The 57,671-nt window shown below is 50.2% G+C and carries 53 protein-coding genes, 1 tRNA gene and 1 riboswitch (2 of these 55 running past the window's edge); of the genes, 25 read left to right on the top strand and 29 right to left on the bottom strand.

From position 1 onward, the window contains the following. Positions 1-1,364 carry the 3' portion of a glycoside hydrolase family 97 protein gene (locus Q0577_RS13065; RefSeq protein WP_298736982.1) on the top strand. It extends 616 nt beyond the left edge of the window, so 1,364 of the gene's 1,980 nt are visible here — the last part of the coding sequence; its start codon lies off the left edge, out of view; the stop codon is at positions 1,362-1,364. 343 nt (positions 1,365-1,707) lie between these two features. Here the strand turns inward: Q0577_RS13065 and Q0577_RS13070 are convergent, their stop codons facing one another. Next, positions 1,708-2,049 carry a HopJ type III effector protein gene (locus Q0577_RS13070; protein WP_298736984.1) on the bottom strand — a complete coding sequence of 114 codons (342 nt, stop codon included), beginning with the start codon at positions 2,047-2,049 and terminating at the stop codon, positions 1,708-1,710. 121 nt (positions 2,050-2,170) lie between these two features. Here Q0577_RS13070 and Q0577_RS13075 point away from each other — a divergent pair, with 121 nt between their 5' ends. Both Q0577_RS13075 and Q0577_RS13080 read left to right on the top strand, forming a co-directional pair. Further along, positions 2,171-2,314, top strand: a complete 144-nt coding sequence (locus Q0577_RS13075; RefSeq protein WP_298736986.1) for a hypothetical protein — start codon at positions 2,171-2,173, stop codon at positions 2,312-2,314. Positions 2,315-2,373: 59 nt separating this feature from the next. Then, a complete protein-coding gene (locus Q0577_RS13080) occupies positions 2,374-2,850 on the top strand; it encodes a Type 1 glutamine amidotransferase-like domain-containing protein (RefSeq protein WP_298736988.1) in 477 nt (158 codons plus the stop codon). A 622-nt stretch (positions 2,851-3,472) separates the two neighbouring features. On the opposite strand, the gene Q0577_RS13085 is transcribed toward Q0577_RS13080, so the two are convergent. The 4 genes from Q0577_RS13085 to hflX all read right to left on the bottom strand — a co-directional run bounded on the left by Q0577_RS13085 (position 3,473) and on the right by hflX (position 6,905). Continuing rightward, a tRNA-Asn gene (locus Q0577_RS13085) sits at positions 3,473-3,546 on the bottom strand. Between the two features lie 82 nt (positions 3,547-3,628). Beyond that, complete coding sequence (locus tag Q0577_RS13090; protein WP_298736990.1) at positions 3,629-5,308, bottom strand: glycosyltransferase family 39 protein; 1,680 nt, start codon at positions 5,306-5,308, stop codon at positions 3,629-3,631. Between the two features lie 40 nt (positions 5,309-5,348). Further along, positions 5,349-5,702 carry a nitrite reductase (NAD(P)H) small subunit gene (locus tag Q0577_RS13095; protein WP_298736992.1) on the bottom strand — a complete coding sequence of 118 codons (354 nt, stop codon included), beginning with the start codon at positions 5,700-5,702 and terminating at the stop codon, positions 5,349-5,351. Positions 5,703-5,711: 9 nt separating this feature from the next. Continuing rightward, complete coding sequence (hflX, locus tag Q0577_RS13100) at positions 5,712-6,905, bottom strand: GTPase HflX (RefSeq protein WP_298736994.1); 1,194 nt, start codon at positions 6,903-6,905, stop codon at positions 5,712-5,714. A 172-nt stretch (positions 6,906-7,077) separates the two neighbouring features. Here hflX and Q0577_RS13105 point away from each other — a divergent pair, with 172 nt between their 5' ends. Both Q0577_RS13105 and Q0577_RS13110 read left to right on the top strand, forming a co-directional pair. Next, the gene (locus tag Q0577_RS13105) at positions 7,078-9,105 is read left to right on the top strand and encodes a S9 family peptidase (RefSeq protein ID WP_298736995.1); all 2,028 of its coding nucleotides are present in this window, start codon (positions 7,078-7,080) and stop codon (positions 9,103-9,105) included. A gap of 90 nt (positions 9,106-9,195) precedes the next feature. Next, the gene (locus tag Q0577_RS13110; RefSeq protein ID WP_298736997.1) at positions 9,196-9,975 is read left to right on the top strand and encodes an enoyl-CoA hydratase-related protein; all 780 of its coding nucleotides are present in this window, start codon (positions 9,196-9,198) and stop codon (positions 9,973-9,975) included. A gap of 93 nt (positions 9,976-10,068) precedes the next feature. Here the strand turns inward: Q0577_RS13110 and Q0577_RS13115 are convergent, their stop codons facing one another. Next, positions 10,069-10,764 (bottom strand): porin family protein, encoded by a 696-nt coding sequence (locus Q0577_RS13115; protein WP_298736999.1) that lies wholly within the window; start codon positions 10,762-10,764, stop codon positions 10,069-10,071. Positions 10,765-10,937: 173 nt separating this feature from the next. Between Q0577_RS13115 and Q0577_RS13120 the strand changes: the two genes are divergently transcribed. The 3 genes from Q0577_RS13120 (at position 10,938) to Q0577_RS13130 (ending at position 13,031) form a co-directional block, all read left to right on the top strand. Beyond that, complete coding sequence (locus Q0577_RS13120) at positions 10,938-11,336, top strand: Hpt domain-containing protein (RefSeq protein ID WP_298737000.1); 399 nt, start codon at positions 10,938-10,940, stop codon at positions 11,334-11,336. A gap of 104 nt (positions 11,337-11,440) precedes the next feature. After that, complete coding sequence (locus tag Q0577_RS13125) at positions 11,441-12,484, top strand: hypothetical protein (RefSeq protein ID WP_298737002.1); 1,044 nt, start codon at positions 11,441-11,443, stop codon at positions 12,482-12,484. Positions 12,485-12,500: 16 nt separating this feature from the next. Continuing rightward, positions 12,501-13,031, top strand: coding sequence for a DUF3267 domain-containing protein (locus Q0577_RS13130; RefSeq protein ID WP_298737005.1), 531 nt, complete (start codon positions 12,501-12,503; stop codon positions 13,029-13,031). A gap of 6 nt (positions 13,032-13,037) precedes the next feature. Here the strand turns inward: Q0577_RS13130 and Q0577_RS13135 are convergent, their stop codons facing one another. From Q0577_RS13135 to gcvT, 5 genes are all read right to left on the bottom strand, one after another. Further along, the gene (locus Q0577_RS13135; RefSeq protein WP_298737007.1) at positions 13,038-13,739 is read right to left on the bottom strand and encodes a hypothetical protein; all 702 of its coding nucleotides are present in this window, start codon (positions 13,737-13,739) and stop codon (positions 13,038-13,040) included. Between the two features lie 182 nt (positions 13,740-13,921). Then, on the bottom strand, positions 13,922-17,653 hold the full coding sequence (locus tag Q0577_RS13140) for a DEAD/DEAH box helicase (protein WP_298737009.1): 3,732 nt from the start codon (positions 17,651-17,653) through the stop codon (positions 13,922-13,924). Positions 17,654-17,905: 252 nt separating this feature from the next. After that, entirely contained in the window at positions 17,906-18,619 is a 714-nt protein-coding gene (locus Q0577_RS13145; RefSeq protein WP_298737012.1) for a 2-phosphosulfolactate phosphatase, read from the bottom strand. Between the two features lie 90 nt (positions 18,620-18,709). After that, positions 18,710-19,183, bottom strand: coding sequence for an SRPBCC family protein (locus Q0577_RS13150; protein ID WP_298737015.1), 474 nt, complete (start codon positions 19,181-19,183; stop codon positions 18,710-18,712). 133 nt (positions 19,184-19,316) lie between these two features. Next, positions 19,317-20,414, bottom strand: coding sequence for a glycine cleavage system aminomethyltransferase GcvT (gcvT, locus tag Q0577_RS13155; RefSeq protein ID WP_366884356.1), 1,098 nt, complete (start codon positions 20,412-20,414; stop codon positions 19,317-19,319). A gap of 170 nt (positions 20,415-20,584) precedes the next feature. On the opposite strand from gcvT, the gene Q0577_RS13160 reads away from it, so the two are divergent. Genes Q0577_RS13160 through Q0577_RS13170 form a run of 3 tightly spaced genes read left to right on the top strand, consistent with a single transcriptional unit; the run spans position 20,585 to position 24,048 of the window. Continuing rightward, positions 20,585-22,201 carry a M20/M25/M40 family metallo-hydrolase gene (locus Q0577_RS13160; RefSeq protein ID WP_298737018.1) on the top strand — a complete coding sequence of 539 codons (1,617 nt, stop codon included), beginning with the start codon at positions 20,585-20,587 and terminating at the stop codon, positions 22,199-22,201. Next, positions 22,201-22,599: a hypothetical protein gene (locus Q0577_RS13165; protein ID WP_298737020.1), complete on the top strand. Its 399-nt coding sequence runs from the start codon at positions 22,201-22,203 to the stop codon at positions 22,597-22,599. The genes Q0577_RS13160 and Q0577_RS13165 overlap by 1 nt, the downstream gene beginning before the upstream one ends. A 21-nt stretch (positions 22,600-22,620) precedes the next feature. Next, positions 22,621-24,048: a nicotinate phosphoribosyltransferase gene (locus Q0577_RS13170; RefSeq protein WP_298737022.1), complete on the top strand. Its 1,428-nt coding sequence runs from the start codon at positions 22,621-22,623 to the stop codon at positions 24,046-24,048. Positions 24,049-24,065: 17 nt separating this feature from the next. Here Q0577_RS13170 and Q0577_RS13175 read toward each other — a convergent pair whose 3' ends face one another. Continuing rightward, positions 24,066-24,458: a FecR family protein gene (locus Q0577_RS13175; RefSeq protein ID WP_298737027.1), complete on the bottom strand. Its 393-nt coding sequence runs from the start codon at positions 24,456-24,458 to the stop codon at positions 24,066-24,068. Between the two features lie 22 nt (positions 24,459-24,480). Between Q0577_RS13175 and Q0577_RS13180 the strand changes: the two genes are divergently transcribed. Next, the gene (locus tag Q0577_RS13180) at positions 24,481-24,822 is read left to right on the top strand and encodes a RagB/SusD family nutrient uptake outer membrane protein (RefSeq protein ID WP_298737030.1); all 342 of its coding nucleotides are present in this window, start codon (positions 24,481-24,483) and stop codon (positions 24,820-24,822) included. A gap of 179 nt (positions 24,823-25,001) precedes the next feature. On the opposite strand, the gene Q0577_RS13185 is transcribed toward Q0577_RS13180, so the two are convergent. From Q0577_RS13185 to Q0577_RS13210, 6 genes are all read right to left on the bottom strand, one after another. Continuing rightward, positions 25,002-28,196, bottom strand: a complete 3,195-nt coding sequence (locus Q0577_RS13185; protein ID WP_298737032.1) for an efflux RND transporter permease subunit — start codon at positions 28,194-28,196, stop codon at positions 25,002-25,004. A gap of 24 nt (positions 28,197-28,220) precedes the next feature. After that, complete coding sequence (locus Q0577_RS13190) at positions 28,221-29,291, bottom strand: efflux RND transporter periplasmic adaptor subunit (protein WP_298737034.1); 1,071 nt, start codon at positions 29,289-29,291, stop codon at positions 28,221-28,223. A gap of 2 nt (positions 29,292-29,293) precedes the next feature. Continuing rightward, positions 29,294-30,655, bottom strand: coding sequence for a TolC family protein (locus Q0577_RS13195; protein ID WP_298737036.1), 1,362 nt, complete (start codon positions 30,653-30,655; stop codon positions 29,294-29,296). Between the two features lie 88 nt (positions 30,656-30,743). Then, complete coding sequence (locus Q0577_RS13200) at positions 30,744-31,370, bottom strand: TetR/AcrR family transcriptional regulator (RefSeq protein WP_298737039.1); 627 nt, start codon at positions 31,368-31,370, stop codon at positions 30,744-30,746. Between the two features lie 10 nt (positions 31,371-31,380). Further along, positions 31,381-31,992 carry a TetR/AcrR family transcriptional regulator gene (locus tag Q0577_RS13205; protein WP_298737042.1) on the bottom strand — a complete coding sequence of 204 codons (612 nt, stop codon included), beginning with the start codon at positions 31,990-31,992 and terminating at the stop codon, positions 31,381-31,383. Between the two features lie 663 nt (positions 31,993-32,655). Beyond that, a complete protein-coding gene (locus tag Q0577_RS13210; protein ID WP_298737045.1) occupies positions 32,656-33,915 on the bottom strand; it encodes an aminotransferase class I/II-fold pyridoxal phosphate-dependent enzyme in 1,260 nt (419 codons plus the stop codon). Between the two features lie 371 nt (positions 33,916-34,286). Between Q0577_RS13210 and dnaN the strand changes: the two genes are divergently transcribed. From dnaN to Q0577_RS13225, 3 genes are all read left to right on the top strand, one after another. Further along, the gene (gene dnaN / locus Q0577_RS13215; protein ID WP_298737048.1) at positions 34,287-35,405 is read left to right on the top strand and encodes a DNA polymerase III subunit beta; all 1,119 of its coding nucleotides are present in this window, start codon (positions 34,287-34,289) and stop codon (positions 35,403-35,405) included. 292 nt (positions 35,406-35,697) lie between these two features. Beyond that, positions 35,698-36,528 carry a sterol desaturase family protein gene (locus tag Q0577_RS13220; protein WP_298737051.1) on the top strand — a complete coding sequence of 277 codons (831 nt, stop codon included), beginning with the start codon at positions 35,698-35,700 and terminating at the stop codon, positions 36,526-36,528. 42 nt (positions 36,529-36,570) lie between these two features. After that, the gene (locus Q0577_RS13225; protein ID WP_298737053.1) at positions 36,571-36,828 is read left to right on the top strand and encodes a hypothetical protein; all 258 of its coding nucleotides are present in this window, start codon (positions 36,571-36,573) and stop codon (positions 36,826-36,828) included. A gap of 55 nt (positions 36,829-36,883) precedes the next feature. Here the strand turns inward: Q0577_RS13225 and Q0577_RS13230 are convergent, their stop codons facing one another. Beyond that, a complete protein-coding gene (locus Q0577_RS13230; protein WP_298737056.1) occupies positions 36,884-37,414 on the bottom strand; it encodes a lipocalin family protein in 531 nt (176 codons plus the stop codon). Positions 37,415-37,570: 156 nt separating this feature from the next. Next, a riboswitch (TPP riboswitch) is annotated at positions 37,571-37,676 on the top strand. Between the two features lie 56 nt (positions 37,677-37,732). Between Q0577_RS13230 and thiS the strand changes: the two genes are divergently transcribed. From thiS to thiH, 7 genes are all read left to right on the top strand, one after another. Then, on the top strand, positions 37,733-37,936 hold the full coding sequence (gene thiS / locus Q0577_RS13235) for a sulfur carrier protein ThiS (protein WP_298737058.1): 204 nt from the start codon (positions 37,733-37,735) through the stop codon (positions 37,934-37,936). Positions 37,937-38,051: 115 nt separating this feature from the next. Further along, positions 38,052-39,917: a phosphomethylpyrimidine synthase ThiC gene (gene thiC / locus Q0577_RS13240; protein WP_298737060.1), complete on the top strand. Its 1,866-nt coding sequence runs from the start codon at positions 38,052-38,054 to the stop codon at positions 39,915-39,917. Positions 39,918-39,945: 28 nt separating this feature from the next. Then, the gene (locus Q0577_RS13245) at positions 39,946-40,572 is read left to right on the top strand and encodes a thiamine phosphate synthase (protein ID WP_298737063.1); all 627 of its coding nucleotides are present in this window, start codon (positions 39,946-39,948) and stop codon (positions 40,570-40,572) included. Continuing rightward, complete coding sequence (locus Q0577_RS13250) at positions 40,548-41,309, top strand: hydroxymethylpyrimidine/phosphomethylpyrimidine kinase (protein ID WP_298737066.1); 762 nt, start codon at positions 40,548-40,550, stop codon at positions 41,307-41,309. The genes Q0577_RS13245 and Q0577_RS13250 overlap by 25 nt, the downstream gene beginning before the upstream one ends. Beyond that, on the top strand, positions 41,306-41,941 hold the full coding sequence (locus tag Q0577_RS13255; protein ID WP_298737068.1) for a thiamine phosphate synthase: 636 nt from the start codon (positions 41,306-41,308) through the stop codon (positions 41,939-41,941). Before Q0577_RS13250 ends, Q0577_RS13255 begins: the two co-directional genes overlap by 4 nt. A 114-nt stretch (positions 41,942-42,055) precedes the next feature. After that, the gene (locus Q0577_RS13260) at positions 42,056-42,835 is read left to right on the top strand and encodes a thiazole synthase (protein ID WP_298737071.1); all 780 of its coding nucleotides are present in this window, start codon (positions 42,056-42,058) and stop codon (positions 42,833-42,835) included. An 11-nt stretch (positions 42,836-42,846) separates the two neighbouring features. Continuing rightward, positions 42,847-43,965: a 2-iminoacetate synthase ThiH gene (thiH, locus tag Q0577_RS13265; protein WP_298737074.1), complete on the top strand. Its 1,119-nt coding sequence runs from the start codon at positions 42,847-42,849 to the stop codon at positions 43,963-43,965. 275 nt (positions 43,966-44,240) lie between these two features. On the opposite strand, the gene Q0577_RS13270 is transcribed toward thiH, so the two are convergent. Then, a complete protein-coding gene (locus tag Q0577_RS13270) occupies positions 44,241-44,699 on the bottom strand; it encodes a PA2169 family four-helix-bundle protein (RefSeq protein WP_298737077.1) in 459 nt (152 codons plus the stop codon). Between the two features lie 290 nt (positions 44,700-44,989). On the opposite strand from Q0577_RS13270, the gene Q0577_RS13275 reads away from it, so the two are divergent. Continuing rightward, positions 44,990-45,148: a lmo0937 family membrane protein gene (locus tag Q0577_RS13275; protein WP_298737078.1), complete on the top strand. Its 159-nt coding sequence runs from the start codon at positions 44,990-44,992 to the stop codon at positions 45,146-45,148. 95 nt (positions 45,149-45,243) lie between these two features. On the opposite strand, the gene Q0577_RS13280 is transcribed toward Q0577_RS13275, so the two are convergent. From Q0577_RS13280 to Q0577_RS13290, 3 genes are all read right to left on the bottom strand, one after another. After that, positions 45,244-46,131: a DUF6528 family protein gene (locus tag Q0577_RS13280; RefSeq protein ID WP_298737079.1), complete on the bottom strand. Its 888-nt coding sequence runs from the start codon at positions 46,129-46,131 to the stop codon at positions 45,244-45,246. 11 nt (positions 46,132-46,142) lie between these two features. Beyond that, positions 46,143-47,168 carry a FecR family protein gene (locus Q0577_RS13285; protein WP_298737081.1) on the bottom strand — a complete coding sequence of 342 codons (1,026 nt, stop codon included), beginning with the start codon at positions 47,166-47,168 and terminating at the stop codon, positions 46,143-46,145. Between the two features lie 120 nt (positions 47,169-47,288). Next, positions 47,289-47,840 carry a sigma-70 family RNA polymerase sigma factor gene (locus Q0577_RS13290; RefSeq protein ID WP_298737083.1) on the bottom strand — a complete coding sequence of 184 codons (552 nt, stop codon included), beginning with the start codon at positions 47,838-47,840 and terminating at the stop codon, positions 47,289-47,291. Between the two features lie 263 nt (positions 47,841-48,103). On the opposite strand from Q0577_RS13290, the gene Q0577_RS13295 reads away from it, so the two are divergent. Both Q0577_RS13295 and Q0577_RS13300 read left to right on the top strand, forming a co-directional pair. Beyond that, positions 48,104-48,574, top strand: a complete 471-nt coding sequence (locus tag Q0577_RS13295; protein ID WP_298737085.1) for an NUDIX domain-containing protein — start codon at positions 48,104-48,106, stop codon at positions 48,572-48,574. Between the two features lie 90 nt (positions 48,575-48,664). Continuing rightward, positions 48,665-49,228, top strand: a complete 564-nt coding sequence (locus Q0577_RS13300; protein WP_298737087.1) for an AAA family ATPase — start codon at positions 48,665-48,667, stop codon at positions 49,226-49,228. Positions 49,229-49,295: 67 nt separating this feature from the next. Here Q0577_RS13300 and Q0577_RS13305 read toward each other — a convergent pair whose 3' ends face one another. From Q0577_RS13305 to Q0577_RS13330, 6 genes are all read right to left on the bottom strand, one after another. Continuing rightward, entirely contained in the window at positions 49,296-50,630 is a 1,335-nt protein-coding gene (locus tag Q0577_RS13305) for a TldD/PmbA family protein (RefSeq protein ID WP_298737088.1), read from the bottom strand. Between the two features lie 11 nt (positions 50,631-50,641). Then, complete coding sequence (locus Q0577_RS13310) at positions 50,642-52,246, bottom strand: TldD/PmbA family protein (RefSeq protein WP_298737089.1); 1,605 nt, start codon at positions 52,244-52,246, stop codon at positions 50,642-50,644. Positions 52,247-52,406: 160 nt separating this feature from the next. Then, the gene (locus Q0577_RS13315) at positions 52,407-53,939 is read right to left on the bottom strand and encodes a hypothetical protein (RefSeq protein WP_298737090.1); all 1,533 of its coding nucleotides are present in this window, start codon (positions 53,937-53,939) and stop codon (positions 52,407-52,409) included. 2 nt (positions 53,940-53,941) lie between these two features. After that, a complete protein-coding gene (locus tag Q0577_RS13320; protein ID WP_298737091.1) occupies positions 53,942-56,119 on the bottom strand; it encodes a hypothetical protein in 2,178 nt (725 codons plus the stop codon). Beyond that, entirely contained in the window at positions 56,112-57,521 is a 1,410-nt protein-coding gene (locus tag Q0577_RS13325) for a BatA domain-containing protein (RefSeq protein ID WP_298737092.1), read from the bottom strand. The genes Q0577_RS13320 and Q0577_RS13325 overlap by 8 nt, the downstream gene beginning before the upstream one ends. A 1-nt stretch (position 57,522) precedes the next feature. Then, a protein-coding gene (locus Q0577_RS13330) for a DUF58 domain-containing protein (RefSeq protein ID WP_298737094.1) crosses the window boundary here: on the bottom strand, positions 57,523-57,671 show its final stretch. Its footprint extends 739 nt past the window's final position; only the last 149 of its 888 coding nucleotides appear in the window; its start codon lies off the right edge, out of view — the gene reads right to left on this strand; its stop codon occupies positions 57,523-57,525.

Raw genomic sequence — 57,671 nt, forward strand, 5'->3', positions numbered from 1 at the left:
TTACTGAGGCTGATCTGCTGGATTATTCCAACCTGTTCTTTTTTGGAACCGGCGCCAGCAAGATAACCAGCGGTTTCCCGAAGGTGATACTTAAAGAAAGCCTGATCAGGGACAGAGGCACCAAAATAGAAGAAACGGCAGATTATATTGCCAGAACCAGTGGCAGCAGATCTTTTCCCTGGCGTGTGATCATGGTAGCCAACAAGGATATGGATCTACTTGAAAACAACCTTGTTTTCCAACTGGCTTCACCCAACGTGCTTAAAGACACCGATTGGATCCAACCCGGGAAAGTTTCATGGGACTGGTGGAATGCCAATAATATTTATGGGGTTGATTTCCGCGCTGGTATTAACAACCAGACTTACAAATATTATATTGACTTTGCCGCCAGGTTCGGCTTACAGTATGTTATACTGGATGAAGGATGGACAAAAACAACCTGGGATATTACTCATCCGGGAGACGCTATTGACGTTCCTGAACTGGCAGCTTACGGTAAAGCAAAAAATGTAGGCATTATCTTATGGACGCTCTGGCAGCCTATGGACAAGGACATGGAAAATGTATTGTCTACTTATGAAAAGTGGGGAGTAAAAGGTGTCAAGGTGGATTTCATGGCGCGTGCAGATCAGTACATGGTTAATTTTTACGAGCGCTTATCCGCCAATGCGGCAAAGCATCATTTGCTGGTAGACCTGCATGGAGCATATAAACCGGTAGGCTTGGAAAGGAAATATCCGAATATCATTTCTTATGAAGGTGTAAGAGGTTTGGAAAACTATAAGTGGAGCGATGATGAAGCCACTCCACCGCATGAGGTAACACTCCCCTTCACCAGGATGGTATTGGGTCCCATGGATTTTACGCCGGGAGCTATGCGCAATGCCACTAAGAAAGATTTCCATATCAACTTTGACGCACCTATGAGCCAGGGAACAAGGGCACACCACGTGGCAATGTATGCTGTTTATGAAAGTCCTTTGCAAATGCTTGCGGATAATCCCTCAAACTATTTACGCGATACCGTTTGTACCAGGTACATAGCATCTTTCCCCACAACCTGGGACACCACGGTTGCCCTGGATGGAAAGATAAAAGAATACGTTGCGGTTGCCCGGAAAAAAGGGAATCGGTGGTTTATCGGCGCGATGACAAACTGGAACCCCAGGGAATTAACACTGCACCTGCACTTCCTGGATCCGAATAAACGCTATAAAGTGAGGATGTTGGCCGATGGTATAAATGCCGACAGGTTTGCAGAGGATTATAAGATATCTGAAGCAACCTGGGTGAAAGGGCAGGAGGTGCTGGTTGGTATGCAGCCGGGAGGCGGATGGAGTGCTATATTAACGGAGGAATAGGTAAAAACCCCTATTATTGCACCCAAGCATAACAAACACCTGTGTCCCTTACCATCCCAAACGTTCCCGGTCTCCAATTCCTGAAGATCAAACCTTACCAGCATCGTACGGAGATAAAAAACAGATGATGCCGCGGATGCCCTGGAGCTTAAAAACCTGGGCGGTTGCCTTAATACTGGCCATCTTCTCAGCGCTGTCATTGATTGATCTGCAGTACGTGAATTTTGCGGCTGTTATATTACCGTTTCTTGCGTTGACTATAATGGGCGCCGGTTTACTTCACCGCACTCCCATTGTTCTCATGATCAAAAGCCATCTTCGGGTAGCTTTTCTATGTTCATTATTACTTCGCAAGCAGCGCCTCACCTTCAAAAATTATCCCGGGCCAGCCATAGGTCATAAACTGCCTGATATTCTGGTGATCAGCACCATCCGGATGCGCTAATACTGCCTGATAGTGTTCCGCAAACAGATAAAGTGTATCCTCCTTACTCAGCTTATTTAATTGAGCGAAACTAAATACCTTTGCACTTCCCTGGTTCTGTGTTGCCTCATTATGTAATTCACCGTTTTTAAAAGCGGTAGGTTGATGTTGATAATACGTTTCTATAAATGCTATCACTTCTTTAAACGAAAGTGAATTTTCTTTTACCCTGGTGATCAAAGTTGTCAGTTGCTCTTTCATTCCGGATTTTTTTGTCTGAAAATAAATACCCTATCTTTAAATAACAGCCGATGACAGGATGTGTGCTTTCCTGCAAAATTAATTTTCAAATAGTATACTGTAGCAAAAATCTCGGGACCTCATGAAGCTTCTTCTCACTTCCGCGGGCATCAGCAATACCAGCATTCACAATGCGTTGGTTGATCTCCTGGGTAAACCAGTGGCCGAAGCCAGCGCAGTTTTCGTTCCTACGACGATATACGCAATCCCGGTGGTACGGATATAGTACGACAGGTAATTCGCGGATCCTTAGGAGATCCTTTTTGCGAATTAGGCTGGAAATCATTGGGACTACTCGAACTTACCGCACTGCCCAGTATCAAACGGGAGCTTTGGGTTCCTATGCTGGAAGCAACTGACGCCTTACTTGTTGGGGGTGGCGACTGTCAATATTTGTGTTATTGGATGCAACAGTCCGGACTTACAGACCAGTTACCCTCGTTACTGAAAAAAATGGTTTATGTAGGCTTAAGTGCGGGCAGTATGATATTGACCCGCTATGGCACCACTTATAACAACCATACATTGCCGGCTGAAAGTCCCAAATCACTTGGGCTGCTTGACTTTGCACTGCACCCGCATCTGGATCATGAATGGTTTCCGGAAAATTCACTGGCCAACATTGAAAAGCTGGCTGCCACTTTACCTATGCGCTCATATGCAATTGATGATCAGACAGCCATTAAAGTAAGCGATGATGTTATTGAGGTTATTTCCGAGGGGCACTGGAAATCGTTAGGACCTGCAGAAAATAGTTTGTGAAAGAAGACTACTGTACATGAACATATACCTATCGTGTTTGTAACGGTTCTATTGTCCGGTTGTAGGTCTTCAGATGCGGTTAAACCCGGTCCAAACCCGATCCAAACCCGATCCGGGTCCCAGTCTCTCCCATATATGTCCCATATCAGTCCCAAAGATGTCCCATTCCTTATAAAGGAGTGGAACATCTTTGGGATGACTTTGAGACAGGATTGGGGTAGACTGGGACTTGGATCGAACAAACACCGAACAACCATCGAACCTTCCCTCTGCAAAGCGCAGTTTTCCCCGGGAAAGAATGCTGCAAGAGATGGAGAAGTTGCGGTCAGGTTATCGGTCAAACTAATTTCTGAACTAACATATCCTTCCAAATGGTTTTTTGATATTAAAGGAAAACAAGGCCGAAATTTACGATCGATGGTTAGTCCGGCAGTACATTTGATTTTGATTACCCTACGAAGGTACTGAGCCGATTATAATCCCATGGCGCACCGCTTTCTCAACGCTTCATCAAAATAGTCAGTGTTCCCCCATGAAAGAAACGGATCAAGTTAAACTTCTTTGCCCGCCAATAGTACAAAAACAAAAAAAGGCCTGCATTTCTGCAAGCCTTTTCTTTGAGCTCCCCCTGCTGGACTTGAACCAGCGACCCTCTGATTAACAGTCAGATGCTCTAACCAACTGAGCTAAGGAGGAGTGTCCCATTTGCGTTTTGGGATTGCAAAAATAGGCAATTTTTTATTTTCGCAAAATCTATTCTCATTTTTTTTAAATATTCTTATTCCGCCCGCTCTGCCCACGCATTCCGTCCCGGCTGTACCCACAATAACCACCGCTGCTGCAGGGATCCCTGCCTCGTTTTCTGGTTCACAAACTGCAGATCCAGCTTACTTACATAAAAATGCGCAAATGCTTTCACCAACTGACATCGGTAACCCTGCCGCTGCAGCGAATCCGCCTGATCCGGTGTCGTAAACAGCAAAACCGGCTGTTTTAACACCGCCTCACGTAAGCCTGCACTATCATACCGCTCTATAGGGTTACGGAGGTAGAATTCCAGCGCATAAGACTGCGTTTTCCAACATGCCACAGCTGCCAGCGGAAAACGATGGTTAATATACCTGGCCGCCGTACTGCCACTCTGGTACCGCATCATATCCGGGTACATCACCAGGTTCAGAAAAATATTCAGCACCAGGCTGGCGGCACAGGTCCTGAAAAAAACCAGCGATACACTTCCCGGTCCCAGCCACCTTGGCAATAGCAGGAACAGCAGTAAACCCAGCAGCATACAGAACAAGGCGTAATAATTCAACACCGGCTGATATAATGCACTCAGTGCCACTATCACCACTGCCACCAACACCATAATGGTGTACTGCGTAATGCGGTAAAACTTTAATACACCCGCCCGCTCAATCCCCAACACATAATAAGCCGTTAATATGGAGAAAAACGGAAATATAATATTCAGGTAATGCGGCAACTGAAACCGTGACAGCGAGAACAGCACAAAAGTGACCAGTGCCCCGCTGATACAGTAGTATTCCACCGCCTCCCGGCGTCTTTTGAAGAAAAGTACCACCCCGGCATACAACAGTATTGACCATGGCAGAAATGCCCACAACAGCGTATGAAAAAAGAAAAACGGATTCCCCGTTCCTTTGATAGGGCCGGTGTTCATGAAACGTCCAAACTGGCTGTCCCAGAAAAAGAACCGGATACCCGAAACACCATGCTGGCCGAACACCAGTTTCTCCGGGTGGCGGTCAAACTGCTGGTAAAGGGCGTAGAGCTCAGGACTGATGAACAGCGCCGTTGCCACCGCCACCAGCAGCCAGCGGAGGTGGAACAACTGCCTCCATTGCCGGGTAAAGGCCAGGTGCCCGGCTATCGCGCCACCTATCGGCACGAAGGCTAAGAGGCCTTTCGTCATCATGGCGCAGGCGGTAAAGAGGGCGCCTGATAACAGGTGGTAGTTGAAAGTATTGCGCTGCCCCCTGTACAGGTGATATACAGCAGCTATAACCAATCCGGTAAGATAGGGCTCAGCCCTTACGTCATTATTGGAGATCACTATATGCTCCGCTGTCAGCAGGATGCACACCGCCCAGCGGCCCGCTTTCTCGCTATAGAGATGTTTGGCCAGAAAATAGGTATATACGGCCCCCATTAGCAGGAACAGGATGGCAGGCAGCTTGTATGCTGCCGTGGTAAAGCCAAACAGGCGAAAGCTCCCGGCAGCCACCCAGAAAGGGAAATGCGGCTTGTCCAGCCAGTCATGACCATCAGCAAACAGGTTCCAGTAATCCCGGTACTGCACCATATGTTTGGCAATCCCGGCATACAGGGCACCATCCGGCTCCAGGATAGTGATGTTAAGGCCGGTAAAATTCAGGAAGATCAGCAGGCCGATCATCAGTAAACTTACCTGCCGCTCGTTGCTATTGGCGATCATGTAGAAAAAATACGGCTACTGAACATATATTAAACAGCAGCTAGAGCCACCCGAACAGACCACCACTTTTTTCCATCCCTACATATATGCCATCTGTTCGCTGCTCTACCGGATAGGTTTTCAGGTAGTAACCTTCTCCGCTGCTATTATAACCATTTTTTATACTGAAGCGGTAACGGTGTATGGGGCACACTACGTTGCCTGCGTCGTCAATAAATCCATCTCCCATAATACCGCTGGCATGCGGACATTTATAGGCGAAGGCATATAAATGCGACTGGTAACGCGTACAACAGATCTTTTTACCATTAACTTCCAGAATGGTGATCTCGTTTTCAGAGGCGATACGGTCTTCAGCATCTCCTATCTTGTGCCAGGTGTATTCTTTAGCCATACGCTATCTTCAATAAAGATACTCCGTTTTGTATGGATAACGCTCCCGGTAGAGGGCTACCACTTTATCCATAATGGTTTTCCGTAACTCCTCGATATTACGCCTTTCCAGCGCAGATATGAATACACAGTTTCCGTTGGTGCGTGTTTCCCAGGTTTCCTTCAGCTGGCGGAGAATGTCCTCTTTTACCTCCGGGGCCAGCCATTTGTCAAAGGTCTGCTCTTCGTAAAGATCCATCTTGTTGAAGATCATGATCACCGGCTTATCAAAAGCCTTCAGTTCCTGCAGGGTGCGATTTACCACCTCTACCTGGTCTTCATACTGCGGATGGGATATGTCTACCACATGCAGCAGGATATCGCTCTCCCGTACCTCGTCCAGTGTGGATTTAAAACTCTCCACCAGGTGGTGCGGCAGCTTGCGGATAAACCCTACCGTATCGCTGAGCAGGAAAGGGATCTGTTCAAATACCACTTTACGGGTGGTGGTATCAAGCGTGGCAAACAGCTTGTTCTCTGCAAACACCTCGCTTTTGCTCAGCAGGTTCATGATCGTGCTCTTGCCTACGTTGGTATATCCTACCAGGGCTACACGTATGTACTCACCACGTTCCTTACGCTGAGTAAGCGCCTGCTTGTCAATTTCCGCCAGCCGTTTGCGTAACAGCGCAATCTTGTCTTTTACAATACGACGGTCCGTTTCTATTTCCGTTTCACCCGGGCCCCTTGTTCCGATACCGCCACCCAGGCGTTCCAGGTGGGTCCACATCCCTCTCAGGCGGGGCAGTATATACTGGTACTGGGCCAGCTCAACCTGTACTTTAGCCTGCGCGGTACGTGCGCGGCGGGCAAATATATCCAGGATAAGGTCACTCCGGTCTATGACCTTAACGTTCAGTATTTTCTCAATATTGGCAATCTGGGAGCCGGTCAGCTCATCATCAAATATCACCAGTGATACGTCCCTGCCGCTGATAAACTGCCTGATCTCTTCCAGCTTTCCCTTACCAATGAAAGTGGCCCTGTCAGGATGCGCCATCTTCTGCGTATAGCGCTTTACCGTTATCGCCCCCGCTGTCTCCGCCAGGAAAGCCAGCTCGTCCAGGTACTCCTGCACCTGGCGTTCAGACTGTTGCTGCTGGTGAATAAGCCCTACGATCACCGCCTTCTCTTCCTGTTGAACTACTTGTTTCTTATCTAACAATGCTTATTAATATTTCGTCAAAATTAGTGAATATAGTTTATAGACCACGGCCCATCGTATACAGCCCGCCGCTCCGGTCAGGACTACGGGTAAAAATACGGATCCGGATGCCCGTAGAACATCAGCCAAAGACTATTTTACCTACATTTAAGCATCCAAAACGGTTACAACAATGTTTAAACCAATTTTACTGACAGGATTATTGATCTCTTCTATGACCATGGCGCAGGATAAAATGACGCCCGAACTGCTCTGGCAGCTTGGACGGGTGAGCGGCGAAGCGGTTACGGCAGACGGGAAGACCGTCATCTACGGCGTAACGCGGTACAACATTGCGGAAAACAAAAGTGAAAAAAACCTCTACGCCATCCCGGTTACAGGTGGCGAGGCCCGGCAGATCACAAAAGAACCGGGCGGAGAGGGCGGCGTAGCTCCTCTGGGCGGACAAAGAATAGGCTACGCCTACAAAGACCAGTGGTGGGAGATGAACGCCGACGGCACCGATGCGGTACAGAAAACCAATGTGGAAGGCGGTATGCAGAATATCCGCCTCTCGCCGGATGGAAAACATATCCTCTTTTCCAGAGAGGTAAAGATTCAGAAAGTAAGCGGCAGCGATTTCTATCCTGATCTTACCAAATCCAACGTACAGATCTACGACAACCTGAATTACCGCCACTGGGATACCTGGGAAGATGGTAATTTTCAGCATGTGTTCTACGCTACTTATGATAACGGGCAGGTAGGTACGCCTGTCGATATCATGGAAGGAGAAGCGTACGACTGCCCCCAGATGCCCTTTGGCGGCGCGGAAGACATGATATGGGCGCCCGACGGCAAAAGCATTATCTACGTATGTAAAAAGAAATCCGGTAAGGAATATGCCCTGAGCACCAACACGGATATCTATGAATACAACATTGACACCCGTGCCACCCGCAACCTGAGCGAAGGCATGAACGGGTACGATGTTACCCCTGCCTTTAGCCCGGATGGTAAATACCTGGCCTGGCTGAGCATGGCGCACGACGGCTTTGAAGCGGATAAGAACGACATCGTGGTGCTGGAACGCAACAGCGGAAAGATCACCAACCTTACCAAAGATTGGGACGGCACTGCTTCTGCCGTACGCTGGACCAACGATGGTAAACTGCTACAGTTCCTTGCCGTGATCAAAGGCACAGAACAGGTACTGGAAATAGCCCTGCAGAAAGATATTGCCGCTACCACGGCCAGGCATATACGCCAGGTAACCAGCGGTGATTTTGACATTACCGGCTTTGTAGGACAGGCAGGTAATACCCTGATCGTATCCCGTACAGACATGAACCACGCCACTGAGCTGTTCACTGTCAGCCTGCCCAAAGGCGCTGTAGCACCGCTCACCACCGTGAATAAGGCCGTCTATGACAAAATCGGCCTTTGCAAAATTGAAAAACGCTGGGTAAAGACCACAGACAACAAGGAAATGCTCGTTTGGGTCATCCTCCCACCCAATTTCGATGCCTCCAAAAAATATCCGACCCTGCTCTACTGCCAGGGAGGCCCCCAATCTGCCCTGTCCCAGTTCTATTCCTACCGCTGGAACTTTCAGCTGATCGCCTCCCAGGGCTATATCGTAGTGGCGCCCAACCGCCGCGGTATGCCGGGCCATGGAGTAGAATGGAACGCGGCTATCAGTAAAGACTGGGGCGGACAACCCATCCGTGATTACCTCAGCGCCATAGATGCGGTAAGCCAGGAACCATATGTAGACAAAAGCCGGCTGGGCGCCGTGGGAGCCAGCTACGGCGGCTATTCCGTATATATGCTGGCGGGCGTGCACAATAACCGTTTCAAAACATTTATTGCGCACGATGGCCTGTTCGATCTGAAAAGCTGGTATGGCACTACAGAAGAGCTTTGGTTTGCCAACTGGGACATCGGCGCCTGGTGGGATGCCGCCAATGCAGCCAGCCACAATGAATTTAATCCCAGCAACTACGCCAATAAATGGAACACGCCCATCCTGATCATACAGGGAGGAAACGATTTCAGGGTTGGGATAGAACAAGGCTTGCAGGCCTTCCAGCTGGCACAGCTAAAAGGCCTTAAAAGCAAACTGCTCTATTTCCCGGAAGAGAACCACTGGGTACTGAAGGCCCAGAACGCCCTTGTATGGCAGCGGGAATTCTTTAAATGGCTGAACGAAACACTATAAACAACAGCTTTGGATTGTTAGCCGCCGGCTTTTAGCGATGAAAGCGGGCCGCGGCTAACAGCCCAAAGCTAACTGCTAAACGCTTATATCATGTTTGAACACCTCCGGTTCCACGTTACAAATGGAGTGGCCACCATCACACTCAACCGCCCCGAAGTTTACAACGCATTTAACGATCCCCTCAGTTATGAGCTGCAGGATGCCCTGAAGCAGGCGGAAAAAGATCCGCAGGTAAGGGCCGTGGTATTAACCGGCGCAGGGAAAGCCTTCTCCAGCGGGCAAGACCTGAAAGCTTCCATGGAAGCAGGCACCCGAAGCTTCAGTGAATCGCTGCACAAGCGGTATAACCCTATTATACGTGGTATCCGCAATATGCCCAAGCCCATGATATGCCGGCTGAACGGCGTGGCAGCCGGAGCAGGATGCTCCCTGGCCCTGGCCTGCGATGTGATCATTGCCAGCGAAACGGCCACCCTTATTGAAATATTCGTGAACATCGCCCTGGTGCTGGACTCCGGCTCATCCTACTTTCTTCCACGCACCATCGGGTATCACCGCGCTTTTGAACTGGCCACCAAAGCCACCAAGCTATCGGCGCAGGAAGCCATGCAGCTGGGATTAGTAAACAAAGTGGTAGCGCCGGAAGAACTGGACGCCGCCGTACAGGCAGAAGCAACGTTTTACGCAAACGCCCCCACGAAGGCCATTGCCCTGATGAAGAAAATGCTCACCAAAGGCATGACAGAGCACCTGGACGCCGTGCTGGATTACGAAGCTTACTGCCAGGAGATTGCGGGCCGCTCGGAAGACAACAGGGAAGGGGTACTGGCGTTTATAGAGAAAAGGAAGCCCGTATTTAAAGGCAAGTGATTCACAGGCAAAATAGTTCCGCTGGCAGATAAAAAAAGCGGATGTGCAAATATATCTGCACATCCGCTTTTCAGTTAAATATCCTGTTATCAGTTACAGTCCGCTTATCGCAATGCCTATTGAGTAAGGCCTTATATCTGAAAGGGCATTCCCACCGGTATCTTTAAACAAAGCGTTCAGGTTATAAGAGCCGTACAAGGCCCAGTTACCATACCCTACACGGGCAGTGGCTGCATAACGCCAGCTGTTGAAAAAGCGCTTGTTCGCTACTTTAACCGTGTTCTTTGATCCTCCCAGGTCGTTACGGGCTTTGGTATGGGCATTCATCAGGTTACCGATCTTAAAGCCCAGCGCAGCCTTAAAGCCTTTGTTAGCATTATCAGGCACACTGCGGTAGCGCAATTCCACGGGCAGCTCCAGGTAAGTGGTGGCCACCTTGTATTTTTTGAAAGATTCATCACGCTGGAACCTGGGAACATTGGTTGTGTTATCATCCATATTCAGGGTGTGATCCTGCAGGAAAACGCCGCTGGTACCAATACCTAAACCGGCCGCCAGGCTCAGGTTCGTTTTATTCACGGGAAAATCATACATGAAGGCAATGTTAAAGCCCCGGTTAAGGCCGGTACCTACACTGTCTGGCCTGCTGGCCCAGCCATCATAAGTAAGCGATACCACCAGAAAATCCCTGGAACGTGTAATGGAGCTCATGGCCTTGTTCATGGCTTCCTGGGCAAACACACCATAGGAAACAGCCATTAACGTAAGGGTAAAAAATATTTTTCTCATAAAATTATAACGGCTTAAACAAAAGAATATTAGGCAAATCTATGCAATTAGGAATAAACAAGGGATGAAAGTCCTAAAAAAATAATGATCCGCCTTTCTCCCACAGAAATCGTATGATTGCATAATATATGGACAGACCGCATTCTATTACGGTACACCTAAACCTTGATCCAATGCAGCAACCAGATGAAAAACCTCTCCGGCACAAAGACCAGGAGCCGCAGCCTGGCGTAGTGGACTTTAACCACCTGCGTAAGCTGCTGTTCAACGATACTGACTATATTAAAGAAATGTTACACGAGTTCCTGGCAGTCATGCCGGCTAACATGCAGGAAATGCGTGCAGCCGCTGCCCGGCAGCAATGGGGTCAGGTTGCTTTCCTGGCACACCGGCTGAAGTCCAGCCTCGGAATCGTACCGATCACCCATGCAATGGAAATGACAAAACACCTGGAAGAAAAGGCGGAGGACGCTGCCGAAGCCAGACTTATACCCGGGAAAGTAGAAAACCTGGCAGCATTACTGGAACAGGCCTGCAATGAGATCAGGGCCGAAATGCAAAGGGAACATTAAAAAATCATACAGCAACTCAAGGGCAGGCCCGCGAAAATGAAATGATAGTGGGATAAGGTAACTGGATATTCATCATAACTTAGCAGCCTTATTTACCCTATTCTATGGAATTAAATGAAATGACCCCGGTAGCAGGCGTTGGGACAGACGGCTGCGCCAGATGTGGCAGCCCCGCCTATGAGGCTGACTATAAGATAAAGCTTTGTGCCCCCTGCAGGCGCGATATGAGCCGTTACCCGGTTAAGAGATCCGTATTATGGGCCGCTGTAGGCGTGGCAGTGCTGATGCTCCTTTCGTTCTACAGATTTCCTGAAGTGTTTAAAGCAAGGCGGAGCTATGAACGGGCGCTTAACCTGGAAAAAGAACACAAATATATGAGCGCCGAGCAGGAGCTGCTTAAAACGCTGCAGCGATACCCTGAGAGCCTGAAAGCCAGCGCACACTTAATGATCGCCGCCTTTCACAACGGCCACCTGGAACTGGCAGACAGTATTTCCAATCACTGGGCCGGCGTATCTTCTAAAGAAGATGATGAGCTGATCTCCCGTGTAAACGACCTGCTGTCCAGCATGAAGTATTATAATTTCGAGGATGACTCCTTCGCCGTTAAGTATACGTCACTGAAAACAGATACCCCTGCGCTGAAAGCTGCCCTGCTGCAGTATACACAGGAACAGCCAAATGATGTGATGGCAGCCTACCTGCTGGCAGATCAATATTATGATGAAGAAGATTACCAGCGCTCAGACAGCATTCTTCAGATCGTGATCAAAGAAGCACCAGACTTTCATCCCGCGTACGGACTGCTGGCCAGCGCTTACCGGGAACAGAAAAAATTCAAGGAAGCTACTGCCGCCTGCTATCAGCTGCTGAACCGTAACGCAGAATCTGTGGCCGGGAATATCACACTGGCAACCATATTACTAAAACAACACCAGGACCAGGAAGCATTGAAAAAAGCACAGGCGGCTTATGCATGGGCGCCCAACAGCACCGCTATCATGAAAACCCTGGCGCTGGCCTATCATTTCAACAACCAGGATAAAGCATGCAATGAGGTGTTGTCCAATATCCGGCAAAGCGCCGATACCAGCGGACTGGCCCATACACTGGATATTATAAAAGGTAACATTACTTACAGGGACTAAATCAATCTTAAAAACTATGTTTATACCTGGCGCCGCTATTACTGCTGTTACTTTCCCGGGCGTAGTAGTACATGAATTTGCCCATCAGCTTTTCTGCCGCATGTTCGGCGTAGCCATCTTTGAAGTAAAATATTTCCAGTTCGGTAACCCCGCAGGTTATGTGATACATGAGCCCGTGCGAAACCCGGTACACCAGCTGTTCATAGGCATCGGACCCTTCTTCGTTAATACCATACTGGCCGCGCTGATCGCCTTTCCGGCAGCACTGCCGCTTACCCTTGGCGAAGCATCGTTTATAGATTACCTGCTGTTATACCTGGCAGTATCTGTTGGTATGCATGCTTTTCCCAGTACCGGAGACGCCAGCAGTATCTGGAACGGTTTGATCAGGGGCGAAAACACACCCCTATGGCTGAAAGCAATTACAGCGCCGGTAGTTGGGCTCATTTACCTGGGCGCACTGGGATCTATGGTATGGCTGGACCTGATCTATGGTATGGCGGTAGCTATGGGCTTTCCGGCTGTTTTAATGCAACTCGTGATATAAGGCGCCCTACACATGTCTCGCAACGAAAAGCCACAAGGCCATAAAAGTAGAAAGCACTATACCAATGGCTATGCTGATGATCAGTGTATTTCTCCGGGCACGCTCCCTGACATTGAAATATGCCGCGATTGCAGGTCTGTATAAAAATAGAACAAGACCGATCTTCACCAGCATAATTACAGTTACGCCCGCCATTACCGCGTATTCGGCCCGCGAAAGCATTTTCCAGTAATACGCGAAAGAATAGAGCTCAATAAGATAAACAATCGTGTTTACAATAAATAACCCGGTTAAAAGAAACCATCCCCGGCGTTTCCGTTGGATCAGTAAAATCATGGCAACCGGTATGTATACTGCCGGAAAGATCATCTTTAGAAAATCTGTTGAAAACGGTGTACAATCATCGCATTGCAGAAACGCATCTAAAGGTTGTATCAGGCTAAGTACCTGCCAAACGTACAACAGGGTCATTGTGATATAAAAAATATTTACCTGCTTGATCACTTTCGGATCTGTGGTCTCTACCATTACAGATTCCAGAAAATCAGAAAGGCTTTCCTCTTCAGTTGTGGCGGGCTTTTGCAGTGCTGCTTTAAAGCTATCCGCCTGTTCATAGTCGCTGTCATGCACCTCCCTGCCGCCAAGAACGTGGCGGGCAGCCTCCACTGCTTCGGGCTGATATTTATCCGCCTCGCCAATAATGTTCAATAGTTCTACATTGGAATAAGCCTGGAAAGACTCCCGGAAATTAAACTCCATAAAAAATCAGCAAATAGTAAGGTTAGTTAATAGGTAAGACGAATCAAAAAATTCTGTTTGTACATTTTCCTCCGCACGCTCCCCGTGCGGTGCCCTTTTGTTGAGATCCATAGGTATGATAGCGATAGTCGTTAACTAAACAGATACAACACGTCCTCTTTTGTCAGCTTCTTGATAAAGCCGGTATCGTCTGCAATAATATCTTTTACCAGTGACTTTTTACGTTCCTGCAGCTGCAATATCTTTTCTTCCACGGTATCCTTACAGATCATACGATAGGCAAAAATATTCTTCGTCTGGCCGATACGGTGGGTACGGTCTATGGCCTGCTGTTCTACAGCCGGGTTCCACCAGGGATCTACAATGTATACATAATCTGCTGCAGTGAGGTTCAGACCAACGCCGCCGGCTTTGAGGGAGATGAGGAATACGCGGCATTCTTCATTATTCTGGAAATTCTGGATGGCCCTTTCTCTTTCATGTGTGCTGGTGCTGCCATCAAAATATTCAAAAGGTATTTTCAGATGCTGCAGGCGGTCTTTTATAAGGGCGAGCATGCCCAGGAACTGGGAGAATATTAACACCTTGTGGTTGCTGATATTCTCTGACATTTCGCGGGTAAGCTCATGCAGTTTTACGGAGTGATTGGGATATTGTTCTGATTCGTTGAGAATAGCCGGCGAATCACAGATCTGCCGCAGCTTCATCAATCCCTGCAGGATGGTGAGCTGCGAGCGTTCCATACCCTGGTCTTCAATTACGCCCAGTATTTTGGACCGGTAAGTGTTACGGTAAGCATCATAGATATGACGCTGTTCGGCGTCCATTTCGCAGAAGATCACCGTCTCTATTTTCTCGGGCAGCTCTTTGGCCACCTGCTCTTTGGTACGGCGTAATATGAAAGGATAGATGAGTTTACGCAAATGATCTTTGCGCTCCTCATCCTGGAACTTATCTATTGGTGTGGCAAACTCATTGCGGAAAAAGTCTACGCTGCCCAGCATGCCCGGGTTCAGGAAGTTCATCTGGGCATAGATGTCAAACGTATTGTTCTGCATTGGCGTACCGCTCAGCGCCAGCCTGTTTTTGGTATGCAGCAGCTGGGCGGCTTTGGTTACCTTGCTTTGCGGGTTCTTGATGGCCTGGGACTCATCCAGTATCACATAGTCAAACTCCATCTTCATCAGCAGCTGCACATCGCTGCGCAGGGTACCGTAGGTAGTGATGATGATGTCTGATTGCTGCAGCTCTTCCGGGTTCTTCTGCCTGGCAGGGCCATGATGTATATGGTACCGCATGCCGGGTGTGAACTTCCTGATCTCGTTCTCCCAGTTATAGATCAGCGTGGTAGGGCATACCACCAGCGCCAGGCATTTATCGTTGTGCTTGTTCTTGTAATGCTGTACAAAGGTGAGGGCCTGGATGGTCTTACCCAGACCCATGTCGTCTGCCAGGATACCGCCCCATTTTACTTCGTCCAGGTAGTTCAGCCATTGAAAGCCGCTTTCCTGGTAAGGCCGCAGGGTAGCATTCACATTGTGGGGCAGCGAAATGTTGCGGATCTCGTCAAACTGCAGCAGCTTTCTGCGTTTCTGTTCCAGCTCTATCACAATGGCTTCATCGTCAATAAACTCATAGAGCTCGTCTATCACGCTGAAGTTATACTTGCTCAGCTTAAGCCCTTTATCTTTTTCTTCTCCTATCTTGAACAGCAGGGAGTATTTACGCAGCCACTCCTCCGGCAAAAGTCCCAGTGAACCGTCTGCCAGCTGTACATAGTTCTGCTTGTTGGCCAGCGCATGTTTGATGTCTTTGATGCTTACCCGCTGATCGCCATACAGCACTTCTATCTGGGCATCAAACCAGTCAATACCAGAGCTGATCTGCAGGTTGGTGACCGGCTTGTGAGAACTGAAGCGGAAATTGCGCAGTCCATCAAAACCAAACACCCGGATGTTCATTTCCTTCAGTGTATCAAAGAAGAGGAAGAACCAGTTATTTTTCAGCGCTTCTTTAGAACGCAGGTAAAAATAGTTATTGCCGCTGGGCTGGCTGAAATTGGTATGCAGGCCCCTGAGGCGCTCTACAAACTGTTGTTCCGCCTCTTTGTTGCGGTGTATGATGAGCACTTTATTGCCTTCCTGTACGGTAATGCGGGTTTCATCATTCCACTCCACCTCATGCCCGTGATAGGCAAAGCCTGGCTGTATGATGAAGGTCTCGCCCATCTCTTTCAAATACACATGGCATTCAGGCACTACATCATCTACCTCCGCCAGCAGGGAAGAATCAAATTGTATCTGGTACTGCTTGCTTAAAGGCAGCAGGTAATCTTTCAGGTAAACGCCCCATTCCGCATTGGGGATACGCAGGCTACCGCTGTTGCGGAACAATTCCACATGCAGCGCATCCTGCGGATGCTCAAAAAGGTGCAGCATGTTCTTGTGAAGGAACAACAAGGCGCTGTCCCATGCATTTTCCGTTACATTCACCAGCTCGCCTTCAATGCTCACAAAGCAGGTGATCTCTATGGCGTCCGGGAGGGAACGGGTTTTGAAGATGGGTTGCAGGCGGCCGCCCCCCAGCTGAACCGGCAGTATGTTGCGGGTCTTGAACTGCTGGCGGTTGGGCAGCAGGAACAACAGTCCATGTTCTGCCAACAGCGGAAAGAGCTTATCCAGTTTGGGATGCAGGTATTCCAGCATCAGCTCCTTGGTTTCTGTAGGCAGCTCTTCTGCATTCTCGTGGGTAATATTTTCCCAGATGCCTGCAAAAGGCGAGTTCTTGGCCAGGTACTTGCTCACCTCGCCCGACTGCAGCTTGCGTACAGGCGATATCAGGTCGCGGTCGTTTTCCTTATACTGGTAGAAATCTATATACTTGGTAAGGTCCAGCTTGTTCACCAGGGACACAAAAGCGGTCTGCTCGTCATTCACCTCACCGCTTACCAGGTCCATACGGAAATAAGGGAAGAGGGTCTCATTTGCGTTAAACACCACGCCCAGGCGCTGGGTAACGGTAATGCTTGGAGGCGGGGGCGGCGCTACGGGCTGGCGTCCGTTGGCGGGCGCTTCTACCCGTTTAATACTGGGGTCCAGTACCCTGAGATAGGGTTTGCCTTCCATATAGGAAAAGGCAAACTTGCCGTCCAGGTTGTCAGACAGCGAGTAGCCATAAATGGCCAGCAGTTTGTTCTTTTCTTTATCCCAGTTGCGGAGGGTGTCAAAGTAAAAAGGACCATTGGCATGCAGCAGCTGCAGGAAAAAAGCCGTTTTATGTTTGCAGAGCGCATGTTCCGTCTCATCGCAGATGCAGTGTGTATCGAAATTGCGTTCTTCATTCCGCTGCAGGATGAGGGGATACTCGCCATCCTCCAGCTTGAGAAGGCCTTCCACTTTTTCATCTTTTGCACTGCGCACCTGGATTTTATGATGGCGCAAAATCTTCTCCGCCTCTGTAAAGATTTCAGGCGAAGTGAGCAGCTTGATGGTTTTGAGGTCTATCGACTTCATTTTCACCAGGGTATGCTGCTGATCATATTGCGTTTCAAAACTGTCAAAATGGTTCTTATCCAGCATCTCCTGGAGCTGGAACAAGGCGGCGGCCTCATGGCGGCAGATGTCACCCAGGTTATAGGGGCACTGGCACCTGACAGACATGCCGGCTATTTCGTGGTATTTGTTAATGGAAACCTTGTAGTAGTTGGCGTGCGTGTCGCTTTTTACCCGGAAGGTGGCGGAGCGCAGTATGGGATCGGCCTCTATGAGCTCTACCCCGCCGGTAGCAAATATACGCTTCCCCCTCCGGATCACCTCGTCGGTGCCGTTATTATAAACGTATTTCAATAACTGGGGTAGCGACATAACTTAAATTCTAATGCGTTTTTTCAATCGATCAACATCAACCGCTCATAAAAAGGCAATCCACAAAAGTAAGCAGAATTTTTGAAAGATGAGGCATCCGGACAGCGCAAGGTACGGGCCGCTGGTCAGCGGTGCGCAGGTCGCTACACCCTGAACTGCATCATAATGAGGGGCTTGCACCGCCTGCGGGTAAACAGATGCTTTTCTTTGGCTGGTGGATACGATTGGTAGCTGATTGTCAGGAACAGGCATCTAACTGATCACCAGTTCTCCGTTCTTCAGCAGGGGCAGCACATTGGCGCCATCCGGGGTAAGGCAGTACCGGATGTCCCTTTCCAGGCCGTAACGGGAGAGGCGCTGGAAATGGGAGGCCTGTTTCATAAAGCCGTAAAGATCATTTCTGGCACTATTGTATAATGTTTCAGCTGCCAGGGCAGAGTCGCAGTTCACGGAAAAATGTTCGCGTGTCCGGCTTACAACAGCGCCCGCAAACAGGGTATCCTCCATATTGACACGGTCTTTCCAGGCGGCACAGCCCAGTATCACGTTCTGTCCCTGTGCCACCAGGTAATCGCACACGGCAGAAAGGTTCGGAAAAGAACCGGTAATGATCTGAACAGCGTCTTTAGCCATATGGAGCAGCTTGGTACCATTGGTGGTAGTAAGTACTACTGTTTTTCCTGCTATGAAATCCCGGGGGTACTCAAAAGGGGAGTTGCCGTAGGCCAGTCCTTCGGCAATCTTTCCGTCGCGTTCGCCGGCGGTAATCGCGTCCAGCTGGCGGCCAATGTTCACACACTCTTCTACCGATGCTACCGGTATTACCCTGGCAGCGCCATTATACAGCGCCGTACAGATCGTAGAGGTGGCCCTCAGCACATCAATAATAACCACGATGCTGTTCTTTACATCATACAAATGCAGGAGTGCCGGTGAAAGGCACACTTCCAGGGAAGGCCGGTTCATTTTTATAATTAATAATTAAGAATTAAAAATTAATAAATCCAGATATTCAGGTAGCCAATACTATCAAAAAACGCCTTTCTTAATTATTAATCAGTCCAGGATCACACGCCACTTTTCGGTTTCTGCGTATTCCTTGATGGTACGGTTACGCAGTTGCAGCAGGTTGCACATATACCGCCGCAGGTAAAAGCGGTCTACCAGGCGGCCCAGGAAGCCGTATGGCACACCAAACTCCATGATATCTATAGCAATGGTGCCGTTGTCAATGACCTTGAAGTGGTGCTCATGGCGCAGGTAGCTAAAGTCTCCCTGTTCCATTTCATCGCAGAAGTACGCAGGGCTGCGCATTTCTGTGATACGGGAAGTGAACTCCCGCATTTTACCCAGGTGGCGGGCTCTCCAGGTAACGGTCTCATTTTCAGATATGAGCCCGTTCACACGGCCCTTGATGGCCTCTTCCTTTACATGCGCCATACTGCGTTTGTGAAGGGTAATGCTCCGGCTCAGGTCAAACACCCGCTCTATAGGCGCATGGATGACGGTTGTTAAATGAATAGTAGGCATAGATATGGTTATGAAATAGCTTTTAGCAGTTAGCCGCCAGCTTTTAGCTAAGATAATGGCTAACAGGCAGATTTAATAAAATCCGTAGTGAAAACCCTATAATTGCTAACCGCTAAAAGCTAATAGCTAACGGCTAGCCCAGAAAGGGTACCTTCACCACTTTCGCTTTCAGCTGTTTATCACGTACGGTTATATAGATCTCGCTATCCAGCGCAGCATGGGCGGTGGCTACATAGCCCAGGCCAACAGCTTTCTGCAGGGAAGGAGATTGTGTACCGGAGGTTACCCGGCCTATCACTTCGCCTGCCGCGTTCCTGATCTCGTAGTCATGACGGGGAATACCCTTGTCTATCATTTCAAAGCCCACCAGCTTTTGTGTAACGCCGGCAGCTTTCTGTTTCTCCAGTATCTCACGGGCGGTAAAGTCTTTCGTGAACTTGGTGATCCAGCCCAGCCCTGCTTCCAGCGGAGAGGTACGGTCGTCTATATCGTTACCGTACAGGCAGAAGCCCATTTCCAGCCGCAGGGTATCACGGGCGCCAAGGCCAATGGGTTTAAGTCCCCGGGGCGCACCGGCCTCAAAGATAGCGTCCCATATCTTTTCAGCAGCGCCGTCTTTATCCTCAAAATAGATCTCCACACCACCTGCCCCGGTATAACCGGTAGCGCTGACCAATACGTTGGGTACACCTGCAAAAACGCCTTTGCTGAAGGTATAGTATTTCATATTGACCAGGTCAATATCCGTTAAAGGCTGCAGAATACTGGCGGCATTAGGGCCCTGGATAGCCAGCAGGCAGGTCTTGTCAGAGATATTGTGCATTTCCACTCCCTTAGTGTTGTGCTCACTGATCCAGTTCCAGTCTTTCTCAATGTTGGCGGCATTCACCACCAGCATGTATACCTTGTTTTCCTCAATGCAATATACCAGCAGATCATCCACAATCCCCCCCTCGCGGTTAGGCAAACAGCTGTACTGGGCTTTCCCGGCGGTTAATCTGGAGGCGTCGTTGGAGGTAACCCTTTGGATAAGGTCCAGCGCATTATCGCCTTTCAGAATAAACTCGCCCATGTGGCTTACGTCAAACACCCCGGCGTTGTTACGGACCGTCTGGTGTTCATCATTGATACCACTATACGAAACAGGCATATTATAACCTGCAAAAGGGACCATTTTAGCGCCCAGCGCAATATGCTTAGCGGAAAACGGTGTGTTCCTGATGTCTGCCATCTTGATGAAATTTGGGTATGATTGGTTTTTAAACGCGGCAAAAATAGCCCGAAATTCGAAATTTGGTGTAATAATTGCACATTACCGCTCACTTTCATGCTGAGTGGCTAATTTTGTGAGGATCGATGATGTAGTATGTCCTTAGTCTAACACTCCCTAAATACTGAACTGTGAAAAAGATCACCTGGCTTTTAGTATTCCTGTCTGTGGCCGCCCAGTTGCCCGCCCAGAAAAAAGCCGACCGGAAAATTCTGGAAAACCTGCAGGCGCATGTAAACTACCTGTCCAGCGACAAGCTGGAAGGCCGCAGAACCGGTACTCCCGGTGAAAAGCTGGCCGCCGGGTACATTGCAGAACAGATGCAGAAAGCAGGGCTGGCCCCCAAAGGAGATAACGGCTACCTGCAGACTTTTACTGTACGGGAAGGCAAAGAACCAGGCGAAGCCACCCGGCTAAGCATTAACAATGATAAGTTCACACCCGGCGAACAGTTCGTGCCGCTGCCCTTCAGCGCAGAGAAAGCCGCAAAAGGCGAAGTTCTGCCCGATGTAAAGGAACCTGATAATATATGGCTGATAGATGTACAGGACATGGAACTGAACCCCCATGCCCCTCCATTGCCACAATACCAGCGGAAAGCCGCGGAAGCGGCTAAAGAAGGCGCTTCCGGCGTGATCTTTTTCAATGGTAAAGAAGATATCCAATCCATTGCCAATTGGCTGGATGAGAACCCTAAACAACTGGCCATCCCGGCGATCTGGGTGAACGGCGCCATCAGCAAAAAGCTGAAAAGCGACGATGCCAACGGCTTCCAGATCAACCTGGAAGTGGCTTTCAAAGCTGCCAAACGTACCGGTACTAACGTAATCGGTTATATCGACAATGGCGCTCCAAAAACCATCATACTGGGCGCACACTATGACCACCTGGGATATGGCGAAGACCATAACTCCCTCTCCACCGGCGAAAAAGCCATCCACAACGGAGCAGACGATAACGCCAGCGGTACCGCCGCCCTGCTGGAACTGGGGCGCCAGCTAAAAAGCGCCCGTTTCAGGAACAATAACTTTATACTTGTTGCCTTCTCCGGCGAAGAGCTGGGTCTCTTCGGCTCTAAATATTTCACCGCACATGCACCCATCAGCATGGCCCAGGTAAACTTCATGATCAATATGGATATGGTGGGCCGCCTGGACGCCGCCAAAGGATTACAGGTGGGCGGCATCGGCACCTCACCGCTATGGACCGCCATCCTGGAAGAATCAGCCCCGGAAGGGCTGAAGCTCAACTACGACTCTTCGGGTGTAGGCCCCTCAGATCATACCTCCTTTTACCGGGCACAGATACCGGTACTGTTTTTCTTCACCGGTACGCACAGCGACTATCACAAACCCAGTGATGATGCAGACAAGATCAATTATACAGGAGAACTGAGCGTAATAAAATTAATTTACCGTATTATTGAAAAAGCTAATGCCCGGGAAAAGCTGGCATTCACGCCCACCCGCGAACCGCAGGTAAGCTCCGCCCGCTTTTCTGTTACCCTCGGCATTATGCCGGATTATACCTATAAGCAGGGAGGAGTGCGCGTAGATGGTATCTCTGATGGCAAACCAGCCCAGAAAGCCGGGCTGCTTGCCGGAGACGTGATCGTACAGCTGGGTAAACATTCCGTTACTAACATGGACGGCTATATGCAGGCGCTGGCTGCTTTTAAGAAAGGAGACAAAACCACCGTAACCGTAAAGAGAGGAAATAAACAACAGACTTTTAACATACAATTCTGATGATGCGCTATTTATTATTGTCCATCCTGCTTTTTGCAGCCTGTGCAAAAGGCCGTAAGCAAACCGATACTGACAAATATGACCTAATCACTGAGAAATGCTACGTGCTCCGGCAGGTTAAACCTGCAGCGGGCGATACCACGGCAGCTGCCGCACAGCAACAGCAGCAGCAGCTCGCTGCCTACCTTGAACAGCACCAGTTTACCAGGCATGTAGCCGGAAAAGACAGCCTGCTGTTTCGCCGGGCCAACGGGCAGGAAGTGATCATCGAGCTGCCTGTACCCCAGGATACCTGGGAAGCGCATACCATCATCGTCTTTGATCCGCAGAAAAATCCGCTGTTCGTGAACCTGCACAAGGGAACAGCCCAGATAGACCAGTATATTCAGTCAAAATAGATAAGGGGCAAAATACCGGGGATGACAAAAGAAAACCTGATCCTGTTGGCGGATGCTTATAAGTATTCGCATCATAAATTGTACCTGCCAGGTACACAATACATCTATTCCTATCTTGAAAGCAGGGGTGGCAAATTTGAGGAAACTGTCTTCTACGGACTGCAGTATTTTCTGAAAGAATACCTGGAAGGGCCCGTGTTTACCCGTGAAAAGATCAACGAAGCAGAACACATGCTGCTGGAAGTATTTGGCCGGGATGATGTGTTTGACCGCAAACGTTTTGAATACATTGTACACACCCATGGCGGCTGTCTGCCCATCCGCATCAAAGCAGTGCCTGAAGGAACCGTGGCGCCCGTACGAAATGTACTGATGACGATAGAAAATACCGATCCCAACTGCTACTGGCTCACCAATTTCCTGGAAACACTGCTGATGCAGGTATGGTACCCCTGTACCGTAGCCACCCTGTCTTACGAAATACGCAAGGTTATTGCCCGCTACTACGAAGCTTCTGCCAGTGCCGCTGCCTTTGCGGGTATCGGTTATGTGCTGAACGACTTTGGATTCCGGGGAGCCAGCTCCGTAGAAAGCGCAGGACTTGGTGGCAGCGCCCACCTGGTAAGCTTCTCCGGCAGCGATACCCTGCATGCCTCCACTTTTGCCAAACGCTATTACGGCGCGCAACTTGCGCCTGGTCAATCCATACCAGCTACCGAACATTCCATCGTTACCCTGCTGGGAGAGAAAGGCGAACCGGAGATCTTCCGTCATGTGCTGAATACCTTCCCTACCGGGGTAGTGGCCTGCGTATCAGATTCCTATAATATCTTCCGCGCCTGTGAACAATACTGGGGCAACGAATTGAAAGAACAGATCCTCAGCCGCGACGGAACACTGGTAATACGCCCTGACAGCGGCGATCCGGTACGTACCCTGCTGAAAGTATTTGATATCCTGATGACGAAATTCGGGTTCACCCTTAATGAAAAAGGTTATAAAGTACTGCCGCCGCAGCTGCGTGTAATACAGGGAGACGGAGTAAGCTATTCTTCCATACAGGATATCTACGAGGCGCTGATGGGCGCAGGCATCAGTGCAGAGAACCTGGTACTGGGCATGGGCGGTGCACTGCTGCAGCGCGTAAACCGGGATACCCAGGAGTTTGCCCTGAAATGCTCTCACGCAGTAGTGAACGGCGAAAACATCAACGTTCAGAAAATGCCCGTAGAGCTGGATGCCAAAGGACAGCTGCGCACTTCCTTCAAAGAATCAAAAGCCGGCAGGCTGAAACTGGTGCTGCAGAATGGCGAATATAAAACAGTGAAGGAAGATGAACTACCGGGAGCAGCTGATCAGCTGGAAGTAGTGTTTGAGAATGGAGAAGTGATAAAAGAACATGACTTTAAGGAGATAAGGCAGCGGGCCTGGGGAGGCCAGGAACCTTAAAGTACCTAACGTGATTATCACCTCAGGTGCAACACCTTCCCCTCAAAATAATTATCAATCGCTGTTGTCATCTTCATCTGCTCTAAAAAAGTCTTCAGTGGTTTATTCCTTTCTATAAACCCGGTAAATCGCTCTGTCTCCAGCTTCGGGTTATCCACTACTACCATTACCCCATACCACCTGGCCACTACACTATTGATCTCCTGCACCGGCGCATTGTAAAACACCTGCACACCCTGCATCCAGCTTAATATATCCTTTTCATCAAAGGGCTGAACAGTGATAGACCTGCCTGCTGCACAGATCCCCTGTTGCCCGGGTTTTAATGTAGCCGCACCTTTTCCTGCTTTCAGTTCCACGGCGCCATCTATCAACGACACCATTACCCGCCCGGAATCATAGCTGTTCACATTAAAGGCCGTCCCCAGTTGTATGCCGGTGTTCCGTTACGCAGATATCCTGCTGATGAAGGCAGAAGCCATCCTGCGGGGCGCTACGCCTACCCTGGGCGCTTCGGCTTTATCACTGGTGAACGAAGTAAGGACCATCCGCAAAGCCAGCGCCTGGAGCACCGTTACGCTGGACAACCTGCTGGATGAACGCGGAAGGGAATTTGCCTGGGAAAACTGGCGCCGTAATGACCTGATCCGCTTCGGAAAAGTTGAAGACAGCAAGGGTTATAAAACAGACGCAAACACTACCCGCCGCCTGTACCCGGTGCCCACTTACGCCAGGGTACTGAACCCGCTGCTGTCGCAGAACCCGGGATATTAACCATTCTTTATCATATACCAGCAACTGTTTCACTTACGCCATCCTGCTTCGCTGCAGGGTGGCGTTTTCATTCATAAAAAAACCGGAGTAAGATTACTCCGGCTACTACCTAAACCTACAACTGTTACACTGTTAGCAGTAACAATGCCTGTATTGTTACTATCTTATTTATCTTTTGATCAGTTCGCGGATAACATTTCTTCCAGCTCTTCCTCTTCTTCTTCCGCCTTATAAGGCGCCACCATCCGTTGGCGGATCAGGCGCCTGGCAGCCGGGTTACCCCAGCCAAAGCGGCGCATGATACTGTCTGCGATCTTATACACCACCGGCACCACGATCAGGGTAAGGAACATGGAGCTGATCAGGCCACCGATGATCACCCAGGCCAGGCCGTTCTTGATGGCGGCCACACCGCCGGTGGCCAGCGCAATGGGCAGCATGCCGATCACCATGGCGATGGTGGTCATCAGGATAGGCCGCAAACGCGCATTGTTGGCGTGGATCAGCGCCTCGTAGGTAGACTGTCCCTGCTCTTTCATCTGGTTGGTAAAGTCTACCAGCATAATTGCATTCTTGGCCACCAGGCCTATCAGCATGATAATACCCAGTATGGTAAAGATGTTGAGCGTATTATTTGTAAGCGCCAGTGCCAACAGGGCCCCTATAATAGCCAGGGGTATAGAGAACAGTACCACAAAGGGGTATATGTAGCTGTCGTACAGCGCCACCATGATCAGGTATACCATCACGATAGAGATCAGCAAGGCAATACCCAATGTGCTGAAAGAATCGCCCTGGTTCTCTGCATCACCGCCAAACACATAAGATACGCCGGTGGGTTGCTGCAGCCTGGTCAGCGCCTGCGCAAACTCCTGTTGTACCGTACCTGAGGGACGGCCAACCACCTGCGACTGCACGGACACCGATGTACTCTTATCCCTTCTTTCCAGGCGGCTGGGACCACTGCTCTCAATGATGTCCGCAAACTGTGACAGTTTGATCAGCTGACCCTTGTTATTGGCAAACTGTACGTTCGCCACATCCTGGATATTCTTACGGTTAAAATCATCAAAGCGGATATTAATATCATATTCATAACCACCCTGGCGGAACTTCGCCTTGGCATCATCTGCCGTACCGTTGAAGGCCGTTTGCATGGTAGCCCCTACCTGGTCAAGGGTAAGGCCCAGGGCCGACATTTTATCACGGTCTACCTGCACATTGATCTCCGGGTTACCTTCTTCTACGGATAACTTCACATCACTGGTACCGTCTATTTTGCGCAGCACATCCATCGCCTGTTTGGCGTAGGCCATTACGCTGTCCAGCTCTGTGCCCATTACCACTAATTCTACCGGCGCACGGTCTGCCGTACCCATAATGTTAACGGGAATAGTTTTCACTTTTACGCCCGGTAATAACTTCCTGAGTTCCGTTTTTGTTTTAGCGGCATAGATATCCACCGGGTCGCGTTTATCCTGGTCAATCAGTATCACCGTTACCTCAGATTTATACGCGGTAGATTGTGATGCACCAAAACCGTCTTCACTGGTCTGTCCAACGGTTGTGATCAAACGTTCTACTGCGGGTTGTTTGGAAAGATACTGCTCCACTTTGCGGGTAGCCTGGTTAGCCTGTTCTACAGCCGCATCCTTGGGCAGTTCCAGCTGTACAATGAATTGGCCCCTGTCTCCTTTGGAGATAAATTCACCGCCAATGTACCCTTTGGCCAGCAGCATGAAGGAAGCCACCAGCAGCCCCACTGCCACCAGTAAGGTGACAGCTTTATGCGCCAGCGCCCATTTCAGCAGGCCGGTCATCCAGTCTGTAAACTTCTGCAGCTGCCGCTCAAACCAGAGGATGAAGCGCTCAAAAATGTTCTTACCACTCATATGCTCCAGCTTACCGAAGCGGGAAGACAACAGCGGCACTATCATGAAAGATGACAGCAGGCTGAGCATGGTAGAGATCATGACCACCACGCAGAACTCCCGCAGGATCTTTGATACCAGGCCGTCTGTAAGAGAGATGGGCAGGAACACCACTACAATCACCAGCGTGATGGAAGTAACGGTAAAGCCTATCTCTTTTACGCCATCAAATGCCGCACGTACTTTGTTCTTACCCATTTCCATGTGGCGGTAGATGTTCTCCAGCACCACGATGGCATCATCCACCAGGATACCTACCACCAGGGAAAGGCCCATGAGCGACATCAGGTTAAGCGTATAGCCAAAGAGCTTCATACCGATGAAAGTAGCGATCAGCGAAGCGGGAATGGAGATCATTACGAAGATGGCGTTGCGGATGCTGTGCAGGAATAGCAGCATTACCAATGCTACCAGCACTACTGCAATGATAAGGTCGTGCACCACAGAGTCTGCAGATTCCAGCGTGAAGTCTGAAGCGTCATTGGCAACCACGATCTTCAAACCGTTCTGCGCATAATCTTTCTCGATACCGGCAATGGACTTCTTCACCTCTTCACTTACGCTTACGGCGTTGGCGTCTGTCTGCTTCTGCAGCTGCAGGGCGATAGCGTTCACACCGTCTACACGCGCAATACGTTCCACGTCCTTCTGACCGTCCTGTACATCGGCTACATCCTGCAGGCGGATCTGGGTACCGCCGGAGGTAGTGGTCAGCACCAGGTTGCGCAGCTGGTCTACATCCTTGTACTTACCGGAGAGGCGGATCAATATCTGCTGATCGGTGGTTTTTGCTTTACCTGTAGGGAAGTCCAGGTTAGCGTTAGTGATCACCTGCCGCACCTGCAGAATGGAGAGGTTATACGCCTGCAGCCTGGCAGGATCCACATTCACCTGTATCTCGCGCTCGCGGCCGCCGATCAGTGTTACCTGGGCCATACCGGGTAACCGTGATAACAGGGGCTGGATCTTTTTATCTACCAGGTCGTAAAACTGTTTGTCGTCCATTTTGGCGGTGGCAGACAGCGTCATGATGGGCAGGTCGTCCAAAGAGAATTTATTCAGGGAAGGCTGTTTCGCATCCTCCGGCAGATCAGCCAGTATGGCGTTGATCTTGCGTTGGGCATCCTGCATGCCGATGTCTACATTGGCATCGCTGTTCAGTTCCACGGTTACAACAGACAGGCCTTCGGAAGATTTGGAGGTAATCTTCTTCACCTTTTCCATGGAGGCGATGGCGTCCTCTATTTTCTTGGTAACGGTTGCCTCCACCTCACCGGGGGCGGCGCCGGGATAAACGGTACTGATGGTCACGATCGGGTTGCTGAACTTGGGCAGCAACTCGTAGTTGAGCGTTTTGTAGCTCATTACCCCCAGCAGGGTAAGGATGGTAAACACCACTACCACGATGGTAGGCCTTTTAATGGATATCGCTGTGATCTTCATTTTTCATCGGTTTGTGCTGCACTATTAGCGGGCAGCGGTTTGCACGGTCACTTTGGATCCATCCACCAGGTTGATCTGTCCGCTGGTGATCACGGTATCTCCTTCGTTGAGCCCTTCCCGTATTTCCACCTGGTCGCCATAGATACGGCCCGCTACTACTTTGCGCAGCCTGGCAGTACCTCCTTCCAACACAAACACCTGGTTGCTGTTTACGCCACCGGCAAAAGCGGTGCGCGCCACCAGCATTACGGGCGCGTTTTTGGGCATTTCAAAATGGGCTGTGCCATACATCCCTGCCTTCAGCTGTTTGCCCGCAATGTTGGTCACTTCCATTTCCACCGGGTAGTTCAGCGTGTTATCGCCTTTGGCGGCAATGAAGGTGATGCGGCCTTCGTAAGTTGCTTCGGGAAACACATTGGCGCTTACTTTCACCTTATCGCCTTCCTTCAGGTTCACTACCTGTGCTTCGGGCACGCTTACAGCCAGCTTCAGGCGGGAAACATCCACGATCTCAAACATCTTATCGCCAGCCCTGAGATAAGCGCCCTGCTCCACGTACTTTGCATTGATCACACCCTGGATAGGCGCTTTTACGCGGGTATCGCGGATACGGCGGCTGGCGGCTTCGTAGCGGGTAACGGCCTGGTCGTACTGCACACGGATATCGTCTACCTGTTTCTGTGTAACACCGCCTGTTTTAAATGCGCTCTCGTATCTTTCTTTATCCACTTTCAGCTGGTCCATACTTACTTTATAGTTCTGCAGATCGGTGCCCAGGATCTCATCATCGATACGCGCCATTACCTGTCCGGGTTTTACATAGCTGCCTTCCTTCACGGAAAGATCAGTGATGCGTCCGGAGGTTTCTGCGAGATAGGTCAGTTCACGGATCGGTTCAAAATTGCCGTTAGCGGCAAAGCCCTGAGAGAAATCTGTTTTCTTCACCTGCTGCACCAGTACGGGTACTTCGCCGGTATTGCTTTGTTTTACGTATTCCGTTTTAGCCTCGTTCTCTTTTTTATTGGCGCCCAGCTTCCACATGATCAGCACCAGCGCTGCAATGGTCAAACCTCCCCAGATAAAGATCTTTTTCATATTTAGTTCAGTAAGTTTTTAAGGTTACCGTTGGATTTTATGATATCCAGCTCTGCCAGTTTGTATTGCAGCAGTGCTTCGTTGTAGTTGTTCTGTGCTTCGGTGAGCGAAGTCTCCGCGTCCAGCAGGTCTGTCAGACTGGCCAGTCCCAGTTTATAATTATTCCGGGTAGAGGCATACACCTCATTGGCCAGGTCTACGTTTTCCTCCTGTGCCTTGATGGTGGTGAGGTTGCTCTGTACCTGCAGTTTGGCGTTCTCAAAAGCGGTGCTGAGCAGGAGGGCAGTTTCCTCTTTCTGTTTGTTCAGCTGGCGCAACTTTACGTTGGCCTGGCTTACCCGGGAGCGGCGGCCAAAACCATCAAAGATGGGCACCTTTAATGTAAGGCCTACGGAAGAGGTGCCGTACCAGTTGGCGGTAGAGCCGTTGCTTTGGCTTTTCAGGAAGTCGAACTTATTACTCAACCCGTTGTACGTATAGTTACCGGTTATTGAGAGGGTGGGATAGTATTCTGCGATATAAGCTTTCTTTTGCAGCTCCTGCAGTTCCAGCTGTTTATCCAGGAGGCGGTATTCTATCCTGTTATTAAGATCAAGGCTGCCAAAGGCGGGGCCTGCGGCTGATTTATCTTTCAGTTCATCAAAGGAGGCAACGGGCAGTTCCACCTGGGTATCCATAGCCATGCCAATGCTCTGTTTAAGCTGGTTGAGCTGCAGGCGGTACTGGTTCTCCTGTTGTATGCGCTGTGTTTTGTAATTGGTAAGACTCACTTTGATGCGGTCCAGGTCTATCTTACGGGCCAGGCCATTCTCCAGCTGCGACTTTGTAGTTTCGGTAAGGGTGGTGAGCTTTTCGATATTGGCGTCCAGCACACGGATTTTTTCACGGCTCACCAGCGCCTGGTAATAAGCCTGGCTCACGTTGTAGATCACGCTTTCTTCAGACTGCTGTGTGGCCATCTTATAGTATTCTTCAGATGTTCTGGCGGCTTTAAGGCCGGTGAATACGGTTTGGTCAAATACTTTCTGCTCAAGGTTTGCCCCGGCGGAAATATTGTGGGTAACGCCGGATTCCAGCAGCACGGTTTGGCCTGGTTGGCCTATTACATCGCCTGGCAGGGGAAAGACCGGTTTCTTGATATTATTGGTATAATTACCGGTTCCGTTCACCTGGGGCAGTGCGCGGGCTTTAACCTCGCTTGTTTTGAAGCGGCCCATATCTTCATCCATACGGGTGTATGCCAACCGCTGGTTGTTAGCCAGGGCAAATTGAAGACACTGCTGCAGCGTCATTTCCGTTTGGGCATAGCTGTTATACACCCCTATCCCTGTTAAAAGGATAAGCAGTAGCTTTAACCGTTTCATTGATTCCTGAATTTTTTCTTTAGGCAAGAGGCAGCCAGGCCAGGTGCATGAGCACCGGCGTAATCACTGTTTCCTCTTCAATTAAAATTTAAATGGTAGTCAGATCCTGTTCCTCAATTTTCAGGTACCGGCCCGCCAGCTTTCGGCCTTTCAGCGTGGCGATGCCCATGATATAGTTAGTTGTTATTTCGTGCATCACCTCATTCGGTTCAAACTCCGCATCCGGGTACTGTAAAGGTTCAAAGACCGTTTCCAGCTGCAGCTGCCGCATGCGGGCGATGATATCCACATTGAAGTAACTGTTGTACAGTCCTTCCTCCATTCCCCGCTGCAGGTTGGTACGGATGTGTTGCAGTACTTCGTCCCGTCTGAACTGCGCGATCTCTTTTGCTATTTCCGGGTGATACTTCTGCACTTCATACAGCATAACCGGGTTCATGGTCCTTGCCCTGGCCTGGATGTTGGCTGTTGTTCTGATAACTTCGTCGATGGCGTCTGCCGCTTCGTTCCGGTTGTTGGTCAATTCCTCTCTGAGTGTTTCCAGTAAGGTGCGAATGCCTGCCTGAATTAATTCCGCCTTATCTGTGAAATGTTCGTATACTGTTTTCTTCGAGATACCACATTCGCGCGCAATGTCGAACATGGTAACGTTCTTAATTCCTATCGTTGTGAACATCCGAACCGCTGTTGCTAAAATTCTTTCCTGCACTGCCATGATTCCCCGATTAATGCCGTTTGAGTGCTTTTATAAATATTTCTGATAATAGTTGCTGTTTGGCCATGATCTGGTCCACTTCTTCTGGAGTAACGTCTATATAATCCGGCGGGCGGTCCAGTACGGTAAAACGTAATCCCTCCATGGCCTGGTTGTAAAGGATGGCCATTTGCTGTGGATCTTCCACCTGCAGTTCCCCGCTTTCCACGCCGGCTTTAATGACCCGCGCAACCAGTTTATCATCCCTTTCCCGGGCTTCCTTTATCACCTGCTGCATTTCTTCCGGCTGTGTTTCATTCAGTATCCGGAAAAGCTCCAGGCGGCAAAAGCGGCGGATAAAATCGGCGCGTACCTGGGAGATCTGCTGCAGGGTAGCTTCTGCCGAAACGACGTTGGTGGCGATGGCGTCCAGTTCAGCGAAGAAGTTCTCTGCTATTTTCATGAGCACTGCGCGGTGCAGGCCCTTCTTATCCGGGAAATAGTAATATAATGACGCCTTAGAGCACCCGAGGTCTTCTGCAATCTCGTTCATGGTGGTTTTGGCGGAGCCGTAATGGGTAAAGCGTTTGAGAGCCGCTTCCAAGATCCTCTCTTTCATTTCGTCTTTGGTCTCTGCAATCATCTTACTTTTTGACTTTTTTGGTTTCTGAGTCAAAAGTAGAACTTTTTTCTGAATTAGTAAAAGCAGTTGACCAATTAACAGTTTTTTAACTTTCTGGCAGAGGAAGTCAAAAAGTCGAAAACGGGGTTTATACCTCGTCATAGCGAGAGAATTGGTGGGGATTGGGGAAATGGGGCTTCATTCCCGTCATTCCGAGGAACTGCAGCGCCCAGCGGGCGGGCGTAACGAGCAATCCTTTATTTCCACGAAGGTTATACTGTAACAAAAGGGTTGCTTCGGGCTGGCTACCCATGGGGGGCCGGCGGCTTTCGCAATGACGGCTCTGAAGGTTGCCCTGTTTTACCTCACCTTACCTAATTGAAAACCAATATTTTACCTCGCCCGCTTTACACCAGATCCATGCGCTGCCAGTCTTGTAACCAGGCTGAAACGCAGTCCCATTAAGGCTGGAAGCAGAGATATTCCCTATATAAGCCCTTATTAAGCCCTTACTCATCCCTTATTTATTCCTTTGTATTAAGATAGGGGATATCTACGGATAGGAATTGTATTGGTATCGTACTTGCCAGGAATGGGTACAAACCATCCCGGCAATAAAACAGGAGAGCCGCACCTGTTGGGTGCGGCTCTACCGTTAATCTTATTAAACCATCTAATTGAATACTACCTGAGTTTCTCCAGGGCCAGCTTCAGTTGCTGCAGCATGGCGGGGATCTCTTCCTTCACGCAGGTACCTACGCTGAGGCGGTACCAGGGAGAGTCTTTGGCGGCGCCAAAAGCATAGAAGGGCACTACGGCCAGTTTGGCTTCGTCGAGGATGTAGGAGGTAACGGCGGCCTGGGTGTCCAGCACCTTGCCGTCGGCGGTGGTTTTGCCTTTCAGGTCCAGTTTAATGGTGAGGTAGATGGCCGCCTGGGGGGCGATACAATCTACAGCATAACCATCTTTCTTCAGGTTGGCAAAGCCTTCGTATATTTTTACCAGTCTTTCTTCCACTTCGGCTTTGAAGTGCTGCAGGTATTTATCTACATTTTCCTTCTGCACCAGGTAACGGGCAGCAGCTTTCTGCTCTGCCATGGGGCTCCAGGCGCCCACGTGAGAGAGGATAGACTTCATCTTGCCGATCACATGTGCAGGACCTAACGCCCAGCCTACACGTACACCGGTGGCGGCAAAAGCTTTACTCATACCGTCTATGAAGATGGTGTAGTCTCTCAGCTCGGGGCGAAGGGATACCGGGTTGTAGTGGTGTGTTTCACCAAAGGTCAGCACCCAGTACATCTGGTCGTACATGATGTACAGGGGTTTTTCGCCGGCGCCACGGCTTTTGTTTTCCGCAATCACCAGGTCACAGATCTCTTCCAGCTGCTTTTTGCCGAAGGTGGTACCTGTGGGGTTCTGCGGAGAGCAGAGGGCCAGCAGGGTAGCGCCCTTTAACAGGGGCTTCAGTTCGGCGGCAGTAGGCATGAAATCGTTTTCCGGTGTTGTTTCCAGTACCACGTGTTCTGCCTCCAGGAAGTGCGTGTAGTGGTTGTTGTTCCAGGAAGGTGTAGCGTAGATCACTTTCTCGCCGCGATCTACAATGGTGCGGTAGGTAGCGTATATAATGGGACGGCCGCCACAGGAGATCACGATCTCTTTGGTGGGGTCGTAGTCCAGCCCTTCGCGTTCAGCAATGAATCCGCCTACTGCTTTACGCAGTTCCAGGATACCGTCTGCAGGGGGATAGTTGGTGTAGTGTTCCTTGTAAGCAGTGATAATTTCCTGCTCAAACTCTGCGGGGATAGGGAAAACCTTGGGATCGAAATCGCCGATGGTAAAATTGTAGATCTTATCGCCCTTCGCCATCTTTTCCTTTATCTCGCCGGCCAGCTTAATAATTTCAGACCCGATCAAAGTTTCGGCTAGATGAGACAGTTTCATAAATCCCGGTTTTTTGGTTTTGTAAATGTTTTTTGCGCGCCAAAGGTAACCGATCTGTATATAATTTGAAAGAATCTGACCATTCTTTTTACAATATTTAACAAAGTATCATCTGCATAATATTTTATTCAAAGAAACGGGCTAAACGCAGGCTTTTTATCTAACATTAGGTTTTGCTGTAATGTTTATCCACAGTAGGCTGTTCAAAAAAAATATATACGTGGAAGCGGGAAGGGCAGGGAAAAAATTGTAAAATGCATGTTAATTCAACTATAAACTTTTCAGACAACTTTTAAATATCTTTGTTGGCCATTCATAATAAGCATTATGAATGTTTTTATTTTGCAACATCCATCTAATCAGATTAACAGATGAAATTTATTGTTTCTTCCTCTACTTTGTTAAAGCAATTACAACAGATCAGCGGGGTTATTAACTCCAATACGGTACTGCCCATACTGGAGGATTTTCTTTTCCTGATCGACAAGAACCAGTTAACGGTGGTTGCTACCGACCTTGAAACTGTAATGAAGGTAAAGCTGGAGGTAGAAGCCAAAGAAAGCGGCCGTATCTGTATCCCGGCAAAGATCCTGATGGACTCCCTGAAGAACCTGCCGGATCAGCCGCTGACCTTTCATGTTGACCTGAATACTTATGCCGTTGAGATCACTTCCGACAACGGTAAGTACAAGGTGATGGGTGAGAATCCCGAGAACTTCCCCAAGGAGCCTACGGCAGATGATACCACCTCATTTACGCTGGTGTCTTCCGCGCTGGTAACCGCCATCAATAAAACGCTGTTCGCCGTAAGTAACGACGATCTGCGCCCGGCTATGACAGGTGTTTACTTTGAGCTTGCCAACAACAGCCTCACTTTTGTAGCCACCGATGCACACCGCCTGGTAAAGTACGTGAGAACAGACGCCAACTGTCCGCAGACAGATACCTTCATCGTACCTAAAAAGCCGCTGAACCTGCTGAAATCAGCCTTGCCGGATAATGAAAGTGAAGTAAAGATCTCCTACAGCCAGAACCACTTCTTTGTATCGCACGATGGCGCCCAGATGATCTGCCGGCTGATAGACGCGCGTTTCCCCGATTACAAAGTAGTAATACCAAAAGATAATCCTTACCGCCTTACCGTAGCAAAATCTGATTTCCAGAATGCGCTGAAACGGGTAAGCGTGTTTGCCAATAAAAGCACTAACCAGGTAGCGCTGAATATTACAGGCAGCGAACTGCAGCTGACGGCGCAGGATGTGGACTTCTCCTTTGAGGGTACAGAACGCATGGGCTGCCAGTACAGCGGCGATGATATGCAGATTGCTTTCAACGCAAAATTCCTGATTGAAATGCTGAACGCTGCAGAAGGCGATGAGATCAGCATTGAACTCTCCACGCCCACCAAAGCAGGTATCCTGAAGCCATCTGAAAAACAGGAAAACGAAGACCTCCTGATGCTGGTGATGCCGCTGATGCTGAATAATTAACTTTTAGCGATTAGCTGTTAGCTGTTAGCATAAAGCACGCTCCGGTAGCCAACAGCTAACCGCCAAAAGCCAATAGCTAATTTCATCTATATATAAAGCAATCTCTCACAAAGGGGTTGCTTTTTTCTTTACTGTGGTGCACTCTGCCGCAAAATAATCCGCTCAAAATATCGTAATTTAAGGTAGCAAAACAGACAGGACAGTAACTAAAAAAGGCAGGACAGTAACTAATCGCGTGATGTAGTTCCATAGCGAAAGCTACATTCATTTATTCAATTGCCCGGAAAGAGTCATGGAGGCATTCTTCGAAAATATACCCCCAACTTACCGCAGTGCATTACTGGTGGCAGGGCTCTTGTTGTTATGGATCATAGAAGGGTTCATTCCCCGGTTCCGTTTCAGCAACAACCGATACCGCCATGCGGGCACGAGTATCTTCTTTTCGGTAACTACCGTTCTCGTTAATGCAGGATTTGCATTTGCGGTGGTAAAGGCTGCTGAATGGACAGGCAGCACGCAGTTCGGCCTCTTATACTGGTTAGGCGTTCCTGCCTGGCTGCATGTTATCCTGGCGTTACTGATGCTGGATTTCCTGGGGGCCTACCTGATCCACCTGGTGCTGCACAAGGTAGCGTGGATGTGGCATTTTCATAAGATCCACCACATTGATACCAGTATAGACGTTACTTCGGCGCTGCGGCACCACCCGGTAGAAAGTGTGTTCAGGGTAGCTGCACTGATCGTAGCGGTTGTGAGCATGGGTATTCCCATCTGGATGGTGATGCTGTACCAAAGCGTATCTGCACTGATGTCTCAGTTCAACCACGCCAATATAAAACTACCGGGCTGGCTGGACAAAGGCCTGAGCTGGGTGATCGTATCGCCAGACATGCATAAGGTGCATCACAGCCGGTATCAACCTGAAACTGATTCTAATTACGCTAATATATTTTCAATATGGGACCGCATGCTTGGCACGTTTGTGAGCGTACCGGATACCACCCGCATCCGTTACGGACTGGATGAATACCAGGACGCGCGGTACCAGGAGATAGGCGTCCTATTGAAAGTGCCCTGGGAAAAAACAAATGTGCTGATGGAGCAACAGCCAGTTAATTCATGATGGAGAAATATTCATTCCTGTAATCTATAATTAAATAGTGATATGGCAACACAACATCACATTGCTTCAACAAAAATAGCAGGCTTCATAGGCCTGTTTGTAGGCGTTATTGCCGCTATTGCTTCTTTTGTCACCAAGAGCCCTAATACCGCAATTGTACTCGGTAGTGTTGGCGCAGTTGTTAGTATCTTTTGTATGTGGAAATCCCGCAAGAACATTGACGACATGCAGCTGGCTACAGCCGGGCTATTTATGGCGGTGGTATCTGTGGTGGTAGGTTTGTGGCTGATATATAGTTGAGAAAGCGATACAAAGCAAAAATAAGCTGTGTATTTCTCTGCAAGGGAAGGGCAGTTTATTTTTGCTTTTTCCCCTTTACCCGTCCCGCCGGTTCTATCTTCTTCTCATATTTTTCCAGGTATCCTTCTGCCGCATTCACAGGAAATATCACCAGCGTGGTATCTGTCAGATCTTTAATGATCGTAGTGTCTACCGTGGCGGCAGAATCTTTCTGCTCTACCCCTTCTGTATGGTGCCATAACAGCAATGTATCTTTTGAAAGGGCCCATTTTTCATACACCAGCGTATACATGTTGATGGATTGCGCACTGCCATCCTTGCGGAGGTCAAAGCCCTGCGTTTCCTTGTCGCGGCCGGCTACCGGGCGCATCCACTTGCCTGTGAGCACCTGTGGCTCATAGCTGATGGTATCCGCCTTAATAAACGAAGTATCGGGGAAGGGTGCAATACCCGTGCTGTCAGCCTGTTTCAGCAGGCTGCTGTCAACATCCGCAAGCGTATCAGTTGCCGTTTTCACAGATTGGGTCTGCTGGTTGCAGGCCAGTGAGGTAAGTACCATTGCGGCAAGTAACAGGTTCCTGTTCATATATTTTCAAATATACCAAAATAAAAATCCCAAATTCTAAATACCAAATTCCAAATTCCAGATCTTAAATCTGGCTTTAGCATAAGTTGTGTCACAAATGGTATTAAGTATTTGGAATTTGGTATTTGGGATTTGCATTTTAGTCCCCTATCTTTACGGTCACTTTAGGGGTGTTTCCCGGAGCGATTACCGGGAAGCTGAGATAATACCCTCAGTACCTGACGCAGCTCATACTGCCGGAGGGAAAAGTTACTGATCATATCTCTTCTTTACACACATCCTTAAAGTTTATTGTTTCATCTAAAATTCCTGTTACACATGGAAGTACTTGTGAACAATAAACTTTATGCGGTGCAGCCAGCCACTACCATTGCTGCACTCTTACAGTTTATTCAACTGCCATCCGCAAAAGGCATTGCCATTGCCATTAACAACCAGGTGGTCCCGAAAGCGCACTGGGATCAGCAAACCCTGCAGGCAGCAGATAAGGTCACGATTATCAGGGCCACACAAGGCGGGTAATTCATTCACCTCTTTTATCAACAGATGATGACCAGCGTATGGATACGCCGGTTGTCCCCTGCTGCATTCCTGTAAGTACGGTAACAAAAATCCTCACAGCAAAAACTTATCAGTTATGGCTCAAGCAACTACTGAGCACAGCATCAGCCGCGCGCCTTTCCCGGCTTCGGAAAAGATCTATGTACCCGGACAACTGCATGACATCAAAGTGGCCATGCGTGAAATTACCCTGACCCCTACACGGCCCACCGGCAGGAACGGCGATGCTGTTTCCAATGCACCGGTAGTGGTGTATGATACCAGCGGGCCCTACACAGATCCGGCCGTCGATATCGACGTCCATAAAGGCCTGCCACGCCTGCGGGAACCCTGGATACAGCAGCGCAATGACACGGAACCTTTATCACAGCTCAGCTCTGCATACGGCCGCAAACGCCTGGATGATGCATCGTTGGATGCACTGCGTTTTGCCCACCTGCAAACACCGCTGCGCGCTAAAGCAGGGCGAAATGTTTCACAAATGCATTACGCACGACAGGGCGTTATCACCCCGGAAATGGAATACATCGCCATCCGTGAGAACCAGTGCGCAGAACAACTGTTCCGCGAAAACAATGAACTATGGCAGCAGCACAAAGGACATTCCTTTGGCGCCAATACACCGGTTCAATTCATCACGCCTGAATTTGTACGACAGGAAGTGGCCGCCGGCAGGGCCATCATCCCTTCCAATATCAATCACCCGGAAAGCGAGCCCATGATCATCGGGCGTAATTTCCTGGTAAAGATCAACGCCAACATCGGCAATTCTGCCGTTAGCTCCGGTATTGAAGAAGAAGTGGAAAAAGCCGTATGGGCCTGTCGCTGGGGCGCAGATACTATTATGGATCTGAGCACGGGAAAACATATTCACGAAACGCGCGAATGGATCATCCGCAACTCGCCCGTACCCATTGGTACGGTACCTATCTACCAGGCGCTGGAAAAAGTGAACGGCAAAGCCGAAGAGCTGAACTGGGAACTGTTCCGCGATACGCTCATAGAACAGGCAGAACAGGGTGTTGACTACTTCACCATCCACGCGGGGGTACTGCTGCGCTATGTACCGCTTACGGCTAAACGTACCACCGGTATTGTAAGCCGCGGCGGCTCCATTATGGCTAAATGGTGCCTGGCCCATCATAAGGAGAATTTCCTGTACACGCATTTTGAAGAGATCTGCGAGATCATGAAAGCCTATGATGTTGCCTTCTCCCTGGGTGATGGCCTGCGGCCCGGCAGTATTGCAGACGCCAATGACGCCGCACAGTTCGGTGAGCTGGAAACACTGGGCGAACTCACCAAACAGGCCTGGCAGCATGATGTCCAGGTGATGATCGAAGGCCCCGGACACGTTCCCATGCAACTCATCAAAGTAAATATGGAGCAGCAACTGCAGCATTGCCACGAAGCGCCATTCTATACGCTTGGTCCGCTGACTACAGATATTGCACCCGGCTATGACCATATCACCTCCGCCATTGGCGCCGCTATGATAGGCTGGTTTGGTACTGCCATGCTCTGCTACGTTACACCTAAAGAGCATCTTGGTTTGCCTGATAAGGAAGATGTAAGGCAGGGTGTGATTGCTTACAAAATTGCCGCGCATGCGGCAGACCTGGCCAAAGGCCACCCGGGTGCGCAACACCGCGACAATGCCCTGAGCAAGGCCAGGTTTGAGTTCCGCTGGGAAGACCAGTTCAACCTCTCGCTGGACCCTGAAACTGCGCGGGCCTATCACGATGAAACATTACCTGCAGAAGGCGCCAAGATCGCGCATTTCTGCTCCATGTGCGGCCCTCATTTCTGTTCTATGAAGATCACGCAGGAAGTACGTGATTTTGCCAGCTCGCAGGGCGTAAGCGAAGCGGATGCACTGAACGCAGGTATGGAAGCCCAGGCCGAAGCATTTAAAGTACAGGGCGGAGAGATCTATTTGTAAAACGTCCATGATATATCTGAGCAATAGCATGATACTGGTCATCACACAGGCAGGTCATCTACCCGGTGAAACGGAGTGCTGGAAGGAGCTGATTGCAGCGGGGGCAGACGCCATCCTGCTGCGTAAGCCCGGCTGGACGGAAGATGATTATGCCCATCTGCTGGAGGAGGCCGACCCTGTTGTGTATCCGCAACTGCTGATCGCACAGCATTACCAGCTGCAACAGCGTTATGGTTTGCGCGGCGTACACTTCAGTGAAAGCCTGCGCAACAGCACACTGCCGCAACAGCTGGAGGCCCTGCGCAACGAAGAGTGTTTGCTCAGCACGGGTATCCATTATGGCAATACTCCCACAGGTATGCAGACAGTATGGGATCTCCTGCTGTTAAGTCCTGTGTTTGACAGTATTTCCAAGCCCGGGTATAAGGGGCTGGCGGACCAGGGCTTTCACCGGAACAACGAGCCATGGGCAGCAGGCAATTCGCCGTCCCGGCTGATTGCGCTGGGAGGCATTCACCAACACAATGCTGCACTAGCAAAACAAATGGGCTTTGACGGCATTGCCTTACTGGGCGCGGTGTGGCAGAAGGCCGGTAATGCAGTGGAACATTTCATAGAAATCAAAAAAGCATGGAACGGGATCGCCCATACGTAATGAGCCTGGCAGGGCTGGACCCCAGCGGGGGCGCCGGGCTGCTGGCAGACATCAAGACCTTTGAGGCCCAGCACACCTATGGGTTGGGGGTTTGTACGGCACTTACGGTACAGACAGATCAGCAGTTCATTTCGGCAGACTGGCTGCCGGCGGAACGTATTATTGCCCAGGCGGAACCGCTGCTCAAAAAGTTCGTGCCGGGTTATTGCAAAATAGGCATCATGGGCAACATAGCTACCCTGCTGGAAGTATTGCAGGCCCTGCATACCCTGCGGCCGGGCATCCGCATTGTGCTGGATCCTGTGCTGAAAGCATCTGCGGGGTTCCGTTTTCATGAAGACGGTCAGGCTGTTGCATGGAAGGCGGTACTGCCTTACCTCTACCTGCTCACTCCCAACTATAACGAAGTACTGGCGCTCAGCAACCAGCCTCCGGAGGCAGACGGACAGGCAGCTGCCCGGGCTCTCAGCAGGCATTGCGCCGTACTGCTTAAAGGAGGGCACCGGCCCGGCCGCTATGGCTGGGACACGCTCTACCAGGCAGATGGCGAAACTGACCTTGCGCCGGGCAGGCAATCCGTAACTGCCAAACACGGTTCAGGCTGTGTACTGTCTGCCGCCATCACGGCGCAACTGGCCAGGGGGCATTCCCTGCCGGAGGCCTGTGTTAACGGCAAAGCGTATACGGAAAAATTCCTGGGCAGTCATTCATCACTATTAGGATATCATTTATTATGATCAGCAACTTACATTACATATCACAACAAACAAACAGCGCAGACCACACGGACAATATCAAAGCCGCCTGCGACGCAGGCTGCAAATGGATACAGCTGCGCATTAAGCACAGCAGCGCTGAAGCCGTGATGCCCGCCGCCCTGGCGGCAAAGAAGATCTGCGATGCCTACCAGGCAAAGCTGATCATCAACGACTACCCGCAGGTGGCCAAAGCCGTGGAAGCCCATGGCGTGCATGTAGGCAAAAACGATATGACAGTAGCGGCCGCAAGGGCCATCACCGGTCCGGGATTCATCATCGGCGGCACTGCCAATACACTGGCAGACATACTGCAGCACGTAAAAGATGAAGCCAGCTATGTAGGGGTGGGGCCTTACCGCTTTACCACCACCAAGCAGCATCTAAGTCCCATACTGGGCCTGGAAGGTATTGCGCATATTATACAACAGCTGAAAGCGTTGGGTATATCTATCCCCGTTATAGCCATCGGCGGCATATTACAGGAAGACATACCTGCCTTACAGGCAGCAGGCGTATACGGCGTGGCGGTAAGCGGCCTGATAACGCAAGCGGCAAACAAACAACAAATGGTCAGGAATATTTATGAAATGTTCGACAGTTTAAAGGTTTGATAGTTTAACACGTTCGCAAAGGGGTGTTATTTCAGGGAGAGGCTTCAGGTGTTCAACATTCAAACCATCAAACCATCAAACTTTCAAACGCTCAAACAATTTAAACATTCAAACATGAAATGTCTCGAAATAGCCGGACGCAGTTTTCAATCCCGCCTGTTCACCGGCACGGGTAAATTCTCCTCTGCAGCCGTGATGGAACAGGCATTGCTGGCTTCCGGCTCAGAGCTGGTAACGGTAGCGCTTAAACGGGTGGATATGCATAACCAGGCGGATGATATGCTGCAGCATCTTACCCATCCGCAGCTGCAGCTGCTGCCCAATACTTCGGGTGTGCGGACAGCAAAGGAAGCGGTATATGCGGCACAGCTGGCGCGTGAAGCGCTGGAGACCAACTGGGTGAAACTGGAGATCCACCCCGACCCGCGCTACCTGCTGCCAGACCCGGTGGAAACGCTGGCAGCAGCGGAGGCACTGGTAAAACTGGGATTCATAGTACTGCCTTATGTACACGCTGACCCGGTATTATGCAAACGCCTGGAAGAAGCGGGCACTGCTGCAGTAATGCCGCTGGGCGCTCCTATTGGCAGCAACAAGGGCCTCAGGACCTTCGATTTCCTGGAGATCATTATTGAACAAAGCCGGGTACCCGTGGTGATTGATGCAGGGATAGGACGCCCTTCTGATGCTGCCAGGGCAATGGAAATGGGAGCAGACGCGGTACTGGTGAATACGGCCATTGCTGTAGCGCAAAACCCGGTGCAGATGGCCATCGCATTCAAAGACGCAGTAACAGCGGGCAGAATGGCCTATGAGGCAGGGTTGCCGGTTATAAAGCAGGAAGCAGCCGCCAGCAGTCCGTTAGTGGCATTTCTGGATGAAGAAAATGTTTGAAACGAATCAACATGCAAACAAGTTTTAAAGACATATTTGATCAGTATGACTGGGATACTGTAAAAGCGGATATTTACAGTAAGACGGCCCAGGATGTGGAACGGGCGCTGGGGGCAGCGAAGCGGGGCCTGGAAGATTTCAAGGCGCTGCTCTCTCCTGCCGCTATGCCTTACCTGGAGCAAATGGCGCAGCTCAGTCATCGCCTTACGCTGCAGCGTTTTGGTAATACCATGCAGCTGTACATTCCCTTGTATCTTTCCAACGAGTGCCAGAACATCTGCACCTATTGCGGCTTCAGCCTGGATAATAAAATACACCGCAAAACGCTGCATGAAGCCGAGATACTGCAGGAGGTAAAAGCGATCAAGGCGATGGGCTATGAACACGTGCTGCTGGTAACAGGAGAAGCCTGGCAAACGGTAGGACCGGACTACTTCAAAACTGCCCTGCAGCTGGTGCGCCCGCACTTCTCACATATCAGCATGGAAGTGCAGCCCATGGATGAAGAAGAATATGCCGAGTTGATTCCATTGGGATTGCAAAGCGTACTGGTATACCAGGAAACCTATCACCGCGCTGATTATAAGCTGCATCACCCGAAAGGCCGTAAATCCAATTTTGACTACCGGCTGGAAACGCCGGACCGCCTGGGAAGGGCAGGTATCCATAAGATAGGTTTAGGAGTGCTGATAGGACTGGAAGACTGGCGGACAGACAGTTTTTTTACCGCGCTGCACCTGCAGTACCTGGAAAAGACCTACTGGCAAACCCGCTACAGCATTTCCTTTCCGAGGTTGCGCCCCTGTTCAGGCGGTCTGCCTCCCAAGATGGAAATGAAAGACCGCGAGCTGGTACAGCTGATCTGCGCCTACCGCCTGCTGGATGCTGATGTAGAACTGAGTCTTTCTACCAGGGAATCAGCACACTTCAGGAACCATGTGATCAAACTGGGCATCACTACCATGAGCGCAGGTTCCAAAACCAACCCGGGCGGGTATGCCAGCGATTTGCAGTCACTGGAGCAATTTGAAATATCAGATGAGCGCAGCGCAAATACGATCGCCGGTATGCTGCGGCAGCAGGGCTATGAACCGGTGTGGAAAGACTGGGATAGATCATTCAGCTGTTAACTATTAGCCGCTAGCTATTAGCTTTTAGCAAAACACAGTAGCTAATAGCCAGCAGCCAATAGCAAAAAAAAAAGTGCCCTCCACCGGGTAGGAGGAAGGCACTGTTAAAACCTAAATCCATTAATCATTAAAACTTAATTGGGAGGTTACTTATAAATATAAGCAGCAGCCATCATACTATTCAAATTTAAGCTGCTCCTTATGAACAACCTACTGGCAAACCCGAATGAATAAAATGAATAAGATCATGGGGTCTGCACAGCTCAATGGTCGCGTTAGCTAACCTTCTCCATATCCCTGTAAGTTTTAATGGTATCGTGTGAGCGCCTGAGCGCACCTTTCTGGTTAGCGATGAGTTCCCTCAGGCTGTAGGGCATGGGGGTATCGGAACGGAGCGCTTCTTCATATGCCCGCTGGGCGGCATCTTCTCCATACTCACAGCTGGCCAGGATTGCATGGCGGCTATCGCCGGAGAAGGTGGCCTTTACATCCATCCATGCACGGTAAATCTTACCGGAAACGGTGGTACCGGTTTCGAAATCACCACCCAGTTTTACCCGCTCTTCATTCAGCTGCCCCTCATAAGTACGGCTTTCATCTATCATACGCTGGAATAATGCCTTCAGGTCTGCATCATCCGTTTGTGCCATTGCTTTTTCATAGCCTTCTATACGATCATTGTTGATCTTTACGAGGTCGCTTAACAGCTCCGCTAATTTTTCATTCTGTTGCATGGTTTATATGTTTTGATGTTTGTAAATGTGGTTATTTGCCGTTATCGTAAACTGCATTTTTCTAAACTATATTTCCAAAAATGCTACCAGTTGGAAACGCCGTCCGGACCACTCTTTCCTGCAGGATTTCAGGGCCCGGCGATGACCTATTTTTTGCACGCATGGTGGAATCCGTTCCACAATAACAGGCGCAGATAAAGGCTTTTTTACAATGCTATATTATTAGTAATAAGGGGCTTGAGTGTTGGCACAGAATTTTAACTATACCTGTTAACTAAAACACGTAGTATATGAGAAGCATACTGTATCTGATAGCCGTTATCCTGATCATAGGATGGGTTTTAGGCTTTTTTGTATATTCTGCCGGTGGCCTTATACATGCTTTACTGGTATTGGCAATTATAGCCGTATTACTGAGTGTGATCCGTGGAAGGGCGCCTGTAGATTGATGAAGCCGGTTTAAACTGGTATTAATTTCTATAGCCGATATGAAGAATGAATAGCCGGTAATGCACTTTTACCGGTGATTCATTCTTCTTTCGTTTTATGGCGCATAGCTGAATGAGTTAGGCAGCACCCAGCGTGCCTTATATATTTTCAGGCCTTCTCCAAAGAAGATGCGTTTTCCAGTTGTATCTATCACTTCGTCTGTCCACCAGGAGGTCTTGGGTTTTATAATGATCACCGGTACTCCGGCGGGGCCGCTGCTAATGCTTTTAATATGTGCCTGGTAGGGCGTATTGCACTGTTCCGGCTGATGGGCGGATAGTTTATACTTGTATACATGCGTGGTATTGGTGAGCCACAATGCGTCTTCTCCGTACACGGGAAAAAGATCATGTGCTTCGGTACCCGGCAATGCGATCACGGTATCCGGGATGAGATCCGGCTGCGCTTTATTGAAATTATAGCGGAAGGCTTTCAGTTCAGACATGGCTGCAGACCAGAGTAATTTGCGTTGTTTGTCCCACACTACATTGTGCCCGAAAGCAATGGGAATCTTCTTACTATATATCTCTCCGGGAGCGTGAAGCGTATCAACGCTGAACAGCATAAGATAGTTGTCTGTGCTGGATGCCGTTACAATATTACCATCGGGCAATAGTTCTGCAGAGTGGGTATTGCCTCCTGCATAGGCGTAGAAAACCGTTTTCTTATCGGCTATGCGCACCAATGCCACGCCGCCGCCGGAGGCGCAGGTAAGCACGTATTTCCCGTCGTATACCACCTTTGCTTCACTTGGGTTATTGAACCACTTCATGTGCGCAGGTTTTACATTGGAAAGCGCGGGTTTCCACTCCCAGATGATCTGCTGTGCAGGTACATCGGCAATGACTATACGGTGTTGTGATTGTTCTGCAAGTACAATACGTTGTGCGGAAGTGTCTGCGGGAAGCAGTGCGGTGGCGGCGCAAATCAGCCAGTTGATCATGGTCATCTCTGTTATCTCGAAATATGGTAACCGGCGCTATCCTGAGAAAGCTGCAGACGGTTCAGTTCAGCAATGGTTTTCAGTATGCCGTTTACGGCATCTTTCCTGCTGATGGTTCCTGTAAAGTAGTACTTCTTTAACTGCTGAGCGGAATAGCTGATATGGACGTTGTAAACGGTTTCAAACTTTCTGAGCACCTGTGGCAGTGGTACATTGGTAAACAGGAGCTCTTCGCCGTTCTCTGCAATGCTGCCTTTTAACGTTGCCGGCTTTACGCTTCCGGGAGCAGGCCCGTACCTGTAAACGGTGAGCGCGTGCTGTCCTTTGTTGAAAGCGCATTCCTGTCCGGGTGTTAAATAGACAATGCCTTTTCCGGCTTGAGCTCCTGTTGTTTTTACCATTACCTTACCGGTCAGCAATCTTACTTTCACGGCTGAATCGCCTTTATAGGCGCTGACCCTGAAGGCTGTTCCGAGTACGGTGGTTGCTACATTTTCAGAATATACAGTAAATGGTCGTCCCTTGTCCTGTGCTACATTGAAAGTGGCTGCGCCCTCCAGGGAGAGCGAGCGTTGCGTCCGGGTAAACCCGGGCGTCCATCGCAGGGAGCTGTATTGCTCCAGTGCTACATCGGAACCATCGGGCAGTGTAATATGCCTGACGGTGGTTCCTGTATTGGTGACTACAGTGTCCTGTATTTGCTGGTGACTGGCTAACAGCGGCTGCAGGTCTTTTACCTGATGATGATGCTGCCACCAGTAAGCGCCCGCTGATAGTAAAAGCGCAACGGCTGCTGCCCAGGCGCTATAGCGGCGGATGCGTACTATTTTTGCCTCCCGGTGCACTTCCTCCAGCATGGCGTTGCTGTGTTGAGGGTGCAGGTGGCCTTGCGGCTCATATGCTTCCCACTCCTCTCCGGGCAGCCATGCTTCCAGTTCTTCCGGGTGTTGTTCCAGATACTTCCCCACTGCAGACGCTTCTTCTGCAGTACATTGGTTGTGAAAAAATTTCTCTATTAATGCACGGGTGATCTTCATCTGGCAAAAATATGACCCAGTTTAAGATATACTACGCAGCAAAAGGAGGCTACACCCACCGTCATTAAAAAAATATTAGGGCTTTATTTTCCAGCGGCCAGCTGGTTGAAAAAGAAGTAGTTAAAGGAACGCCGCGATGATCAGTACCAGGGCGATGGACTCCCGGAGCTGTTTGATAGCGCGGTTCACCTGGTTCTCCACGGTTTTAAGTGAGATGGAAAGGTGGGCGGCTATCTCCCGGTTGGAAAAGCCTTTAATGCGGAACTGGATGATCTTCTTTCTTTCAGGGGAAAGGTGCTCCATGGCGCGGTGCATGATATCCAGCGTTTCTCTTTCCTGGGCTGCGCGGGAGTTATCCGGCAGTTCGGGCAGCTGATCGGTTGCTATGGGAATAGCGCGGTGCTGGGCTTTACGGCGCAGTACATCTATCAGGGTGGTGCGGGCAATACGGAAGATCTGTTGTGAAAGCGGCAGTGTTTCGTTCAGGTGGCTGCGGTAACGCCAAAGTTTGATGAAGGTAAGCTGTACCAGTTCTGTGGCCACATCGGCATCCGTTGTCCGCTTCAGGAAATAGAAATACAGTTTCTCATGAAACGCGTAATACACTTCCTCAAAAGCAGCGATCGTACCTGATCTTATGGCGGCAATCTGGTCCACGGTCTGGTGTTGCATAAGGTTAATGCCGTATATCGGCGTAAATACTCCAATGAGCCGGCAAATCAGAACATAGATACAATTTTTCCACGGGAAATAAAAAGATTCAGCAGGGTTTCCGGCGGGAAAAATGCGGCCCCATAAACCGCGAAAAGCGGCTAACACAGCAGGGTTGAGCATTACAGCGATAGTTGTTTTAACGTATGTTAGCTAAAGAATTTTTGACAGCAGGGTTGTAATACTGCCTGTAAGATTGGCGCGGCGCTTGCGTAATTTTACGCATGGCAAAAATGAGCGCAGGCATATTATTGTACCGTTACCGCGGCGATGTGCTGCAGGTGTTCCTGGTGCACCCGGGAGGGCCGTTCTGGGCCAAAAAGGATGCAGGCGCATGGTCTATACCCAAAGGAGAATACGAGCCTGGAGAAGCGCCCCTGGCGGCTGCGCTGCGGGAGTGGGAAGAAGAGACCGGTATTCCCCTTGCGGCTTTACCTGCCTCATTTATTGCACTGGAACCCATTAAACAAAAGGGCGGTAAAACCGTATACGCCTGGGCCCTGGAAGGAGATACAGACCCGGCAGCCATCCGCAGCAACACCTTTGAGATGGAATGGCCGCCCCGCTCCGGCAAAAAAGCCAGTTTCCCGGAAGTAGACAAATCGGGCTGGTTTGACATTGCGGAGGCCAGGCAGAAAATACTGGAAAGCCAGCAACCGATAATTGAGGCGTTACTGGAAAAGTTGAACGGTTGACGTTTGAGGTTTGTTAGGTGTTGGAAGTTTTGATCAGTGACCAGGCTGATTATTGGTGAACCTGAACGTCAATCCATCTTAACATATGTGATGATAACAACACCATTATACAAAGGGCATTGCTTTGTATTTACGGGCGGTCCCGGTGCAGGGAAAACCTCCGTGATAGAAGTACTGGAACAAAAGGGCTACCCCTGTATACCGGAGGTGGCGCGGCAGATCATACGGCAGCAGGTGGCCAGTAATGGGCCGGGAGTACCCTGGAAAGATATGCAGCTGTATACGCAGCTGATGCAGGAACAAACCATTGCGGTTTTTGATACGGCACCCTCGGCGAGTGCAGGGCCCTGCTTTTTTGACCGTGGACTACCGGATGTGATCTGTCATGCGCAGCTTAATGATCTGCCCGTGGATCCGGAACTTAAAACGGCTACCTATCAGCTGCGTTACAACCAGCAGGTATTCCTGTTCCCGCCATGGGAAGAGATCTATCAAACAGATGCAGAACGGAAACAAAGTTTTGAAACGGCGATTGCTACTTACGAGGTGCTGAAAAATGTGTATAGAAAATATGATTATGTACTGGTAGAGGTACCTAAAATGTCAATAGCAGACCGGGTGGAATTTGTGCTGGAGGAAGCCCAGAAGTATTGACCTGTTACAATAAAAAGCCCGTAGCTTACAGCGGCTGCGGGCTTATAGCAACATTTATTCAGCTTGTTTATACCGCGTCTGACAGGGAGGTAAAAGTAAAATCCCTCAGCTTCATGGGCGGGATCAGGTAACTACGGTAAGACTCCACGCTGATGGTCCTTTCCGGTTTGCCCAATGCCTCTACATTATTCAGCATGATCACCGGGCTTTCGTTAAACCTGAAATTCTTGATGGGGTGTTTGATCACACCGTTCTCAATGTAAAAAGTTCCGTCGCGGGTAAGGCCCGTGAGCAGCAATGTCTGCGGATCTACCATACGGATGTACCAGAGGCGCGATACCAGGATGCCGCGTTCAGTGCTTTTGATCAGCTCTTCGAGCGAAGCATTGCCGCCTTCCATGATGATATTGCTGGGACCAGGTACCGGCTTCACCCCTTTCTTTTGTGCCCAGAAACGGGAATAGGCCAGGTTCTTTACCGTGCCTTTTTCTATCCAGCTGATCTTTTCCAGGGGAGCGCCTTCGTTATTCCAGGTGGACACGGGCAGCTCCGGGTGGAAGGGATCGGAGTAGATGGTCACTTTTTCATCCATCAGCTGTTCGCCCAGGCGGTTGCCGCCACCGGGTTTGCTCATAAAGCTGCGGCCTTCGTCTGCATTGCGGGCATCCAGCGCGCGGAACATATTCTCCATCATATACGCAGCGGCCACGGGTTCCAGTATCACGGTATATTTTCCGGGCTCGATCGCTTTTGCATCTGCAGAGCCATTGGCTTTGGAAGCGGCTATTTTGGTAGCGGTATAGGTATCCAGCTTGCTGATATCATTATAGCCGCGTGCGGCGTACCCCGAACCGGTACCAGCCTGGTTGCGGGTAGTAACGCTGAAAATAACATCTGTATTGGTATTATAGGCGAACAGTCCTTTTGAGTTCATCATCGCTTCAAAGGTGGTGCTGTTCTCCAGGAAGCCGGCTGCCTCCAGCTTCTCTTCTTTAGAAACCTGTATACTTTTTGCCACGGCTGCTGCCCGGGTATCAGGGGTGATGGCAGCGGTTGCGGGTACATAGGTAACGCTCTCCTGGTAGGTCTGAGGACCCAGCAGCGGCATATGTTCCGGATCTTCAGGCGCCAGCTGTGCCAGCTCTTCTGAGCGGCGTACGGCTTTTTCCAGGGAAGCATCATCAAACTCGTTGATGGTGGTGCTTCCTGTTCTTTTACCGAAGGTGGAACGGACCGTCAGTTCCAGGGTGCTCATATCACCGGCTGTAGATACCGCGTTACGGGCATAGCGGATATTGCCGCCTTCCCGGCCACCCAGCCGCACCGCACACTCATCGGCTTTGGAAAAGCCCAATACTTTTTTGAGCAGTACCTGTGCTTCTTCTTTCTTTAGTATAGCCATAGTAAGGTTAATCAGATTTTTCTTGCTGTGTTAATAACATTTACACCATTGAAACGGGTAGTGGAGCTGCCATGCGAAACAGCGTTTGCCTGGCCGGGCTGACCCTTCCCATCGTTAAACGCCCCGCCTAAACGGTAATCGCTTTTATCGGCAATGGCGGTGCAGGAGTTCCAGAATTCGCGGGTATTGGCCTGGTAGGCTACATCTTTCAGCATACCGGCAATTTTGCCATCCTTAATTTCGTAGAACAGTTGTCCGCCGAACTGGAAGTTGTAGCGTTGCTGGTCAATAGAGAAGGAGCCATCGCCAACGATATAAATGCCTTTCTCCACATTCCTGATCATATCGTCTACGCTCAGGGGATCCTTACCTGGTTTCAGCGAGATGTTGGGCATACGCTGAAACTGTACATCCTCCCAGCTTTGTGCGTAGCAACAGCCCTGTGACTCCTTGAGACCGATGATGTGCGCCTGATCGCGTATGGCCTGGTAGTTCACGAGTATACCGTCTTTAATGATGTCCCACTCCTTACATTTCACGCCTTCATCGTCATAGCCTACAGCGCCCAGGGAACCGGGCTGTAATTTATCTGCCACGATGTTAACCAGCTTGCTGCCAAACTGGAAATTACCGGAGCGCCATTTATCAAGCGTCAGGAAACTGGTGCCTGCATAATTGGCTTCATAGCCCAGTACGCGGTCCAGCTCTGTAGGGTGGGCCACTGATTCGTGAATGGTGAGCCAGAGGTGCGAGGGATCCAGCACCAGGTCATATTTACCCGGTTCTACGGATTTCGCTTTTATCTTCTGGGCTACGTCTGCCGTAGCGTTCTTCACATCTTCCAGTATATCGTAGCGGTTCTTGTAGCGGGTTACCACACCGGCCACTTTATTATCTGCGGTGGGAGTCAGGTATTCGTAGCCCATGCCTACGGGAGAGCTGAGCGAACGCCTGGTTTCAAATTTACCGCTGGCCTTGTCTATTTTGGTCACCACAAAGAAAGGATAGAGTCGGTGTACATCCTGGTCAATATAAGAGCCATCGGTAGAGGCGAAGAACTTCTGTTCATTCACACCCATGATGGCAGAATTCACGAAGTTGGCGCCGCCCTGCAAGGCAATATCGTTCACCTGCAGGAGGAGGTCTACTTTATCTTTTACGGGAACGGAAAAGGCATTCTGCTGGATCGGCGTTTTCCAGCTTACATCACCATACCCTTTCTGCGGGGCCAGCTGCACAGGCTCCGTCATGATCTTTGCATTGGCTTTGGCCACTGCCACTGCCCTTTCTGCCGTCCTGATGATGTCTTCGCGGGTAACGTTATTGGAAGCAGCAAAACCCCAGCTACCGTTGGCAATCACGCGGATACCCACGCCAAAAGATTCGGTATTGGAGATGGACTGTACCCTTTTCTCGCGGGTAAGGATAAACTGGTTGAGATAACGGCCTATACGTACATCCGCATAGGTGGCGCCTTTGGCGCGGGCGGCATTCAGTGCAAGGTCGGCCAGCTGTTTCTTCATGGCTACATCCATCCCTCCCACCAGTGCGTGGGCAGGATCAATGTCGTTACCGGCGAACAGCGACTTCGGCACCATCAATGCACCAAAGCTCATAGCCGAAAGCTGTAGAAAATCTTTTCTGTTCAATTCGAAGACCCTCCTTAGGTTTAATAATGAAGTGAAAAAAGCGGTTTAGATATCCTGGTTTTCTGTAAACTCTTAATAATGGTTGTTATCATGAAAATTATACAATTCTCTCAAACTTATTATACCGTTAGACTAATTTTTCTTCCGCCCATAAAAAAGCTGCTGACAACATAAAGATAATCGCACAGCTAATGAGCGGGACGCGACTGGTATTCCCATCGGTGGCTGCAATGCCCCTGCGTCCGGGAATTGCTTCGCGGGCAGACAGGTGCTGCCAGTCTTTTTCTGCAAAGGCATACCACCAGCTGCTATCTCCCTGCGATGATACGGCAGCCTGCCAGCCCGCTTGTGATGGCCAGTAAATCCCCTGCCAATGGTAAGGCAGAACAGCATCCTGAGAAAGGCTCAGCGCCGCATCATTCACCCTTGCCACCGGGTATGGCTGCGGGGTTTCCAGCTGCAGCGGCACGGGCTTTTGCGCCTTCGGAAAAGCAAGGCCTGTACGCCAGCGATCCTGCAAGGGCTGCTGCCGGGCCGCCTGCTGTAAAAGCAAAGACCATAACGACTGATAAGCGGCCGGCTGACCAGACAGTATCCAGGCATAGGTGTTACCAAGGGTGGTGAGTACGAGTCGGCCTTCACCATACAAACTGCTACCTGCGAGGATGTGCCGCTGCGGATCCCAAACAAGCGACTGCAAACCCGGGGTATTACGCAACCAGGCCGCAGGGGCGGTTACCAATGTAACGGCTTTGTCGCCAGCTGCGCTGTGCAGCAATAAGGGGCGTTCATTCTTATCTGCCGCAGCGGTTAATGTAAATGGCTGCCCGTAGAACTGACCGGATGCAATACTGCTGTCTGCCCGGATGATGAGGCCCAATCCTTTTTCCGCCACCTGTAACCTGACGGCCCCCAGCTCATCCCTGCCCAATGCCGCCAACGCGGCGGCATCGCTTATCAACAGATCAAATGCAGTGAGGCGTTCCGGCGTAATCCTTTCCAGCGGGAAGCGGGTTGTATCCAGGAAAGTATAACTGTATTTATTGCGGCTGATAGCGGTACGCATAGCCACTATATAGTCATGTTCTGACAGCCAGTTGGCCAGGAACTTGTTTTCAAAATCAGGCGAGGCGGCCAGTATGAGTACTTTGAGGGGACGGGCTGGCAATACTTCTACAGGAAGCGGTTCTTTTGCCAGTGTATCTTTTGCCAAGGCGAGGAAGGTATACAACGCGCGGCCAATATGACGGGGGCCGGCGCTTAATGCAAAAGGGCGCTCCTCCTGCGGCGGAATGGTAACAGAATCCAGACGCTCGTTAAAACCGCTCAGCAGGAGCTTTACGGGTACCGTGCTGCTGTTCTTATAGCGGCCCTGCAAATGAAGATTGCTTCCCGTATTAAGCTGCCGTTGCCAGTAAACAGACTGGACACCGGCGGGGAGGGTATCTGTCTGAACAGCCCCTTTCAGCTCCCTGCGCTCATCCTGCTTTTTATGCAGGGGAAAGGGCAGCAACAGAAATACCAGGCTGACAACTGCCAGCAGTGAGGCCAGTAAACGCCCATAAAGCCTTGCCTTGTTGGGACGTTTGATCTCCTTCCAGACCAGGAAGGCCAGCAATAAGGCGGCTGCTATGGCTACTATGTAATTCCAGTGCATCATCGTTATTGCTGCCGGTTCAGGTTTTTAAAGTATTGTTGCGATAAGCCGGCGCCCGAAGTGGTGTGTACTGCCTGCGGCAGGCGGTCTGGCTCCGGTATCATATCATAGACTGCCTGCGCTGCCATTGCTACTGCCTGCGGATCAGGCGCCGAATGTTGTTCCAATGCATCCAGCACACCACGCATAGCCTGCAGGGAAGACAGGTATCGTGCAGGCGAGGCCGTAGCCCGGGCGCTCATCCGGCGGGCGGCTTCCTGTAATACATTCATGCTAACCGGGTCTGACAGCGGTGCGCCGCTCTTCAACCGTTCCAGTATGGCTAATGCCTGTGGCAGGCGGCCTGCGGGAGCAGCTTGTGTATAATCATGCTGCAGCACGGGAATGATGATTTTGTCCAGTTCTCCCGTTAACCGTTTTTCTGGTTTCAGGGGTGTGGTTTTCACGCTGGTTTTGCCAACATAGACCCTTGACTGCTGTTGCAGGTCTTTCAGCAGGCGCAGGGCCTTGTATTCATAGGGCAGGGCCTCCTGCGGTTTAAACGTACGCAGGCGCAGCTCTGCATTCCACATTTCCGCCAGCGTGGCCTTGAGCTGTTGTTTGGTAACAGGATCAAAGAAGGACGCATCTTCTGCGATGTCATGTTTGTGGGAGAACTGGTCTAATATTTTTTCTGCATTGTTAAAGTCCCTGACAATGGCAGCGTCATCTGCTGCTGCATGATCATGATCATGATCGTGTCCTTCATGCGCTTCATCGCTCACACGATCTTCACCGAGGTTGGTTGCTGTTTCCTCTCCCAGGAAACGGCCATAGCGCAGGCGCAGCAGCCGTTGATCAATACCCAGGTCGTTGCTGCGCTGCCGGAAGGTCTTCTCAGGCATCGTGTCTCTGGCGCGGATCAGCTGTTCTGTTTCGATGATGATCTGCCGCTGGCTTCTGAAATATTCCGGCTTAACGTTCACGCTGTTGGCAAGGCCCTCCAGGCTCATAAGCTGTGCGGTATCCGGCAGTACTACCATGTACATGCCTGAGCGGCTGTACTGCTGATGATTATCTGTTGCCTGGATGTAAAGATATAGTTCCGTACCAGGTTGCATGCCCAATGCCTGCAGGTTGATGGTATGCTGCAGGCTGTATTGTTTGCGGGCGCCGTTGAATACCGTATTAAAGGGAATGGCCTGTTCTTTAAACTTCACCGATTCACCGCTGCCGCTGGCTACAGTAGCCTGTATGGAAGCTGCGCTGAGGCCATAATCATCCGAAAGCGAAACCTGCACTTTAAGCGTTTGCGGCATACCATAATCAATTACAGTATACGAAGCAGGCGACTGCACAGTGATAACGGGAGGCTGATCTTTGATCAGGGCCAGTTTATAGAGGCCGGATAATTTGCTGGCCAATTTCAGCTGGTAAAAACCCGAATATGCAGCCCTGAGGCCGCCCTTCCACAAAGTGCCTTCCTTATTTTGCGGTGAAAGGTTCAGCTGCCCGGTATCATTCAAAATCAATTGCAGGGAGCCCACCGGCTTACTGGTACGGATATCCCATTGTACACGGGCGCCTTCTTCCACTTCAAGGTCGGGCTGCTGTTGGTGCCGTTGTTTGCGGGCCGTGTAAGCTGGCGGCGTGATGGTCACCGTTAGCGCTGCGATCTCCGGCATGGCAGCTGGCAGGCTGCCGGTAGGCCGCGGGCGTTCATTTGTTTTTTGCTGATGCAGGATGATGGGATGCCACCATATATACATGGCCGCGCTGATAAGCAAGGCAGCTGCTAAAAACAATACGGCTATACGTAATTGTTGTTTGTAAGGTTGCGGCGGAGGTATGCGCTGCAACACCTGTTCTATTCTCCTGACCTGCAGCTGCTCCAGCATACCCAGGGTATGCGGAGGTTTCAGCAGCAGGGCACAGCTGTCTTCCAGCTCGGGATAATGTACATTGAAATAACGTACCACATCTGCGTCATCTATGCGCCAGGTACGGGAGGGTAGCAGCAAGAGCACCAGGCTTGTTATCCCCACCGGGAATGCGCACCACAAAGCGCTATCATGCACCTTGCAGATCAGCACGGTGGCGACGGCGGTGAGCCCCATAGCTGTCATGATGTGCACCAGCAGGGCAGTTGCCCGCCATTTCCGCCGCAGCGTATGGATCATATGTACTGCCTGCTGATCAACCATTGGTGCTTGTTCTTTGAGAGGTGAATACCCATATCCGCTCTGCCAGGAACACGATAAAAACCATTACCCATATTAAAGTTCCCAGGTCTGTTACGGGTAATGTTGTTCTTTTACTTGAGCGCTCCGCGTTATACTGATCTGGCCGCAATTGCTGTGCCGCTATCGCCCGGCGATCTTTATCTGCAGGAACAGCAAGGCTGTCCGGATACAGCAGTTGTAGCAGGAGGCCCGGGAACGCTGCGTTCCAGGGCAGCTCGTTCCAGGCGGGGTCCAGGCGGCTGGTGAAGTGATAAACGCGGGTGTCGTTGATTTGTTCCAGGTACAGTATGGCATTGCCGTAGCCATCTTTCCATTGTACAAGCCCGTTTACAGGCGGAGCAGCCTGTATGCGTTTGAAAAGCGGTACAGGCGTTGCTTCATTTGAAATGATCCAGGAGGAGGCGTTTACCACCGTGCCGCTATCATAACGCCAGATATTATCCGATTTTACCTGTTCAGGGATGGGTTGCGGAGAAAGCCAGAACAACCAGTCGGTTTGCGCGGGCAATGCGCGCAGCTCACTGATCACCGACAGGCGGATCTTACGCGCTGTAAATTCCTGTATGGCTGTTATAGCCGCCTGCAGGTACGATGCGTCATGCGCATATGTATCTGCAAAAACGGTGATCAGCCGGGTGGCCGTGTCTGTTTGGGCGCTGGCGGCGGGCAAGTGTTCATAAATGTAACTATTGCCGCTGGCGCGGCTGCTTACCTTACGGGTACGTACGCTGCCGGATGCGGTAACATATGATCCCGCCTGCCAGTTGCTTACTGAATCTGCAGGCTGATATACATACCAGTGTGTACCTGTATCAATATGCGGGCGTTGCCCGTGAAACCGGCTTAGATAATGTGGTGTAAAAAGAAAGCGGGTGGCGGGAGCCTGGGGATGTTGCTGTAAACTATCCAGCAAGGCCCAGTAAGACGCGCTGTCTGCCTCCGCATCTGCTGCGTGCCGCAGTGCGGTTTGCAGGTCTTCTCCCGGGAAGCCGGCTGCGAAATAATGAAAGGAATATCCCGCCTGTAATAAACTATCCACCTGCGGCTGGAACTGCCGGTAGGTTTCCTCCAATCCGCTCTGCGCTATCAATACCCAGCCTTTTTCTTTCTTTACAGAAGCGGCCCGCCAAACGGGTTTGGCCAGCAACAACGCCAGCAGTATAATGAGCAGGCAACGCAGTAAGAGCAGCAGCAGATCAGACCACTGCAGGCTGCGGGAGGATGGGCGCCCGTTCTCTTTCAGCAATGCAATGCTGCCAACCGCCAGGGTTTTACCCGGGCGAATGTTCCATAAATGGATCATCACCGGGATGATGATCCCGGCTGTTAACCAAAGCCATATGGGTTGTAACAGCTGCAGCAAGTTATATTTCTGATCTTTGACGTTGGTTTAGAAAATCGCGCAGTGCTTTGTCCAGCGGCTGATCCATGGGGACCATCCGGTAGAAGATGTGTTGTTCAAGCAGCTGCATACGTGTAGCGGCCAGGTATTGCTCCATGTTTTCCATATAGG

This window comes from uncultured Chitinophaga sp. (assembly GCF_937898475.1).
GTDB lineage: Bacteria > Bacteroidota > Bacteroidia > Chitinophagales > Chitinophagaceae > Chitinophaga.

What these genes read in the sequence shown, in the direction of transcription:
- Q0577_RS13305 (WP_298737088.1), bottom strand. Translation starts at nt 50,630, where the DNA reads ATGGCTATACTAAAGAAAGAAGAAGCACAGGTACTGCTCAAAAAAGTA.
- Q0577_RS13070 (WP_298736984.1), bottom strand. Translation starts at nt 2,049, where the DNA reads ATGAAAGAGCAACTGACAACTTTGATCACCAGGGTAAAAGAAAATTCA.
- Q0577_RS13255 (WP_298737068.1), top strand. Translation starts at nt 41,306, where the DNA reads ATGATCAGCAACTTACATTACATATCACAACAAACAAACAGCGCAGAC.
- Q0577_RS13205 (WP_298737042.1), bottom strand. Translation starts at nt 31,992, where the DNA reads ATGATTGCAGAGACCAAAGACGAAATGAAAGAGAGGATCTTGGAAGCG.
- Q0577_RS13300 (WP_298737087.1), top strand. Translation starts at nt 48,665, where the DNA reads ATGATAACAACACCATTATACAAAGGGCATTGCTTTGTATTTACGGGC.
- Q0577_RS13115 (WP_298736999.1), bottom strand. Translation starts at nt 10,764, where the DNA reads ATGAGAAAAATATTTTTTACCCTTACGTTAATGGCTGTTTCCTATGGT.
- Q0577_RS13110 (WP_298736997.1), top strand. Translation starts at nt 9,196, where the DNA reads ATGTTTGAACACCTCCGGTTCCACGTTACAAATGGAGTGGCCACCATC.
- Q0577_RS13260 (WP_298737071.1), top strand. Translation starts at nt 42,056, where the DNA reads ATGAAATGTCTCGAAATAGCCGGACGCAGTTTTCAATCCCGCCTGTTC.
- Q0577_RS13105 (WP_298736995.1), top strand. Translation starts at nt 7,078, where the DNA reads ATGTTTAAACCAATTTTACTGACAGGATTATTGATCTCTTCTATGACC.
- Q0577_RS13220 (WP_298737051.1), top strand. Translation starts at nt 35,698, where the DNA reads ATGGAGGCATTCTTCGAAAATATACCCCCAACTTACCGCAGTGCATTA.
- Q0577_RS13200 (WP_298737039.1), bottom strand. Translation starts at nt 31,370, where the DNA reads ATGGCAGTGCAGGAAAGAATTTTAGCAACAGCGGTTCGGATGTTCACA.
- Q0577_RS13120 (WP_298737000.1), top strand. Translation starts at nt 10,938, where the DNA reads ATGCAGCAACCAGATGAAAAACCTCTCCGGCACAAAGACCAGGAGCCG.
- thiC (WP_298737060.1), top strand. Translation starts at nt 38,052, where the DNA reads ATGGCTCAAGCAACTACTGAGCACAGCATCAGCCGCGCGCCTTTCCCG.
- Q0577_RS13165 (WP_298737020.1), top strand. Translation starts at nt 22,201, where the DNA reads ATGATGCGCTATTTATTATTGTCCATCCTGCTTTTTGCAGCCTGTGCA.
- Q0577_RS13180 (WP_298737030.1), top strand. Translation starts at nt 24,481, where the DNA reads ATGCCGGTGTTCCGTTACGCAGATATCCTGCTGATGAAGGCAGAAGCC.
- Q0577_RS13150 (WP_298737015.1), bottom strand. Translation starts at nt 19,183, where the DNA reads ATGCCTACTATTCATTTAACAACCGTCATCCATGCGCCTATAGAGCGG.
- Q0577_RS13125 (WP_298737002.1), top strand. Translation starts at nt 11,441, where the DNA reads ATGGAATTAAATGAAATGACCCCGGTAGCAGGCGTTGGGACAGACGGC.
- Q0577_RS13250 (WP_298737066.1), top strand. Translation starts at nt 40,548, where the DNA reads ATGGAACGGGATCGCCCATACGTAATGAGCCTGGCAGGGCTGGACCCC.
- dnaN (WP_298737048.1), top strand. Translation starts at nt 34,287, where the DNA reads ATGAAATTTATTGTTTCTTCCTCTACTTTGTTAAAGCAATTACAACAG.
- Q0577_RS13290 (WP_298737083.1), bottom strand. Translation starts at nt 47,840, where the DNA reads ATGCAACACCAGACCGTGGACCAGATTGCCGCCATAAGATCAGGTACG.
- Q0577_RS13295 (WP_298737085.1), top strand. Translation starts at nt 48,104, where the DNA reads ATGGCAAAAATGAGCGCAGGCATATTATTGTACCGTTACCGCGGCGAT.
- gcvT (WP_366884356.1), bottom strand. Translation starts at nt 20,414, where the DNA reads ATGGCAGACATCAGGAACACACCGTTTTCCGCTAAGCATATTGCGCTG.
- thiS (WP_298737058.1), top strand. Translation starts at nt 37,733, where the DNA reads ATGGAAGTACTTGTGAACAATAAACTTTATGCGGTGCAGCCAGCCACT.
- Q0577_RS13245 (WP_298737063.1), top strand. Translation starts at nt 39,946, where the DNA reads ATGATACTGGTCATCACACAGGCAGGTCATCTACCCGGTGAAACGGAG.
- Q0577_RS13140 (WP_298737009.1), bottom strand. Translation starts at nt 17,653, where the DNA reads ATGTCGCTACCCCAGTTATTGAAATACGTTTATAATAACGGCACCGAC.
- Q0577_RS13185 (WP_298737032.1), bottom strand. Translation starts at nt 28,196, where the DNA reads ATGAAGATCACAGCGATATCCATTAAAAGGCCTACCATCGTGGTAGTG.
- Q0577_RS13310 (WP_298737089.1), bottom strand. Translation starts at nt 52,246, where the DNA reads ATGAGCTTTGGTGCATTGATGGTGCCGAAGTCGCTGTTCGCCGGTAAC.
- Q0577_RS13095 (WP_298736992.1), bottom strand. Translation starts at nt 5,702, where the DNA reads ATGGCTAAAGAATACACCTGGCACAAGATAGGAGATGCTGAAGACCGT.
- Q0577_RS13170 (WP_298737022.1), top strand. Translation starts at nt 22,621, where the DNA reads ATGACAAAAGAAAACCTGATCCTGTTGGCGGATGCTTATAAGTATTCG.
- Q0577_RS13230 (WP_298737056.1), bottom strand. Translation starts at nt 37,414, where the DNA reads ATGAACAGGAACCTGTTACTTGCCGCAATGGTACTTACCTCACTGGCC.
- Q0577_RS13285 (WP_298737081.1), bottom strand. Translation starts at nt 47,168, where the DNA reads ATGAAGATCACCCGTGCATTAATAGAGAAATTTTTTCACAACCAATGT.
- Q0577_RS13190 (WP_298737034.1), bottom strand. Translation starts at nt 29,291, where the DNA reads ATGAAAAAGATCTTTATCTGGGGAGGTTTGACCATTGCAGCGCTGGTG.
- Q0577_RS13280 (WP_298737079.1), bottom strand. Translation starts at nt 46,131, where the DNA reads ATGATCAACTGGCTGATTTGCGCCGCCACCGCACTGCTTCCCGCAGAC.
- Q0577_RS13275 (WP_298737078.1), top strand. Translation starts at nt 44,990, where the DNA reads ATGAGAAGCATACTGTATCTGATAGCCGTTATCCTGATCATAGGATGG.
- Q0577_RS13195 (WP_298737036.1), bottom strand. Translation starts at nt 30,655, where the DNA reads ATGAAACGGTTAAAGCTACTGCTTATCCTTTTAACAGGGATAGGGGTG.
- Q0577_RS13130 (WP_298737005.1), top strand. Translation starts at nt 12,501, where the DNA reads ATGTTTATACCTGGCGCCGCTATTACTGCTGTTACTTTCCCGGGCGTA.
- Q0577_RS13225 (WP_298737053.1), top strand. Translation starts at nt 36,571, where the DNA reads ATGGCAACACAACATCACATTGCTTCAACAAAAATAGCAGGCTTCATA.
- Q0577_RS13210 (WP_298737045.1), bottom strand. Translation starts at nt 33,915, where the DNA reads ATGAAACTGTCTCATCTAGCCGAAACTTTGATCGGGTCTGAAATTATT.
- Q0577_RS13315 (WP_298737090.1), bottom strand. Translation starts at nt 53,939, where the DNA reads ATGATGCACTGGAATTACATAGTAGCCATAGCAGCCGCCTTATTGCTG.
- Q0577_RS13075 (WP_298736986.1), top strand. Translation starts at nt 2,171, where the DNA reads ATGAAGCTTCTTCTCACTTCCGCGGGCATCAGCAATACCAGCATTCAC.
- Q0577_RS13320 (WP_298737091.1), bottom strand. Translation starts at nt 56,119, where the DNA reads ATGGTTGATCAGCAGGCAGTACATATGATCCATACGCTGCGGCGGAAA.
- Q0577_RS13090 (WP_298736990.1), bottom strand. Translation starts at nt 5,308, where the DNA reads ATGATCGCCAATAGCAACGAGCGGCAGGTAAGTTTACTGATGATCGGC.
- thiH (WP_298737074.1), top strand. Translation starts at nt 42,847, where the DNA reads ATGCAAACAAGTTTTAAAGACATATTTGATCAGTATGACTGGGATACT.
- Q0577_RS13145 (WP_298737012.1), bottom strand. Translation starts at nt 18,619, where the DNA reads ATGAACCGGCCTTCCCTGGAAGTGTGCCTTTCACCGGCACTCCTGCAT.
- Q0577_RS13270 (WP_298737077.1), bottom strand. Translation starts at nt 44,699, where the DNA reads ATGCAACAGAATGAAAAATTAGCGGAGCTGTTAAGCGACCTCGTAAAG.